Annotated in this window: 52 protein-coding genes, 1 tRNA gene and 1 pseudogene (1 of these 54 only partly in view); 35 read left to right on the top strand and 19 right to left on the bottom strand. The window is 67.7% G+C overall.

All coding sequences use genetic code 11. The features are described from left to right. From E5A74_RS19945 to E5A74_RS19925, 5 genes are all read left to right on the top strand, one after another. Nucleotides 1–976: the 3' portion of a putative bifunctional diguanylate cyclase/phosphodiesterase gene (locus E5A74_RS19945; protein WP_135987383.1), read on the top strand. It extends 1,385 nt beyond the left edge of the window; 976 of the gene's 2,361 nt are visible here — the last part of the coding sequence; the start codon falls outside the window, past its left edge; its stop codon occupies nt 974–976. A gap of 47 nt (nt 977–1,023) precedes the next feature. Then, nucleotides 1,024–1,100, top strand: a tRNA-Trp gene (locus E5A74_RS19940). A 187-nt stretch (nt 1,101–1,287) separates the two neighbouring features. Further along, nucleotides 1,288–1,689 (top strand): DUF2946 family protein, encoded by a 402-nt coding sequence (locus E5A74_RS19935; RefSeq protein ID WP_135987382.1) that lies wholly within the window; start codon nt 1,288–1,290, stop codon nt 1,687–1,689. Between the two features lie 73 nt (nt 1,690–1,762). Further along, on the top strand, nt 1,763–3,799 hold the full coding sequence (locus tag E5A74_RS19930; protein ID WP_135987381.1) for a TonB-dependent receptor family protein: 2,037 nt from the start codon (nt 1,763–1,765) through the stop codon (nt 3,797–3,799). A gap of 22 nt (nt 3,800–3,821) precedes the next feature. Continuing rightward, nucleotides 3,822–5,162, top strand: a complete 1,341-nt coding sequence (locus E5A74_RS19925) for a PepSY-associated TM helix domain-containing protein (protein ID WP_240699903.1) — start codon at nt 3,822–3,824, stop codon at nt 5,160–5,162. Nucleotides 5,163–5,445: 283 nt separating this feature from the next. On the opposite strand, the gene E5A74_RS19920 is transcribed toward E5A74_RS19925, so the two are convergent. After that, nucleotides 5,446–5,892, bottom strand: a complete 447-nt coding sequence (locus E5A74_RS19920) for a DUF1348 family protein (protein WP_240699902.1) — start codon at nt 5,890–5,892, stop codon at nt 5,446–5,448. Nucleotides 5,893–6,163: 271 nt separating this feature from the next. Here E5A74_RS19920 and E5A74_RS19915 point away from each other — a divergent pair, with 271 nt between their 5' ends. Then, nucleotides 6,164–7,222, top strand: a complete 1,059-nt coding sequence (locus tag E5A74_RS19915) for an alpha/beta fold hydrolase (RefSeq protein ID WP_135987378.1) — start codon at nt 6,164–6,166, stop codon at nt 7,220–7,222. Next, complete coding sequence (locus E5A74_RS19910) at nt 7,219–7,752, top strand: cytochrome P460 family protein (protein ID WP_135987377.1); 534 nt, start codon at nt 7,219–7,221, stop codon at nt 7,750–7,752. The genes E5A74_RS19915 and E5A74_RS19910 overlap by 4 nt, the downstream gene beginning before the upstream one ends. 31 nt (nt 7,753–7,783) lie before the next feature. On the opposite strand, the gene E5A74_RS19905 is transcribed toward E5A74_RS19910, so the two are convergent. From E5A74_RS19905 to E5A74_RS19895, 3 genes are read right to left on the bottom strand one after another with little or no spacing between them, the layout of a single operon-like run. Beyond that, nucleotides 7,784–8,560: an alpha/beta fold hydrolase gene (locus E5A74_RS19905; protein WP_135987376.1), complete on the bottom strand. Its 777-nt coding sequence runs from the start codon at nt 8,558–8,560 to the stop codon at nt 7,784–7,786. Nucleotides 8,561–8,584: 24 nt separating this feature from the next. Then, the gene (locus E5A74_RS19900) at nt 8,585–8,998 is read right to left on the bottom strand and encodes an organic hydroperoxide resistance protein (protein ID WP_135987375.1); all 414 of its coding nucleotides are present in this window, start codon (nt 8,996–8,998) and stop codon (nt 8,585–8,587) included. Nucleotides 8,999–9,030: 32 nt separating this feature from the next. After that, entirely contained in the window at nt 9,031–10,230 is a 1,200-nt protein-coding gene (locus tag E5A74_RS19895) for an epoxide hydrolase family protein (RefSeq protein ID WP_166745727.1), read from the bottom strand. Between the two features lie 338 nt (nt 10,231–10,568). On the opposite strand from E5A74_RS19895, the gene E5A74_RS19890 reads away from it, so the two are divergent. The 4 genes from E5A74_RS19890 (at nt 10,569) to E5A74_RS19875 (ending at nt 16,399) form a co-directional block, all read left to right on the top strand. Next, nucleotides 10,569–11,678, top strand: a complete 1,110-nt coding sequence (locus E5A74_RS19890) for a redoxin domain-containing protein (RefSeq protein WP_135987373.1) — start codon at nt 10,569–10,571, stop codon at nt 11,676–11,678. Between the two features lie 49 nt (nt 11,679–11,727). Further along, on the top strand, nt 11,728–12,570 hold the full coding sequence (locus E5A74_RS19885; RefSeq protein WP_135987372.1) for an SDR family NAD(P)-dependent oxidoreductase: 843 nt from the start codon (nt 11,728–11,730) through the stop codon (nt 12,568–12,570). A gap of 199 nt (nt 12,571–12,769) precedes the next feature. Then, complete coding sequence (locus tag E5A74_RS19880) at nt 12,770–15,682, top strand: ATP-binding protein (RefSeq protein WP_135987371.1); 2,913 nt, start codon at nt 12,770–12,772, stop codon at nt 15,680–15,682. 75 nt (nt 15,683–15,757) lie between these two features. After that, complete coding sequence (locus E5A74_RS19875; protein ID WP_206365928.1) at nt 15,758–16,399, top strand: ATP-binding protein; 642 nt, start codon at nt 15,758–15,760, stop codon at nt 16,397–16,399. Between the two features lie 46 nt (nt 16,400–16,445). Here the strand turns inward: E5A74_RS19875 and E5A74_RS19870 are convergent, their stop codons facing one another. Next, nucleotides 16,446–16,724: a UBP-type zinc finger domain-containing protein gene (locus E5A74_RS19870; protein WP_240699901.1), complete on the bottom strand. Its 279-nt coding sequence runs from the start codon at nt 16,722–16,724 to the stop codon at nt 16,446–16,448. Between the two features lie 268 nt (nt 16,725–16,992). Then, entirely contained in the window at nt 16,993–17,829 is an 837-nt protein-coding gene (locus E5A74_RS19865; RefSeq protein WP_135987368.1) for an alpha/beta fold hydrolase, read from the bottom strand. Nucleotides 17,830–18,007: 178 nt separating this feature from the next. Between E5A74_RS19865 and E5A74_RS19860 the strand changes: the two genes are divergently transcribed. From E5A74_RS19860 to E5A74_RS19845, 4 genes are all read left to right on the top strand, one after another. Beyond that, nucleotides 18,008–18,664, top strand: coding sequence for a sensor histidine kinase (locus E5A74_RS19860; RefSeq protein ID WP_135987367.1), 657 nt, complete (start codon nt 18,008–18,010; stop codon nt 18,662–18,664). Nucleotides 18,665–18,765: 101 nt separating this feature from the next. Beyond that, the gene (locus E5A74_RS19855) at nt 18,766–20,280 is read left to right on the top strand and encodes a sensor histidine kinase (protein ID WP_166745691.1); all 1,515 of its coding nucleotides are present in this window, start codon (nt 18,766–18,768) and stop codon (nt 20,278–20,280) included. Beyond that, complete coding sequence (locus E5A74_RS19850) at nt 20,277–20,915, top strand: response regulator transcription factor (protein ID WP_135987365.1); 639 nt, start codon at nt 20,277–20,279, stop codon at nt 20,913–20,915. The genes E5A74_RS19855 and E5A74_RS19850 overlap by 4 nt, the downstream gene beginning before the upstream one ends. Nucleotides 20,916–20,996: 81 nt before the next feature. Then, on the top strand, nt 20,997–21,359 hold the full coding sequence (locus tag E5A74_RS19845; protein WP_135987364.1) for a response regulator transcription factor: 363 nt from the start codon (nt 20,997–20,999) through the stop codon (nt 21,357–21,359). Nucleotides 21,360–21,437: 78 nt separating this feature from the next. Here E5A74_RS19845 and E5A74_RS19840 read toward each other — a convergent pair whose 3' ends face one another. The 3 genes from E5A74_RS19840 to E5A74_RS19830 are packed head-to-tail and all read right to left on the bottom strand — an operon-like array spanning nt 21,438 to nt 25,245. Beyond that, nucleotides 21,438–23,771, bottom strand: a complete 2,334-nt coding sequence (locus E5A74_RS19840; protein ID WP_135987363.1) for a xanthine dehydrogenase family protein molybdopterin-binding subunit — start codon at nt 23,769–23,771, stop codon at nt 21,438–21,440. Continuing rightward, nucleotides 23,768–24,742, bottom strand: coding sequence for an FAD binding domain-containing protein (locus E5A74_RS19835; protein ID WP_135987362.1), 975 nt, complete (start codon nt 24,740–24,742; stop codon nt 23,768–23,770). Before E5A74_RS19835 ends, E5A74_RS19840 begins: the two co-directional genes overlap by 4 nt. Beyond that, nucleotides 24,739–25,245, bottom strand: a complete 507-nt coding sequence (locus tag E5A74_RS19830) for a 2Fe-2S iron-sulfur cluster-binding protein (RefSeq protein WP_135987361.1) — start codon at nt 25,243–25,245, stop codon at nt 24,739–24,741. The genes E5A74_RS19835 and E5A74_RS19830 overlap by 4 nt, the downstream gene beginning before the upstream one ends. A 279-nt stretch (nt 25,246–25,524) precedes the next feature. On the opposite strand from E5A74_RS19830, the gene E5A74_RS19825 reads away from it, so the two are divergent. Continuing rightward, the gene (locus E5A74_RS19825; RefSeq protein ID WP_276469533.1) at nt 25,525–26,049 is read left to right on the top strand and encodes an ECF-type sigma factor; all 525 of its coding nucleotides are present in this window, start codon (nt 25,525–25,527) and stop codon (nt 26,047–26,049) included. Nucleotides 26,050–26,058: 9 nt separating this feature from the next. Here the strand turns inward: E5A74_RS19825 and E5A74_RS19820 are convergent, their stop codons facing one another. Further along, entirely contained in the window at nt 26,059–28,485 is a 2,427-nt protein-coding gene (locus E5A74_RS19820; protein WP_135987359.1) for a serine/threonine-protein kinase, read from the bottom strand. Between the two features lie 129 nt (nt 28,486–28,614). Between E5A74_RS19820 and E5A74_RS19815 the strand changes: the two genes are divergently transcribed. From E5A74_RS19815 to E5A74_RS19775, 9 genes are all read left to right on the top strand, one after another. Continuing rightward, a complete protein-coding gene (locus E5A74_RS19815) occupies nt 28,615–29,064 on the top strand; it encodes a hypothetical protein (protein ID WP_135987358.1) in 450 nt (149 codons plus the stop codon). Then, nucleotides 29,061–29,606: a hypothetical protein gene (locus E5A74_RS19810; RefSeq protein ID WP_135987357.1), complete on the top strand. Its 546-nt coding sequence runs from the start codon at nt 29,061–29,063 to the stop codon at nt 29,604–29,606. The genes E5A74_RS19815 and E5A74_RS19810 overlap by 4 nt, the downstream gene beginning before the upstream one ends. Before the next feature lie 83 nt (nt 29,607–29,689). After that, nucleotides 29,690–30,196 (top strand): AprI/Inh family metalloprotease inhibitor, encoded by a 507-nt coding sequence (locus E5A74_RS21460; protein ID WP_420822509.1) that lies wholly within the window; start codon nt 29,690–29,692, stop codon nt 30,194–30,196. Nucleotides 30,197–30,460: 264 nt separating this feature from the next. Further along, complete coding sequence (locus tag E5A74_RS19800; RefSeq protein ID WP_166745694.1) at nt 30,461–33,109, top strand: YadA family autotransporter adhesin; 2,649 nt, start codon at nt 30,461–30,463, stop codon at nt 33,107–33,109. Between the two features lie 221 nt (nt 33,110–33,330). After that, a complete protein-coding gene (locus E5A74_RS19795) occupies nt 33,331–33,909 on the top strand; it encodes a YqaA family protein (RefSeq protein WP_135987354.1) in 579 nt (192 codons plus the stop codon). 16 nt (nt 33,910–33,925) lie between these two features. After that, nucleotides 33,926–34,210, top strand: a complete 285-nt coding sequence (locus tag E5A74_RS19790) for a hypothetical protein (RefSeq protein WP_135987353.1) — start codon at nt 33,926–33,928, stop codon at nt 34,208–34,210. A gap of 262 nt (nt 34,211–34,472) precedes the next feature. Continuing rightward, the gene (gene secE, locus E5A74_RS19785) at nt 34,473–34,670 is read left to right on the top strand and encodes a preprotein translocase subunit SecE (protein ID WP_135987352.1); all 198 of its coding nucleotides are present in this window, start codon (nt 34,473–34,475) and stop codon (nt 34,668–34,670) included. A gap of 13 nt (nt 34,671–34,683) precedes the next feature. Beyond that, complete coding sequence (gene nusG / locus E5A74_RS19780; RefSeq protein WP_135987351.1) at nt 34,684–35,223, top strand: transcription termination/antitermination protein NusG; 540 nt, start codon at nt 34,684–34,686, stop codon at nt 35,221–35,223. 160 nt (nt 35,224–35,383) lie between these two features. Further along, a complete protein-coding gene (locus E5A74_RS19775; RefSeq protein WP_135987350.1) occupies nt 35,384–37,090 on the top strand; it encodes a right-handed parallel beta-helix repeat-containing protein in 1,707 nt (568 codons plus the stop codon). A 127-nt stretch (nt 37,091–37,217) separates the two neighbouring features. Here E5A74_RS19775 and E5A74_RS19770 read toward each other — a convergent pair whose 3' ends face one another. The 3 genes from E5A74_RS19770 to E5A74_RS19760 are packed head-to-tail and all read right to left on the bottom strand — an operon-like array spanning nt 37,218 to nt 39,720. Then, nucleotides 37,218–38,270 (bottom strand): NAD(P)-dependent alcohol dehydrogenase, encoded by a 1,053-nt coding sequence (locus E5A74_RS19770; RefSeq protein WP_135987349.1) that lies wholly within the window; start codon nt 38,268–38,270, stop codon nt 37,218–37,220. Nucleotides 38,271–38,305: 35 nt separating this feature from the next. Then, a complete protein-coding gene (locus tag E5A74_RS19765; RefSeq protein WP_135987414.1) occupies nt 38,306–39,292 on the bottom strand; it encodes an aldo/keto reductase in 987 nt (328 codons plus the stop codon). Nucleotides 39,293–39,297: 5 nt separating this feature from the next. Beyond that, complete coding sequence (locus E5A74_RS19760) at nt 39,298–39,720, bottom strand: (R)-mandelonitrile lyase (protein WP_135987348.1); 423 nt, start codon at nt 39,718–39,720, stop codon at nt 39,298–39,300. Nucleotides 39,721–39,904: 184 nt separating this feature from the next. On the opposite strand from E5A74_RS19760, the gene E5A74_RS19755 reads away from it, so the two are divergent. Continuing rightward, nucleotides 39,905–40,798: a LysR family transcriptional regulator gene (locus E5A74_RS19755; RefSeq protein ID WP_135987347.1), complete on the top strand. Its 894-nt coding sequence runs from the start codon at nt 39,905–39,907 to the stop codon at nt 40,796–40,798. 7 nt (nt 40,799–40,805) lie between these two features. On the opposite strand, the gene E5A74_RS19750 is transcribed toward E5A74_RS19755, so the two are convergent. Beyond that, nucleotides 40,806–41,849 carry a substrate-binding domain-containing protein gene (locus E5A74_RS19750; RefSeq protein WP_135987346.1) on the bottom strand — a complete coding sequence of 348 codons (1,044 nt, stop codon included), beginning with the start codon at nt 41,847–41,849 and terminating at the stop codon, nt 40,806–40,808. Between the two features lie 266 nt (nt 41,850–42,115). On the opposite strand from E5A74_RS19750, the gene rplK reads away from it, so the two are divergent. The 4 genes from rplK (at nt 42,116) to E5A74_RS19730 (ending at nt 46,767) form a co-directional block, all read left to right on the top strand. Further along, entirely contained in the window at nt 42,116–42,547 is a 432-nt protein-coding gene (rplK, locus tag E5A74_RS19745; RefSeq protein ID WP_135987345.1) for a 50S ribosomal protein L11, read from the top strand. A gap of 4 nt (nt 42,548–42,551) precedes the next feature. Beyond that, nucleotides 42,552–43,244 carry a 50S ribosomal protein L1 gene (rplA, locus tag E5A74_RS19740; RefSeq protein WP_135987344.1) on the top strand — a complete coding sequence of 231 codons (693 nt, stop codon included), beginning with the start codon at nt 42,552–42,554 and terminating at the stop codon, nt 43,242–43,244. 210 nt (nt 43,245–43,454) lie between these two features. Beyond that, the gene (locus E5A74_RS19735; protein ID WP_135987343.1) at nt 43,455–44,855 is read left to right on the top strand and encodes an epoxide hydrolase family protein; all 1,401 of its coding nucleotides are present in this window, start codon (nt 43,455–43,457) and stop codon (nt 44,853–44,855) included. A 106-nt stretch (nt 44,856–44,961) separates the two neighbouring features. Then, on the top strand, nt 44,962–46,767 hold the full coding sequence (locus tag E5A74_RS19730) for a tetratricopeptide repeat protein (protein ID WP_135987342.1): 1,806 nt from the start codon (nt 44,962–44,964) through the stop codon (nt 46,765–46,767). Nucleotides 46,768–46,781: 14 nt separating this feature from the next. Here the strand turns inward: E5A74_RS19730 and E5A74_RS19725 are convergent, their stop codons facing one another. The 3 genes from E5A74_RS19725 to E5A74_RS19715 all read right to left on the bottom strand — a co-directional run bounded on the left by E5A74_RS19725 (nt 46,782) and on the right by E5A74_RS19715 (nt 50,040). Continuing rightward, nucleotides 46,782–48,182 carry a hypothetical protein gene (locus E5A74_RS19725; RefSeq protein ID WP_135987341.1) on the bottom strand — a complete coding sequence of 467 codons (1,401 nt, stop codon included), beginning with the start codon at nt 48,180–48,182 and terminating at the stop codon, nt 46,782–46,784. Nucleotides 48,183–48,378: 196 nt separating this feature from the next. Then, a complete protein-coding gene (locus tag E5A74_RS19720; RefSeq protein ID WP_135987340.1) occupies nt 48,379–49,401 on the bottom strand; it encodes a zinc-dependent alcohol dehydrogenase in 1,023 nt (340 codons plus the stop codon). A gap of 123 nt (nt 49,402–49,524) precedes the next feature. Continuing rightward, nucleotides 49,525–50,040 carry a L,D-transpeptidase family protein gene (locus tag E5A74_RS19715; RefSeq protein ID WP_240699899.1) on the bottom strand — a complete coding sequence of 172 codons (516 nt, stop codon included), beginning with the start codon at nt 50,038–50,040 and terminating at the stop codon, nt 49,525–49,527. A 157-nt stretch (nt 50,041–50,197) separates the two neighbouring features. On the opposite strand from E5A74_RS19715, the gene E5A74_RS19710 reads away from it, so the two are divergent. From E5A74_RS19710 to rplL, 3 genes are all read left to right on the top strand, one after another. Beyond that, on the top strand, nt 50,198–51,424 hold the full coding sequence (locus tag E5A74_RS19710) for a pectate lyase family protein (protein WP_135987339.1): 1,227 nt from the start codon (nt 50,198–50,200) through the stop codon (nt 51,422–51,424). A gap of 410 nt (nt 51,425–51,834) precedes the next feature. After that, the gene (gene rplJ, locus E5A74_RS19705; RefSeq protein WP_135987338.1) at nt 51,835–52,350 is read left to right on the top strand and encodes a 50S ribosomal protein L10; all 516 of its coding nucleotides are present in this window, start codon (nt 51,835–51,837) and stop codon (nt 52,348–52,350) included. A 56-nt stretch (nt 52,351–52,406) separates the two neighbouring features. Then, the gene (gene rplL / locus E5A74_RS19700; RefSeq protein ID WP_135987337.1) at nt 52,407–52,784 is read left to right on the top strand and encodes a 50S ribosomal protein L7/L12; all 378 of its coding nucleotides are present in this window, start codon (nt 52,407–52,409) and stop codon (nt 52,782–52,784) included. Nucleotides 52,785–52,910: 126 nt separating this feature from the next. Here the strand turns inward: rplL and E5A74_RS19695 are convergent, their stop codons facing one another. Further along, nucleotides 52,911–53,108: a hypothetical protein gene (locus E5A74_RS19695; protein WP_135987336.1), complete on the bottom strand. Its 198-nt coding sequence runs from the start codon at nt 53,106–53,108 to the stop codon at nt 52,911–52,913. A gap of 164 nt (nt 53,109–53,272) precedes the next feature. Here E5A74_RS19695 and E5A74_RS19690 point away from each other — a divergent pair, with 164 nt between their 5' ends. Then, nucleotides 53,273–54,205 carry a DUF808 domain-containing protein gene (locus E5A74_RS19690; protein WP_135987335.1) on the top strand — a complete coding sequence of 311 codons (933 nt, stop codon included), beginning with the start codon at nt 53,273–53,275 and terminating at the stop codon, nt 54,203–54,205. A 399-nt stretch (nt 54,206–54,604) separates the two neighbouring features. Next, nucleotides 54,605–54,877, top strand: coding sequence for a hypothetical protein (locus E5A74_RS19685; protein WP_135987334.1), 273 nt, complete (start codon nt 54,605–54,607; stop codon nt 54,875–54,877). A 15-nt stretch (nt 54,878–54,892) separates the two neighbouring features. Here the strand turns inward: E5A74_RS19685 and E5A74_RS19680 are convergent. Then, nucleotides 54,893–55,803: pseudogene (locus tag E5A74_RS19680) on the bottom strand (hypothetical protein); the annotation flags it as partial.

Genomic DNA, 55,803 nt, shown 5'->3' with positions numbered 1-55,803 from the left:
TTCGCTGTCGCGCCCCTATGAGGTCGATCAGCACACCCTCTATATCGGCGCGTCGGTGGGCCTCGCGGTCGGCCCGCGCGACGGACGCACCGCCGAGATGCTGATCCGCTCGGCCGATCTCGCGCTCTATCGCTCGAAGGATGCCGGCGGCGGGGTCTTCCACGCCTACGAACCCCAGCTCCACATGGCCGCCGAGGAGCGCCGCGTGCTCGAGATCGCGCTGCGCAGCGCCGTCGAGCAGGGCGAGATGCACCTCAACTACCAGCCGGTGGTCAACGCCGCGACCGGCCAGCTCACCGGCTTCGAGGCGCTGCTGCGCTGGACGCATCCCGAGTTCGGCAATGTCTCGCCGGCGAAGTTCGTCCCGCTCGCCGAGGAAGCCCGGCTGATCGCGCCGATCGGCGAATGGGTGCTGCGGACCGCCTGCGACGAGGCCGCGCGCTGGGACGTGCCCGCGCGCATCGCCGTCAATGTCAGCCCCGAGCAGCTCCACAACCCTGCCTTTGTCGGTATCGTCGCGCAGGCGCTCGCCCAGTCGGGCCTGCTGCCCGAGCGGCTCGAGCTCGAGGTCACCGAGAGCGTGTTCATGCGCGAAGGCACCGTCGCGGTCGAAGTGCTCGAGAAGATCCTGGATCTCGGGGTGCGCCTGAGCCTCGACGATTTCGGCACCGGCTATTCGTCGCTCGGCTATCTCGCGCATACCCGCTTCAGCTCGATCAAGATCGACCGCAGCTTCGTCCAGGGCGCCTCGAAGGGCACCAAGGAAGCGATCGCGATCATCCGCGCCGTCGTGGCGCTCGCCGACAGCCTCGGCATGGCGACCACTGCCGAGGGCGTCGAGACCGAGGAGGAGCACCAGATGGTCCAGGCGCTCGGCTGCTCGAAGGTCCAGGGCTATTATTTCGGCCGCCCGCTCCCGGTGCTCGAAGCACGCGCGCTGGCGATGCACGCCTCGGGCGGCAGCGTCGCTGCGTGAGAACGCTTGCTAGCGCGTCGCGGGCTCGCTAAGGGCTGCGGCCGCACAGGGGCGTAGCTCAGCTGGTTAGAGCGTCGGTCTCCAAAACCGAAGGCCCTCGGTTCGAATCCGAGCGCCCCTGCCATTCTCTTCTGGCGCGCGATTTTCGCGATCCTTGTCCAGGGACCCCCAGAAAATTCGAATTGGTTTCGAGCCGGAGGCCGTTGCACGCGGGCAGCTATGCCGCTGAATAATTTCACAATTTCTTCCCGCGCCAATGTCCGGGATCGACGGGCGTGACACCGTGCGATCGGGCCGCTAGGTCGGCCGCGATGGGTGGGCTTCGCTCCTGGACGAAATCGAATCGCGCGCTGGCATTGTGGCTGATCGCCATGGTGCTGGTCGTGAAGGCGTTCGTTCCGCAAGGGTACATGATCGCGCCCGGCAAAACGCTGACCCTCGCTCTATGCTCGGGGGCAGGTCCGGCGGAGATGGCCATCAACATGCCAATGGCCCCGGCCCAACCGGAGCCGCATTCGGGCAAAAAGGCGCAGGACCAGATCTGTCCGTTCTCGGTGCTCGGCCATGCCGCGGCAAACGGCGTGGACGCGATCCTTCTGCTCGCTGCCATCGCCTTTGTGCTCGCCTTGGGCTTTGCCGCGCGCAGTCGCCCCCCGCTTCGCCGGCGCGCCTATCTGCATCCACCGTTGCGCGGACCACCTCTACTCGCCTGATCGCATTGGAATCGCCGGGCACGCCCGGCTCTGCGCACATGCCTCCACACGAGGCATCTTCAGGTGATTGCCTATGTCCGTATCCCATCGCGCGCTCGCCGCAGCGCTCGTCGCCATTGCCTTTGCCGCCCCTGCTGCGGCGCAAGACGCCTCGACCAATGTTGCTGACCCGCACCCTGCCCGCGACGATGTCGTCGTCACCGCGACGCCCAATGCCGCACAGGCGACCATCGAGATCCAGCGCACCCCCGGCGGCGTCGCGCTGGTGCCCGACACCGCGTTCAGGGACTCGCCGGTCCAGAACATCAAGGACATCCTGGCCTATGTGCCCGGCGTGATCACCCAGCCGCGCATGGGCGACGATGCGCGCGTCTCGATCCGCGGCTCGGGCCTGTCGCGCGCTTACGGCATCCGCGGCGTCACCGTGCTGCTCGACGGCATCCCGATGAACACGTCGGACGGGCTGATGGACTTCTTCGAGATCGACCCCAGCGCCTATCGCTATGTCGAGGTCTACAAGGGCGGCAACGCGCTGCGTTATGGCGCCAACAGTCTCGGCGGCGCGATCAACCTCGTCACGCCGACCGGGCGCGACGCATCGTCGCTCGAGGCGCGGATCGACGGCGGCAGCTTCGGCTATGTAAAGGGCCAGGCCAGCACCGGCGGCACCTCGGGCGCGTTCGACTGGTTCGTCACGGCCTCGGCCCAGACGATCGACGGCTATCGCGACCATAGCAATGGCGACGCGTTCCGCGGCAATTTCAACATCGGCTATCGCATCTCGCCGAACGTCGAGACGCGCTTCTACGTCACCGGCGCCTCGACCGACCAGCGCATCCCCGGCGAAGTGACCAAGGCCCAGGCGCTGAACAGCCCACGCTCGGCGAACGCCGTGTGGGTGGCGCAGGACCACCAGCGCAACGTCGATTCGGTCCGCGTCTCGAACAAGACCAGCTTCAGCTTCGGCGATACGACGCTGGATGTCGGCGCCTTCTACAATTGGCGCCGTGTCGATCATCCGATCTACCAGTATCTCGATTATTCCGTCGACGATTACGGTGCGTTCGCCCGTCTCGTCGACGACCGCGATCTTGGCGGAATCCACAACCGGCTGACCCTCGGCGTCAATCTCCACAACGGCACGATCGACACGCGCCAATACGTCAATGTCGCCGCGACCAAGGGCGCGCTGACCGTATCGATGGTCGACAAGCCGAACAACTTCTCGGCCTATGCCGAAGATTCGCTGACCGTGGTGCCCAGCCTCACGCTGGTCGCCGGCGTCAAGTATCTCGACGCCAGCCGCGACCGGCGCGACCGCTTCCTTTCCGATGGCGATCAGTCGGGCAACAAGGACTTCCAGCTGTGGAGCCCGAAATTCGGCGTGCTGTGGGAAGCGCAGCCGGGCGTGCAGGTCTTCGCCAACATTTCGCGCAGCGGCGAGGTGCCGAGCTACGACGCCAATGTCATCACCGCGACCAACCTGAAGCCGCAGCGCGCGACCACCTATGAGGTCGGCACGCGCGGCAAGGCGGGCGGCATCGGCTGGGACGTCTCGCTCTATCGCTCGGATATCCGCGACGAGCTGCAGTGCCTGACCACCGCGCCTTGGGCGGCCTGCTCGATCATCAACGCCGGCAAGACCGTGCATCAGGGCATCGAGGCCGGGCTCGACGCGGACATCCCGCTCTCCGCCTCGGGCGACGCGATCGCGGTGACGGCGGCCTACACCTATAGCGACTTCAACTTCGACGGCGACGCCATCTATGGCGACAACGAACTGCCCGGCATCCCGAAGCATTATCTGCGCGCGGAATTGCTCTACAAGCATCGCAGCGGCTTCTATGCCGGCCCGAACGTCGAATGGGCGCCGGGCCATTATTTCGCCGACAACGCCAACACGCTGAGCGTCGATCCCTATGCGCTGCTGGGCCTCCGGGCCGGGTTCGACACGGGCGAGCGCTGGTCGGTCTATGTCGAGGGCCGCAACCTGACCGACAAGCGCTACATCTCGACGGTGGCGATCGCCGGCGTTGCCAGCGCTGCGTCCGAGATCTTCAACCCGGGCACCGGCCGCGCCGTCTATGGCGGCATCCGGTTCAAATGGTGAGGCTGGCGCGATGACGAGCCCGGTGAGCGAGAGGCCGATAGCGGCGGGCGCCCATGCCGGCGCACTCTACCGCACGATCTGGCGCTGGCACTTCTATGCCGGGCTGTTCGTGCTGCCCTTCATCCTGATCCTGTCGGTCACCGGCTCGATCTATCTGTTCAAACCGCAGATCGACCGCTGGCAGGAGCGCGCCTATCGCGGCTTGGGCACCGAGGGCGCCGTATCGCCCGACAAACAGCTCGCCTCGGTGATGACGCGCTTTCCCACCGCGCGCTTCACTCATTACCGCCTGCCCGAGCAGCCAGGCGATGCGGCGATGGTCCAGCTCGGCTTCACCGACGGGCAGAAACGCGACGTCTATGTCTCGCCGCAGGGCCAGGTGCTGGGCGACATCGACCCCGAGACGCGCATCTCGGATACCGTTTCGCGCATCCATGGCTCGCTGCTGCTCGGCACCCTGGGCGACCGGCTGGTCGAGCTGGCGGCGAGCTGGACGATCGTGATGCTGCTGACCGGCCTCTATCTGTGGTGGCCGCGGCCATTCCGCGCGGGCGGCACGATCTACCCCCGGCTCTCGCTCAAAGGGCGCCCGCTGCTCAAGGATATCCACCGCGTCACCGGCTTCTGGATCGCCGGGTTGGTGCTGGTGATGCTCGCGAGCGGCCTGCCCTGGGCCGGCGCATGGGGCGGCGCCTTCAAATGGGCGCGGACCGAGCTCGGGCTGGTCAAGGGACCGCAGGACTGGAAGATCGGTGCCGATGGCGGCCATGCCGGGCATCATGGCGCGCCGCCGATCGCCATGCCGATGCCGGACGCGCCCGAACCCGGCGGGCTGCCGCTCTCGACGTTTGTCGCCAGGGCCGAGGGCGAGCATATGGCGTTCCCGGTGCTGGTGCTGCCGCCGCACGCGCCGCAACGCTTCGGCCCGCCCCTCGGCAATGAGTGGATGGCGAAATCCGAGGCACAGAACCGCTGGCTCGGCCGGCAAGTGACCTACGATCCGACTACCGGACACGAGACCGGCCGCCGGGGCTTCGCCGACCAGCACATCGTCGACAGGATCGTCAACACCGGCGTCGCCTGGCACGAGGGGCAGTTGTTCGGTCTGGCCAACCAGCTGATCGGCGTGGTCACTGCGTTTTCGCTGATCGCGATCAGCATTCTGGGCGTCGTGATGTGGCTGAAGCGCCGCCCAAGGGACCAGTTCGGCGCGCCGCCGCGCGTCCGTGGGGCACGCCTGCACTGGGTGATCTCCGCGATGGTGCTCCTCGCTGTCCTGTTGCCGCTATTTGGGGCGTCGCTTCTGGCGCTCATCCTGCTCGACCGCAGTTTGACGACCGCCAGGCGCGTATTGCGAGCGTGACCGCTTTCGGGGGTTCGCGATAGCGAGATCACCGATGCGCAGATGGGACAGCTACCCGACAGCGTCGGGTTGGTCGAAATGCTCTAGCGAGGCGGCCCGTCTTCACCCCTCGTGTTGATGAGCAGGTCGCGTCAGCCTGGCGGCTGCGGCCACCCCGTCGCGACGCTGCCGGTGGCGATCGGTTGGCATCGCCTGCCTCTTCGCGCCTTTCCCGGCACTCGCATGGTTCAGCGAGCTTGCGGGGCAAACCGGCATGTGACTCCGTTTGGTCCCGTGCCCGGTCCTAGAAGCCGAGCTCCGAGAGGGGCGGATGATCGCGGGGTCGCGGCCCCGCCGCCCAGCGCAGCGCGCGTTCATGTTCCTGAATCGCATGCTCGTTGCCGGCGGTGAAGCGGCGCTTGACGAGGCCCGCCTCGTCGAACGCCAGCGCCTCGTTGCCATAGGCGCGGAACCACGAACCGCTGTCATTGCGGAATTCCGCGGCGAACCGGTACGACAGGCGGTGCTCGCCCTCGGTCCACAGCTCGAAGATCACCCGCTGGTCGATCTCGCGCCTGACCTGGCGCTCGACATAGGTCCGGATCTGCTCGCGGCCCCACAGGAAATAGACGCGATTGCGCCAGTGACAGTCGATCGTGTTGCTCAGGACGATCGCGTCGCAGTCGCGCATGTTCCAGGCGCATTCGGCGTCGCGGACCCACTGCGCCGCGGCCGGACTCAATTGGGACATCAGGACTTCCACCATATCTACATAACCAACGCTCCGCCCGCGGCACCCGACGGTGCGCGGACGGTCGTCGGCCGATAATGACCGCGCCGGCGGCGGGCGCCAGTTAGGCGTTGTTAGTTCTTCCCGATGCCCGCGCGGGGCGCGCGAAGCAGCCACCACCGGACGCGACTTTCCGCGCGCTTACAGGACATCACAGCGATTAACGAGCGTGCCGCAGCGACCAAGGCTATCGTCACGGCATCCCTCACTGGCCCTGAAAGAGAGACGAGACATGCCCAGCCAATTGCCCGAGATGCCGGATCCTCGCCGCCGCGAATTCGTCCGCATCGCGGCGGCGGCAGCCGCCACTCTCGCCGCAGGCGCCGCGACGCAGCCCGCGATGGCGCGACCGACAACGCCGCGCCCGGGAACGCCGCGCCCGGGAACGCCCATGGGGCCGATCCGGCAAATCGCCGCCGGCGTCCTCGACATCGGTTATGTGGAGATGGGGCCGGCATCGGGCGCGCCCATTCTGTTGTTTCATGGCTGGCCGTACGACATCCACGCGTTCGCGGAGGTCGTGCCGGTCCTCGTGGCGAGGGGACACCGCGTCATCATTCCGCATCTGCGCGGCCACGGCTCGACGGTGTTCCGCGCCGCATCGACGCCGCGCAACGCCCAGCAGGCGGCGCTCGCCGCGGACGGAATCGCGCTGATGGACGCCCTTCGCATCGAGAAGGCAGTTGTCGCCGGCTTCGATTGGGGCGCGCGCACCGCGAACATCATGGCCGTTCTCTGGCCGCAGCGCTGCACGGCGCTGGTCTCGGTCAGCGGCTATCTGATCGGCAGCCAGGCAGGCAACGCCAAGCCGCTCGCGCCCGCGCAAGAACTGCAATGGTGGTACCAGTTCTACTTCGCCACCGAGCGCGGCAAGGCCGGCTATGCGGCGAATACGAACGCGTTCAATCGCCAGATCTGGCAGCTGGCTTCGCCGGCATGGAAGTTCGACGACGCCACGTTCGATCGCTCGGCCGCGTCCCTCGCCAATCCCGATCATGTCGCCATCGTCATCCACAATTACCGCTGGCGGCTCGGGCTCGCCGAGGGAGAAGCCCAGTATGACGCAGTCGAGGCCCGGCTGGCCGGCGCGCCTCCGATCACGATCCCCACGATCACGATGGAAGGCGATGCCAATGGGGCGCCGCATCCCGCGCCCGAAAACCACCGGGCGAAGTTCACCGGTCCCTACGAGCATCGGCTGATCACCGGCGGCGTGGGCCACAACCTCCCGCAGGAGGCGCCGCTCGCCTTCGCCCAGGCCGTCCTCGATGCCACCGGGCTCGCGCGATGAAGCTTCGTGGCGCGCACGCGCTACTATTCGCGACATTGGTCTTCGGCGCATCTGCCGTCGCGGCCGGCCAACGTGCGGTGGGTCCGGGATCGCCGATCTACGGCGTGAAGCTCCCCGATGGCTATCGCGACTGGAAGCTGATCAGCGTCGCGCAGGAGAACGGGAAGAACAACGACATCCGCGCGATTCTCGGCAATCCCGCCGCCGTGGAGGCGTTCCGGAAGGGCACGCGGCCCTTCCCGGACGGCGCCGTTATCGTGCGGCTCGCATGGCGATACCAGTCGTCGCCGCGCAACGACGCGGTCTTCCCCGCCCCCCAGTCCTTCGTGGCGGGCGCGCCGACCAATGTGCAGGTCAGCGTCAAGGATTCGAAGCGTTACGCCGCCAGCGGCGGCTGGGGTTACGGGCAGTTCGAAGCTGGCCTGCCAAACCCGGATCCGGCGATCGCCCGCGCCTGCTTCACCTGCCATCAGAAGCTCGGGAAGCTGGAGGGCGGCGCGGACTTCGTGTTCACCGCCTGGTCGGAATAGCGCCGGCGTCCGGAGACGCCGGCGCTTTGCCTCAGCGGGCCGCCGCCGCGCGCTCGATCAAGCCGGCCACCGCGGGCGCGTGCGACACCATCACCACGTGCGAGGCGCCCTTGACCACCACCGTCTGCCGGGATTTCGCCCGCTCCGCCATGAAGCCCATCGCGGCGGGCGGAATATTTCGGTCGCCATCGCCATAGATGAACCATGACGGCAGGTGCTTCCACGCCGGCATGGTGGCTTCTTCCGCAAGCGCCGCCTCGGCGACGGGACGCTGGCCCGCGGCCATCTGCCGCGCCGCCGGCGCGGGCACGTCCGCGGCGAACTGGTCGTGGAAGCGCGCCTGCAGAATGTAGAGGTCGTTGCCGCCCGCGGTCAGCTTCACCGGCGGCGCCAGTGCCGTCCCCAGCGTGCTGCCGGGGAATTTGCCGGTCAGTCCCAACGCGGTTTCGCCGGTATCGGGGGCGAAGGCCGAGACGTACACCAGCGCCTTCACGTTACCCGCGCCTTCGGCAGCTTCGCTGATGACCGAACCACCATAGGAATGCCCGACCAGCACCACCGGCCCCGGGACGCTTTTTACCACGTCGGCGACCACATCGGCGTCAGCGCGCACCCCGCGCAACGGATTGGGTGCGGCGATCACGGTATAGCCGTCCCGTTCGAGTAGCGTGATCACGCCATTCCAGCTGGACGAGTCCGCGAACGCGCCGTGAACCAGCACGATGGTGGGCCTGACGGGCTGAGCCTGCGCCGAGGCGGCGAACAGACCTGCAGCGAGAACGAGCCCGCCGGTGATGACCTTCTTCATATCGATCTCCTTGTTGATGTCGGTTCAGACGAGTGCGACGACCGCGTCGATGTTGCCCTTGATCGCCTTCGAATAGGGGCAGGTCCGGTGCGCGGTTTCGATGAGAAGCCGGGCGAGGTCGGGGTCGAGGCCTGGAACGCTGACGTTCAGCTTGGCCGCCAGCGAGAAGCCGTCGTCGCCGAGCCGCAACGCGACCTCGGCATCGATGGCGAGATCAGCCGGGAGCGTGATGCCCTTCTGCTTTGCGGCGATCGCCATCGCCCCCTCGAAGCAGGCGGACCAGCCGGCGGCGAACAGCTGCTCGGGATTGGTGCCCTGACCGGGGCCGCCGGGGGTCGACAGCTTCACGTCGAGCCGGCCGTCGGCGCTTCGGGCGCTGCCGTCGCGCCCGCCGGTCACATGGACGTTGGCGGTGTAGAGGATCTTGATATCGGACATCGGTCTTCTCCTTGTGCGAACGATGAGGGGCGTCAGCGCAGCGAGCGAAAGGCGGCGCGCAGTTCCGCGGCGAACAGCATCGGCTGCTCCCAGGCGGCAAAGTGGCCGCCGTTGCTGGCTTCGTTGAAGTAAAAGAGGTTGGTGTAGCAGCGCTCCGCCCAGCTCTTCGGCGCGCGGAAGATCTCGCCGGGGAAGACGCTGATGGCGACCGGCATATCGATGATGCCGCGCGCGTTGAAGTTGTTGGAATGATCCTCCCAATAGATCCGCGCAGCCGATGCGCCGGTGCCGGTCAGCCAGTAGAGCGAGAGATCGTCGAGGATCGCGTCGCGGCCCAGCACGCGCTCGGGCTGGCCGCCGCTATAGGTCCACTGCGCGATCTTCTCGTACATCCACGCGGCCATGCCGACCGGCGAATCGACCAGCGAATAGCCGATCGTCTGCGGGCGGGTGCTCATCATCGCGGCATAAGCGGCGTTGTCGCGGTAGAAGATCGCGAGCTGGTCGAACGCCCCGCGCTCCTTCGCAGTCAGGCCGGCCGGGGCCGGATCGCCGGCGGCAAGGATTTTGGCGATCTCCTCCGGCACCACGGCGGGCATGTTGAGATGGATGCCGAGCAGGCCGGGCACGTGCTGCAACGCCATGCGCTGCGAGATCACCGAGCCGCAATCGCCGCCTTGGCTGACATAGCGGTCATAGCCCAGCCGCAGCATCAGCGTGGACCAGGCGCGGCCGATATGGTCCGAACCCCAGCCCACCGCGCCGGGCTTGGCCGAGAAACCGAAACCCGGGATCGAGGGGATGACGAGGTGAAAGGCATCTTCGGCCCGGCCGCCATGCGCGGTCGGGTTGGTCAGCGGATCGATCACCTTCAGGAATTCGAGGATCGAGCCCGGCCAGCCATGGGTGAGGATCATCGGCAGCGCATTCGCGTGACGCGAGCGGACATGGATGAAATGGATGTCGAGCCCGTCGATCGCTGTGATGAACATCGGCAGCGCATTCAGCCGCGCCTCGACCTTGCGCCAATCATACTCGCCGGCCCAGTAGTGCATCAGTGGCTCGAGCGTCTGGCGGCGTACGCCCTGGCCGTCATCGGTCGCCGGCTGGGCATCGGCCCAGCGCGTCCCGGCGATGCGGCGCTTCATCGCGACGATGTCGGCGGTGGGGATCGCCGCCCGGAAAGGCCGGATGGCGTCCGCGCCCGGCTGTGCGCGGGCGATGCCGGGCATGGCGTTCACGGCACCCGCGAGTGCGGCGCCGGCCACGAACTGCCGACGCGATGTCGAATGACCTGACAACACTTCATTTCTCCTCAAACGGCCAACCGAGCCGGCTCGAGGGGAGATAGGCGAACGCCGGGCGCGCGCCCGTTAGGCGCAGTGATGCGGCGTTAGTGTTCGCATTCGCCGCCTTGTCGAAACTGGCGCGATGCATGCGCGGCGCAGCGGCGCGAGCCTTGCTGTCGGAAACTAACAGCGCACGTCGACGGCTAACGGCCGGCGCAACGGGCAATCCCTACATTCCGACTGGACGAACCAGAATCGGTTCACGCTCGAGGCAGAACATCATGATCAAGACCCGCTCGCTCGGCTTCATCACCGCCGCCATCCTCGCTGCTGGCGCGACGACCGCGATCTGCTTCGGGGACGCGCTCGGGCTGGTGGCCGCGCATTCCGCGCCGCTGGCCGCCGGCACCGTCGCCGCGCTCGGCGCCAGCACGCGACCGCTCGACGCGATACAGCATGCGAGACCCTGGCTCACCGCCGTGCCGGGCGGCCCGCAATCGCTTCGCGGCAAGGTCGTGCTGGTCAATTTCTGGACCTATTCGTGCATCAATTCGCTGCGCGCGCTGCCGTATCTGCGCGCCTGGCAAGCGCGCTACCGCGACCAAGGGCTGGTCGTGCTGGGCGTGCATGCGCCCGAATTCGGGTTCGAGCACGACCCGGCGAACGTGCGTCGCGCGGCGGCAGCTTTGGGGGTGCGCTATCCGAACCTGCAGGACAATGATTTCGCGGTCTGGCGGGATTTCGCCAATCAGGGGTGGCCGGGTTTCTATTTCATCGATGCGAAGGGTCGCGTCCGCGGCTATCGCATCGGCGAAGGCGATTATGCCGAATCCGAGCAGCTGATCCGCAAGCTGCTCGCCGAAGCCGGGCATGACCCGTCCGGCGTCGCCGTCACGCCGATCGCCGGCACCGGGATAGAGGCTGCGGCGGACTGGAACGATCTCGGATCGCCCGAGGCTTATCTGGGCTATGCGAAAGCAGCCGACTTCCGTTCGCCCGGCGGGATCCGGAAGGGCGCGTCCGCAGCCTATTCCGCCGCTCCCTCGCTGCCGCTGAACGGCTGGGACCTGCGGGGCGCCTGGACTGTCGGACGCGAGTTCGCCGCGCTCGACCAGCCCGCCGGCGCCCTCCGTTTCCGCTTCCACGCGCGCGATGCCCATCTCGTGCTCGGCGGCGCGCCCGACGGCCTCCCGGTCCGCTACCGCGTGACGATCGACGGCGCGGCGCCGGGCGCCGACCATGGGACCGATATCGACGCGGACGGCTGGGGCGAGGTCAAGGAGGACCGCCTCTACCAGCTGGTGCGCCAGACCGGCGCCATCCGGGACCGGACGATCACGGTCGAATTCACCCGGCCCGGCGTCCGCGCCTATGTCTTCACCTTCGGCTGATCACGAACCGCGCCTCCGGAATGGCCGGGGCGGCGACATGGAGGAAAATATGCCACGGACATGGCTGGTCACCGGTAGCTCGCGGGGTTTCGGGCGCGCGCTGTGCGAGCGCATCCTCGAAGCGGGCGACAATCTGCTTGCGACGGCACGCGACCTCGGGCAACTGGCGTCGTTCGTCGGGTCCCGCCCGGATCAGCTCGCAATCGCGCGTCTCGACGTGACCAGCGAAGTGGACGCGCGCGCTGCCGTCGAGGCCGCAATCGATCGCTTCGGCGCGCTCGACGTCCTCGTGAACAATGCCGGCTATGGCGATGTCGGCTCGGTCGAGGACACGACGATCGACTCCTTCCGTCGCCAGATCGAGACCAATCTGTTCGGCACGATCATACTGACCAAGGCGGCCATCCCGCACATGCGGGCGCGGGGTTCGGGCCACATCATCCAATTCTCCTCGGTCGGCGGCAGGCTGGGCGCGCCGGGCCGGGCGCCCTATTCGGCGGCCAAATGGGGTGTCGAGGGCTTTTCGGAGGTGCTCGCCCAGGAGATGCGGCTGATCGGCGTGAAGGTGACGATCATCGAGCCCGGCGGCTTCCGGACCGATTTCGCCGGCGCCTCCACCACGCTCGACGCGGGTCGGCCCGAATATGACGAGGTCGTCGGCAAGACGGCGCGGATGCAGCGGGCATATAGCGGCCGCCAGCCGGGGGACCCGCGCAGAGGCGCACAGGCCATCCTCGACGTCGTCGCGGCGACGGATCCGCCCTTGCGGCTCGCGCTCGGCAGCGATGCCGTGGCCGCGATCGAGCGCAGCGACCGGGCCCGCCTCGACGAGCTGACACGCTGGCGGTCGCTCAGCATCTCGACCGACTATCCGGCGAGTCCCGATGGTTGAGGCAATGGTGTCCCATACCTTCGCATGATCGACGCCGCCTTCGCGGGCGCGCTACCGGGGAGGATATGCAATGGCGGCGATCAAAGCAGGCAAGATTATCCTGCCCCCCGTCAGCTCGCGCAGCAGCGCTGGCGTTGCGGTTTAGATCGCCTACGGGACTCGCTTTGGCTAGGCTCGCCGACTTGGGAGTGGCGCGATCGTGGCAGATGTAGAACAGCAACCCCTTCGCGAGCGGATCTCCTTCGGTCCCTTCTGCCTTTCGCCGGGCGAGCGATTGCTCACGCGCGCCGGCGAGCCCGTCGAGATCGGCGGGCGCTCGTTCGACCTTCTCGTCGTGCTGACCGAACAGCCGGGACGTGTCCTTTCCAAGCGCGAGCTGCTCAAGCGCGTGTGGACCGATGTCGTCGTCGAGGACGGTAGCCTGCGTTTCCACATGGCGGGCCTGCGCAAGCTGCTCGGCGATGGCGAGGACGGCGCCCGCTACATCGCGACACAGGTCGGCGTCGGCTATGCATTCGTGGCGCCGATCGAGCGGAATGAGGCTCCCGATGTCGCGACCGGGCCATCGACGGTCGAGGAGATCAGCGCCAGCAGCGTCGCAAACGCGCCGAACATCCCGTCCCGCCTGCCGCACCTCATCGGCCGCGAGCACGATGTCGCGTTCCTGCAGGCGCGCGTGACGAATACCCCGCTCTTCACGATCGTGGGACCGGCAGGGGTAGGCAAGACCACGCTCGCGATCGAGATCGCGCACAATCTAACCCCGGAATTCGACGGCCGGGTCGTCTTCGTCGACTTCGGCATGCTCGAGAATCCGATGCTGGTGCCCGCCATGACGGCAGGCGCGATGGGCATTTCTGTGCACAGCGATGATCCGCTGGCCGTCATCCTCGGCCACGTGCGCGACCAGCCCTTCCTGCTGGTCTTCGACAATTGCGAGCATGTGATCGAGCCCGCCGCGCGGCTGGTCGAGCGCCTCATCGACGAGGCACCGCAGGTGCGGCTGCTCGCCACGTCCCGCGAGCCGCTTCGCGTGCGCGGCGAGCACGTCCACCGCCTCGACGCCCTCGACTATCCCGAGGACTCGACCGATCTGATGCTCGAACAGCTTGTGTCCTATCCGGCCATCCAGCTCTTCTGCGAGCGGGCAAGCGCGGCGGACAGCGCCTTCGAGATCGATCTGGACGGCGCGCGCCTCGTCGCGGAGATGTGCCGGCGGCTGGACGGGATGGCGCTTCCGATCGAGCTTGCCGCGGTGCGCGTCGCGACGCACGGGATTGCCGCAACCGCCCTTCAGCTCGGCGAGCGGCTGAGCCTGGGCTGGCCCGGACGGCGAACCGCCCTGCCCCGCCAGCAGACCCTGCAGGCAACGCTGGACTGGAGCTACGAACTGCTTTCGGACGTCGAGCGTATCGTTCTCGAACGGCTCGCGATGTTCGTCGGTCCCTTCTCCATCGACGCGGCGCTCGAAGTGGTGGCCGACACGGCGCTGGGATCGGACGAGGTCGCATCCGCGCTCGATGCGCTCGCATCGAAGTCGCTGCTCGCACGCGATCGCTCGCGCCGCACCGGCACCTATCGCTTGCTGGAAATGACTCGCGCCTACGGCCGGCAGAAATTGCTCGCGCGCGGTGGGGAGGCGTTCAACGACACCGCGCGGCGTCATGCCGACTTCTTCCTCGCCGAGCTGGAGGCCATCACCTCGCAGAACGACGATCTCCTGCAGGATCCCCGCCCCCTGCGCCAGCAGCTGGGCAACATTCGCAGCGCGCTCGACTGGAGCTTCGGCGACGATGGCGACCGCCGCACCGGCGTGCGGCTTGCCGCGGCGAGCGCGCCCGTGTTTCTGAACCTGTCGCACCTCGTCGAGTGCCGGAGCTGGACCGCGCGCGCATTGGGCGAGATCGAGGACGCACAGCGCGGAAGCGCCATCGAGCTGGAATTGCAGGGCGCGCTCGGCATCTCGCTGATGTTCACGCGGGGAAACAGCGAAGCGGCGGGCGAGGCGCTGTTGCGAGCGCTCGCGATTGCGACAGCGCTCGACGATCGCTGGAATCAGCTGCGCATGCTGGGGCGTCTCCATATCTTTCATGAGCGCATCGGCGAATATTCGGTCGCGATGGACCATGCCGAACATGCAGTGGCGGTTGCCAACGCCATCGGCAGCCCCGAAGCATTGGGCATCGCCTACTCCTTGTCCGGCATCTCGCACCATCTCGCGGGCAATCAGGCGCGCGCGCGGCATGATTTGGAGATTTCGCTGGCGAAAAGCCCTGCCTCGCTGCGCAGTCGAACGATCCACTACGGCTTCGACCACCGGAACCGCTCCGGGATCGCGCTCGCGCGGACCCTCTGGCTTTCCGGGCAGTCCGCGGAGGCGGCGATCGTCGCACGTCAGACCGTTCAATCTGCGGCCCGGCTAAACCACCCCGTGACGCACTGCATTGCACTCATCTGGTTCTTTTCGGTCTTCATGTGGATGGACGACCTCGATGTGGCAGAGAGTGCGCTCGAAGCCTTTACCGAATGCGCCGAGGTGAATGCGCTGGGCCCCTATATTGCCGCTGGCCGCGGTTTCAGGGGGGAGCTCGCGATCCAGCGGGGGCGCACGGAAGACGCGTTGAGTGCCGTGGAAGAGAGCCTGGGGCGCCTGCGCGCGGCACGCTACGAGCTGTTGACGACACCCTTCTCCATCGCCCTCGCCCGCGGACTGTTGCTGGAGGAACGCTGGCGGGAGGCCCGCGATCTCGTCGACGGCACCATCGGCCGGTGCGAGGCGAACGGCGAACGCATCGCAATGCCCGAACTGCTGCGCCTGAAGGCGGAGATCGCCTGCCGGGAAGCGGGCGATCCGATGGTGGCGGTGGCAATTCTCGAGGAGGCGCTCGCGCTCAGCCGCGAACAGGGTGCCCGCGCATGGGAGTTACGGGCGGCGATGGATCTCGTCCCGCATCTCGCCGGGATCGGCGATACCGAGCGCGCCGTCGATTGCCTGGCAGCCGCGTGCGCGCGGTTTCCCGCTGCGGACGACACGAAGGATCTCGCGCGTGCCAACAATCTGCTCATGTCTCTCGGTGGCGTTCAAACCCTGACGGTTCCTCACACCGCCTAGCATCATCTCGCTGGCGCGCAGATGCGCGGCGGACGAACCTGTCATCCCAACGTACGACACGGGAGGCAGGTAGCCATGGCTTACGACACGCCCCAAATGGTCGCGATCGGCGATTATCTCGCGAACCTCACCGAGGGTCTGGCTACACTTGGGTGCGGGCCGAATGTGCCACGCATCGCAGTACATCATGGCGGTGAAAGCGTGGCCGCCGATGTTGCCGTGCGTCTCGGCTCGGTGGTCAACGAACTCGTCATCAACAGTATGAAATACGCCTATGACGACAACGCCGGCGGAGAGATCCGCGTGGCGTTCTCGGTCCTCGATGGATCCTTCGTGCTGATCGTCGCGGACGACGGCCGGGGAATCGGCGCGCCGCCAGTCGCGCGCTGCGGCAGGGGTCGTCGCCTTGTCGAGAGCATCGCCGTGCAGCTTGAGGCGAGGTTCAGCTATCAGCCCGCCCGCCCGGGAACGATCGCGATCCTGAGTGGCCCCGCCGAGGCGCTGTCGTCCCGTTGCGGCGGCGCTGCACAGTCTCGGGGAGCGTCGCATGCTCCCGGACCTTCGGGCGACGCGGCACCGGCATCGCCGGGCGACCGGGCATCGGTCACCGCCCGCGATCCGTCGCCCTGCGCGACGGACCGGTGGACCTCGGCAAATGATGGAGGTCGGCAAATAACACGCCGAAATGCGCTGCAAACGGCCGTTCCCGGCGGCTAACCGCGTGTCGGCCCGGATAGTTCGAGGCGCACGGGCCAGCGCCTGGCTAGACATATCGCGGGATCGGCCCGCGCTGCGCGGTCTGGTCCGGCAGATCGACGACGATTTCGTCGACATAGCACCAACCCCAGCCTTCGGGCGGATCATAGCCTTCGATGATCGGGTGCCCGGTGGTGTGGAAATGCGCGGTGGCGTGGCGATGCGGCGATTCGTCGCAGCAGCCGACATGGCCGCAGCTACGGCAGAGTCGCAGATGCACCCAGGGACTGCCGATGCGAAGGCACTCCTCGCATCCCCTCGCGCTGGGGGTGACTTGGTCGATCATATCCAGATGCCGGCACTCGCTCATCGAGGTCCTCCGCCTTGCGCCGCGCGCTGGATCAGGTCCGCAATCGCGCGTGGATGGGTGATAGGTCAAAGATGGCCCGAGTCGAGGGCGACGATGGTCGCTTTGATCGCACACGCTCGGGGATGGTGACCCGCGCGCTGCGCGACGCCGCCTGGCTCGAGCCCTCCGCACCGGCGCCGCGCGCAAGCAACGTTGCGAACGCGCGGCGCCGCGGCGGCGGCAACCAGCCTTCGTCGCGTGATCTTCAACTGCGGACGAACGCCAGCAGGTCGGCGTTGAGGACGTCGGCATGGGTGGTCAACATGCCGTGCGGGTAGCCCGCATAGATTTTCAGCGTTGCGTTCTGCAGCAGCTTCACCTGCATCAGCGCGGCGTCGGCATAGGGCACGACCTGATCGTCATCGCCCTGAAGCACCAGCGTCGGCACGGTGATCGCCTTGAGATCGTCGGTCTGGTCCGTCTCCGAGAACGCCTTGATGCCTTCATAGTGCGCCAGCGCACTGCCCATCATTCCCTGGCGCCACCAGTTACGAACGACAGCCTCGGTGACGTTCGCGCCCGGACGGTTGAAGCCGTAGAAGGGCCCCGACGCGACATCGAGGAGGAAGCTCGCGCGATTGGCCGCCAGCGCCGTGCGGAAAGCGTCGAACACCGCAATCGGCGTGCCGCCCGGATTGTTCGCGGTCTGCAACATCAGCGGCGGCACCGAACTCACCAGCACCGCTCTGGCGACGCGCCCCTGCGGCTGGCCGAACTTCGCGACATAGCGCGCGACTTCGCCGCCGCCGGTCGAATGGCCGATATGCACGGCGTTGGTCAGGTCGAGATGCTCGGCCACGGCCGAGGCATCGGCGGCATAATGGTCCATGTCGTGGCCGGTATCGATCTGGGATGAGCGTCCGTGCCCGCGGCGATCATGCGCGACGACGCGGTAGCCCTGCGCGAGGAAGAACAGCATCTGCGCGTCCCAGTCGTCCGACGAGAGCGGCCAGCCATGATGGAATACGATCGGCTGCGCATCCTTCGGGCCCCAATCCTTGTAGAAGATTTCCGCGCCGTCCTGCGTGATGAGCGTAGCCATGGTGTCCTCCGTCGTTCAGGCGGACGCTGCACCCTGCCCGTCCGACGGAGTGGATATCGGCGGGAGGCCGGAAATTCGGAATCATACCCAGGTTGGGGGTCACCGTCCCTAAACCTGCGTATGATGGCGCCACATCGCGAGATCGGGGATCAGGACTCATCACCGAAGGGATGACCCGATGATGGCACAGCATGCATTCCCCGAGCCCGCCGCGATCGCAGTGCTGCCGGCAATGCCCCAACCGAGCGTCGCCGATGAAACCAACCACCGCGTCGCGAACAGCCTGCAATTGCTCGCGGCCATGGTGTCGGTCGAGGCGCGCCGCGTCGCCGACCCGATCGCCGTGGCGGCGCTCGACACGACGATGCGGCGGATCCTGGCGATCGGCGGTGTCCATCGCCAGCTCTATCAGTCAGGCACCGCGGCCAGCGTCGATCTGCGCGCCTATCTCGGGGAGTTGGGCGCCGAACTCGAGCGGGGCTGCGCGGACGCCGGCCGCCGGGTGCATGTCGCCGCCGATACGATCAACGCCTCGCCCGATGCCGCTACTGCGATAGGCGTGATCGTGTCGGAGCTCGTCGGCAACGCGTGCAAATATGCTTATGCGCCCGGAATGCCCGGCGATGTCGAGGTGGTCCTGCGCAAGATGCCGTTCGGCGGCTATCGGCTCGAAGTGTCGGATCGCGGGCGCGGGATGCCGGCCGACCGGATTTCACAGGGCAGCGGCCTTGGCCGCCAGCTCATCGCGATGATGGCGAAGCGGCTGGGGGGTCGCCACGACTGGACCAACACGCAGCCCGGCACGCGCTTCACCTTGCATGTCGGCGGATGTTGATTTCGTCCGGACGGCGCGCCTTGATGTTGCCATCGCAGACACCCTCGTCCAGCTTGGCACCCTTCCGAACCTCGTGGATCGGAGGGCTGCGGGAGACGATGATGCGGGACGACGCCACGGGCAAGCGATTGGCGACGCAGGTTCACGGCGCCGCCGCGCTGGCGCTGGCGCTCGCCATATTCGCGCTCGATGTGCTCAGCCCTCTCCAGGGCGCGGTGGCGGTGCTCTACACTATCGTCGTGGTGATGGCGGCGCGAAGCCATGATCGCGCGCTGATGATGGTCGTCGGGATCGCAGTTTTTGCGATGGCGATCACCGGCTATTTCATCAGCCATTCGGGCGAGCCGCTGGGATCACCGGCGGCGCGGCTGGGCGTGAGCCTCACCGCGATCGGCATCACCACCTTGCTCAGCCTGCGCAATCAGGCGGCGGCCGAACGGCATCGCCTGTCCGAGGAGCGGTATCGCACCATCTTCAACGCCGCGGGCCTTCCGATCTGGGAAGGCGACTGGTCCACCGCACATGCGCTGCTGCAGAGCGGCCAACCCGCCAGCCCGGAGACGATCGAGCATATCGCGCGCACCGCGACGATCCGCGCCGCCAACAACGAAGCGGCACGGTTGTTCGGGCTGCCCGACGCCAGCGCGTTGGTCGGGGGCACGATTGTCGCCCACCACACCCCCGCCGCCGAGGCGACGCTGGGCCGAATCCTCACCGCGCTCGCCCGCGGCGACACCACGATCGAGGAGGAAACCCAGTTCCTCACCGCCAGCGGCGAAATCGCCGATGTCGTGCTGCGCGTGACGCTGCCGCCGGGAAGCGACGGGTGGAAGCGCGTGCTGGTGATGGCGCTCGATCTCACCGAGCGAAACCGCGCGCAGGCGCGGCTGGCGCAATCGCAGGCCGAGCTCACCCATGTCTCGCGCGTGACCACGCTGGGCCAGCTCGCCGCATCGATCGCGCACGAGGTCAATCAGCCGCTCTCGGCGATCATAACCTACGCCAAGTCGGGCACGCGCTGGCTGGCGCGCGAGGCACCCGACGCGCTCGAGGTCGCCGACTGCCTCGATCAGATCGCTGCCAACGGCACCCGTGCCGCTGCGGTGATCGCGCGCATCCGCGATTTGGCGCGCAAGGCGGATCCGCAGCGCGACCTGGTCGAATTGGGGTCGCTGATCGACGAGACGGTCGCCCTGCTCCGCCGCGCCCTGCAGACCCATGAAGTCGCGATCCGGGTGACCATCGCGGACGCCCTGCCCCTGGTGCATGGCGATCGCGTCCAGCTCCAGCAGGTATTGATGAACCTGATGCTCAATGCCGAACAGGCGATGGCCGAGAGCCCGGCCGATGCGCGCGAACTGTGCATCGACGCGGACACCGATGGCGAGGGCGTCAGGCTGCGCGTCTCGGATTGCGGCAGCGGCATCGCCGGCGATCCGGAAAGCCTGTTCGCGCCCTTCTTCACGACCAAGAGCGCCGGGCTCGGCATGGGCCTTTCGATCTGCCGCTCCATCATCGAGCAGCATGGCGGCACGCTGGGCGCGGCCAACAATCCGGGCCGCGGCGCAACCTTCGGGTTCTACCTGCCGGCCGTGGGCGAGAAGGAGGCGGCATGACAAGCCTTGGCCGGATCTGTGTGATCGACGACGATGCCGGGATCCGCGGATCGCTGGGCAGCCTGTTCCGCTCGGCCGAGCTGGACGTCGCGCTCTACGAGAGCCCCGAGGATTTCCTTGCCGCGGGCGTGCCGTCCATCGCGTCGTGCCTCGTGCTCGACATCCGTCTTCGCGAGCACAACGGACTCGATTTCCAGCAGCGGCTCGCCGAGCAGGGCGTGCATATCCCGGTCATCCTGATCACCGGGCATGGCGACATTCCGATGACCGTGCGCGGGATGAAGGCCGGAGCAGTGGATTTCCTGCCCAAGCCGTTCAGCGACGAGCAGATGCTCGCCGCGGTCGAAGTCGCTTTGGACAAGGATCGCACCCGCCGCGCCGCGGCGGAGAGCACCACCCAGCTCCGGCAATTCCATGCCCGTCTAACGCCGCGCGAACGCGAAGTGATGGGGTTGGTGGTCACCGGGCTGATGAACAAGCAGGTCGCGGCGCGATTGGAATTGTCCGAAATCACCGTGAAGATCCATCGCGGCAATGTGATGCGGAAGATGGAGGCGCAATCGCTCGCCGATCTGGTCCGCATGGCCGAGCTGCTCGGCGTTCGCGACGACAGCATCCATCGCTTTAACATCTGAGTATGGTGTCGAGATGCCCGCAGAGGGTGCATCTACAGCCATCGACGCCCGGCGTCGCAACCGTCCCTGGAGTGTATACCCGTGACCGCCTCTGCCATCATCGCCATCGTCGACGACGACCCGGACGTCCGGGGCAGCCTCGACAGCCTGATGCGCTCCGCCGGGCTCGCGCCGCGCTGTTTCGCCAGCGCGGAAGCGCTGCTCGCGGATCCGGAAGCGATACCCGCCTGCGTCGTGACCGACCTGCACATGCCGGGCATGACCGGCCTTGAACTGCAGGCGGAACTCATCCGGCGCGGCCGTGCGCAACCCTTGATCCTGATGACCGCATTTCCAACCGACGCGGCGCGCGATCTGGCGATGGACGCCGGCGCCGCAGCCTTCCTGACGAAGCCGGTCGACCCGGACGCGCTGCTCGACGCGATCGAGCGCGCGATACGATAGACGCGGCAGCCGTGCCGTCATTCTCGATGGCCGCAAACCGGCTGCTTGCCGCCAATTGGCTCGGCGGCGGCGCTCGCGCTAGAGCAACTTGTCGAGCGTGATGGGCAAGTCGCGCACGCGCTTGCCGGTCGCGTTGTAGATGGCATTGGCAATAGCCGCCCCCGTGCCGGTGATGCCGATCTCGCCGATCCCGTGCGCGCCCATCGGCGTGTGCGGATCGGCGATGTCGGTCCAGATCACGTCGATGTCGGGAACGTCCATGTGCACCGGCACATGATAGTCGGCGAGGCTGGGGTTCATGATCCGGCCATTGCGTTCGTCGAACAGGGTCTCTTCCATCAACGCGAGGCCAAGGCCCATGATGATCCCGCCGCGGAACTGACTGGAGGCGGTCTTGGGATTGAGGATCCGGCCGCAATCGAACGATCCGAGGAACCGGCTGACCCGTGGCTCGCCGGTGACGGCATTGACGCGCACTTCGCAGAACATCGCGCAGTGGCTGTGCATCGACCAGTGCATCGTCTCGAGCGGCTGCGGCGGGCTCGCCTCGACGCAGATCGTATCGCGCTGTGCCCGCCTCAGGATCGACGCATAGCTCTCGTAGCGCGCAGGATCGTCGAGCTTGCACAGGCCGCCGTCGCGGCTCGCGACCTGATCGGGTTCGAGGCCGGCCAAGGGGGAATCGTTGCCGGCGGTCTTGAGCAATTCCTTCACCAGCGCGTGATGCGCCGCGATCACCGATGCGCCGATCGACGCGGTCTGCTGCGATCCGCCTGCCAGCACCACGCCGGGCAGGGTCGAATCGCCATAGTTGAAGGTGATCGCGTCGAGCTCGAGCCCGAGCCGATCCGCCGCCACCTGCGTCTGCGCGGTGGCAGTCCCCATCCCCATCTCGTGCGCGGCGATGTCGATCGTGGCGTGTCCGTCGCTGCGCAGCGTGATCCGCGCGGCGCCCCCTGGCATCCGATAATAGGGATAGGTGCCGGTGGCGCAGCCCATGCCGACCAGCCATTCGCCGTCGCGAACCGCGCCGGGCCGGGCGGCGCGCGCTCCCCAGCCGAACCGTTCCGCGCCCGCGCGATAGGCCTCGGCGAGATTGTGCGAGGAGAAGGGCAATCCCGAGATCGGATCCTTCTCGGGATCGTTGCGCATGCGCAGTTCGATCGGATCGATCGCGAGCGCTTCGGCAAGCTCGTCGATCGCGCTTTCGAGTGCGAAGGTGCCTACCGCTTCGCCCGGCGCGCGCATGAAGGTGTTGGCGAGCATGTCGAGCTCGACGGTCTGGACGTCGAGCAGCATCGTCTCCGCGGCATAGGCGCTGCGCGTCGGCATGATGAACGGCTCGGGCATGACGTTGTCCGCGGTCTTCGCGGTGGTGCCGGTGTGGATCAGCGCCTTGAGCTTGCCGTCCGGGCTCGCGCCCAGCGCGACGCGCTGCTCGGTCAGCGAGCGGCCGCCGACGATGCGGTAGACACCCTCGCGCGACAGAACCAGCCGGACCGGCCGCCCGGCGACCTTGGCCGCAGCCGCCGCGAGAATGTGATGCTGCCACATGCATTTGCCGCCAAAACCACCGCCGACAAAGGGCGAGGTGATCACCACCTGCGCCGCATCGATCCCGAAGATCTGCGCCATCGACCAAGCGGTGTGCGCGACGAGCTGCGAGGCGTCATGGACGCGCAGGGTCTCGCCCTGCCAGGCAACGGTCACCGCATGCAGCTCGATGGCGTTGTGATTGTGCCGCGGGGTTCGATAGGTTGCATCGACCTTGACCGGCGCCGCGGCCAATGCGGCTTCGGCCTCACCGATCTCGTTGTGCAGCGGCGGCCCCATGAACAGGCCTTGCCTGGTGCCGCGCGCCTTGGCCTCCTCGAAGCCGAGCAAGGCCGTCTCCTCGGCATAGCGCACGCGGATCAGCGACGCGGCGTGGTCGGCCTGCTCCTGCGTTTGCGCCAGCACCACCGCCACCGGCTCGCCGTTCCAATGGATGCGATCGTCCTGCATCACCGGCAGGGTGTCGCCGCCCGCCGCCTTGGGGTTCGACAGGAACACCGGCGGCGGATTGAGACGGGGGGCGTTGCGATGCGTCATCACCGTCACGACGCCCGGGGCCGCTTCGGCTTCGCCGGTGTCGATCTCGACGATCCGGCCCTTGGCGATGGTGCTGTAGACCAGCGCCCCGTAGACCATGTTGTCGAAGCTGAACTCGGCCGCGAACCGCGCCGTGCCGCTGACTTTCAGGGGCCCGTCGAGCCGCGAGACCGGCTTGCCGACATGGCCGTGCTGACGCGCGATCAGCGGATCGGGCTTGCCGCCCGGCACCCAGCTGTCCGGAGCGAGCGCGACGGCCTTGGCCATGGCACCCTGCATCGCGCCCTGCGCCAATTGCCTGGCATCCTCGACGATGCTCATGCCAGCGTCTCCAGCACCGCGACGATGGCGCGTTTCGCCAGCGCGATCTTGAAGCCATTGTCCTTGAGCGGCCGGGCATCGGCGAGTTCGGCTTCGGCCGCGGCGGCGAAGCTGGCTGCGTTCGCGGGTTGCCCGCGCAACGCCGCCTCCGCCTTCGATGCGCGCCAGGGCTTGTGCGCCACCCCGCCGAGCGCGATCCGCACCGCGCCGACCCGGCCATTCTCGATTTCGATCGCCGCGGCAACCGAGACGAGCGCGAAGGCATAGCTCGAACGGTCGCGGACCTTACGATAGGTCGAGCGACGCGCGAACGGCAGCGGCGGCAGCTCGATCGCCGTGATCAGCTCGCCGGGCTGGAGCATCGTCTCGATCTGCGGATGGTCGCCGGGCAGCCGATGGAAATCGGTGAAGCGCAAAACCCGCGGTCCCGCGCTGCTCTCGAGATGCACCACCGCATCGAGCGCGGCGAGCGCGACGCACATATCCGAGGGATGGACCGCGACGCAGGCGCTGGAGGCGCCGAGGATCGCGTGGTTGCGATTGAACCCTTCGATCGCATCGCACCCCTGCCCCGGTGCGCGCTTGTTGCAGCGCGATCCGTCGTCATCATAGAAATAGCCGCAGCGGGTACGCTGGAGCAGATTGCCCCCGACCGTCGCCATGTTGCGGATCTGGGCGCTCGCCCCGGCGACAATCGCGCGGGTCAGCACGGGATAGCGCGTACGCACACGTCGATCCTCGGCGAGCGCGGTGTTGCGCGCCGCCGCGCCGATGCGGAGCCCGCCATCGGGCGTCTCGGTGATGTCGCGGGAGAGGCCGGTCACGTCGACCAGCATCGTCGGGCGCTCGATCGTCTCGCGCATCAGGTCGACCAGATTGGTGCCGCCGCCGAGATACATCGTCCCGGCTTCGCCACCACGTCGCACCGCATCCGCCACATCCTGCGCGCGGGAATACCCGAACGGCGTCATTCGGCTGCCTCCGCAAAGGTTTCGGCGATCGCCGCCATGATGCCGTTATGCGCACCGCAGCGGCACAGATTGCCGCTCATCCGCTCGCGCAATTCGTCATGGGTCAGCGTGATCGCGCCGGCGTCGAGGTCGCCGGTGACGTGGCTCGGCACGCCGCGCCTCGCTTCCGCCACCATCGCGACCGCGGAGCAGATCTGGCCCGGCGTGCAATAGCCGCACTGGAAGCCGTCATGCTCGATGAACGCCTGCTGGAGCGGATGGAGAGCGCCGGCCGCGCCCAGCCCTTCGATAGTCGTGATCGCGCGACCGTCATATTGCACGGCGAGCGCCAGGCACGAGAGGATGCGCTCGCCGTCGACAAGTACGGTGCAGGCGCCGCACGCGCCCTGATTGCAGCCTTTCTTGGTCCCGGTCAGCCGCAAATCCTCGCGCAGAAGGTCGAGCAGCGACACGCGGGGATCGTCGGGAACGGAAACGGCGTCGCCGTTGATGGTAATGGCCATTCTGCCCTCACGATCCGAGGGTCGCCACACCAGAGCGGCCCATGCGCTCCTCAACTCCGATCCCGCGGATTGGTGCCGCATCGGCCGCCCGGCGCCGTCGCGCTGATCTGCATTCGCCGGATCGCGGCCCGCAATCGCGCAGATCGCGGGCACGCGCTCGAATGCTGTCATGGAAATAAATGATTTCGACAGGCTATGTAGATGAAGAACGCTCTGTATTGATCTGCACTTGCTCAAATTGTCGCATTCGGAGAGTCCACGCATTCAAAAGGAGGGCGAGTGGTTTCGGGAGCTGAGCCTGGCAGATCGGAAGAACTCGTGCGCTTGCTCTATGAGGAGCTGCGCCGCATCGCCGGCCGCGAGCATCGCCGCGCCGGCAGCCCGATGACGTTGCAGCCGACGGCGCTGGTGGGCGAGGCCTATCTCCGGATGCAGGGGCGCCCCGAATGGGCGAACCGCGCGCATTTCCTCGGATGCGCCGCTACGGCGATGCGCCACGTCCTGCTCGATGCGGCGCGGGCGCGGCTGCGGGCAAAGCGCAACGCGCCGATGGCAAGCCTGACCGGCGCGCTGGCGACGCTGGCCGCCGAGCCCGCCGGAGACGCCGAGATGGTCCGGCTGGGCGATGCGCTGACCGCGCTCGGCCGCCACGATCCCCAGCTCGCCAAGCTGGTCGACTGCCGCTTCTTCGCAGGGCTGGACGAGGCCGAGACCGCCGCGGTGCTCGGCGTCACCGATCGGACGGTGCGCCGCTGGTGGATTCGCGCGCGCGCCTGGATCCACGAAGAGATGGCCGAGCGCTGACCAAACCTCTTATTCAGCCCGTGCCGGCAGCGCGCGCACGCGCGCCTCGATGCGCTTGATCGCCTGCAATCCATAGGCGCCGGCGGGGCCCATGGCAGTGAAACCGGCGATCCCCCGCGCCACGGCCGCCTGTGCCGCCACCTTGTCCCCCTGTTTGAGCGCCACCACCGCCTCGGTCAGCGCGAGCTGCGGCGCGAGCGGGTTGGCCGGCGGCATCGCGGCGAGCGTCGCCCGCGCCCGGCCGAGCGCGGCCTGCGCGCCGGCCGCCTCGCCCAATTCCGCAAGCGTCTGCGCCTCGGCGAGATCGAGGACGATCACCGGTATCGAGCGTTCGCCGAGGAAGCGCACCGCCATCGGCCGGGCTTCCGCCAGCGACACGCGGGCTTCGGCGAAGCGATTGCCGGCGATCTGGGTCTTGGCGAGCTGCGCGAGATCGGTGGCGAGCCCCGGGGTCTGGCCGAACAGCCGCCGCCGGCGCGCCGAGACGTCGGTCGCGATCTGCTCGGCGCGCGCGACATCGCCCTTGCGCAGTGCCCAGGCGCCGCGGAGCTGCTCGATACCCAGCGACTGGATCAGGTCGCGGCGGCCCGGCTGCGCAAGCGCGCGATCGACACGGGCGAACACCTTTTCGAACTCGGCGAGGCGATTGGCCTCGATCAGATAGACGAGCAGATTGTTGTAGCGCGCCAGCAGCGCGCTGTCGTTGCCGGCATAGGCGCGCTCGGCGGCGTCGAGATTGGCGGTGAGCAACCCGACCGCGGTATCATAATCGCGCGCGCGGCGGGCGATCGCTGCGCGCGTCGCGAGCGCATCCTGGATGTCGGCGGCGTTGCGCTCGGGATCGGCGGCGAACACCTTTGCCGCCTCGTCGAGCAAAGGCGGCGCTTCCTCGCCGGCGCCGATCGCCACCGCGGTGTCGGCCAGCCGGATCTTGAGCCGGGCCGTGAGGATCGGGTCGTCGGCGCCGATGCCGCGTGCCAGCGCGTCCTTCGCCAGAGCATAGCCTCCCTTGCCGTCGCCGAGATTGACGTAGAGATCCACCAGCGCATTGACGGCGCTGCCCGATCGGCTGCTGCGATCCAGCGTCGCGAGCATCCGAAGCGCGGATTCGTCGAGCGTCTGCTTGAGCGTGAGATCGTTCGAATAGCCGCCTTGCGCGAACATCAAGGTGAGCGTCTGGACGATCGAATCCGCCCGCTTCGCCTCCGCCAGCGCCGCGTCGCGCTGGACCGCGGTGCGGCGTGCCTGCAGCGCGATCCCCCCGGCGCCCAGCAATAGCGCGACGAATACCGCCGTCACGCCCGCCACGGCGATCCAGTGCCGGCGCAGATAGCGTCCCAGCCGGTAGCGCCGCGAGCCGACGCGCGCGCGCACCGGTTGCGCGGCTTCATAGCGGCGGAGATCCTCGGCCATCGCCTCCACCGAGACATAGCGATCGGCCGGTTGCCTGCGCATCGCCTTGAGCACGATCGCATCGAGATCGCCGCGCAGGCGGCCGGCGGATACGGGCGCCTGTGGCGGCGCCATCCGGCTCGGCGCGGCCGGCTCCTCGCTGAGCATGCGGCGCACCAGCGTGGGCAGCGATCCCCCGGTGCCGCCCCATGGCGTGGCGCCGGTGAGCAACTGGTACAGCACCAGCCCGAGCGCATGGACGTCGGTGGCGACGGTGACGGGCTCGTTCGCCAATTGCTCGGGCGCGGCATAATCGGGAGTCATCAGCGCGGTGGTCTGCAGCGTGTCGGTGCCGCCGCCGGCGTCGATCAGCTTGGCGATGCCGAAATCGAGGAGATGCACGCGACCATTGGCATCGACGAGGATGTTCGACGGCTTGAGATCGCGGTGCACCACCAGATTGGCATGGGCGAACGACACCGCGTCGCAAACGTCGCGAAACAGCCGCAGCCGTTCGGCGAGGCTGGCCTGATGTTCGGCGCACCACGCGTCGATCGGCAACCCTTCGACATAGGCCATCGCCATCCAGGGGCGGCCATCGTCGGTGCGCCCGCCATCGATCAAATGCGCGATCCCCGAATGCTCGAGCCGGGCGAGCACGCTGCGTTCGCGATCGAACAGCGCGGCGTTCGGCGCGGCGTCGAGCCGCAGCAGCTTGATCGCCACCCGCTGCTCGAACGCCGCGTCGCTCCGATGCGCGAGATAGACCTCGCCCATGCCGCCACGGCCGATCAGCCGATCGATCGCGAACGCGCCGATCCGCGTGCCCCGGGCCAGCCCCTCGGGGTCCGCGGCGGGAGGGGCCTCGGGAAGTGCATCGAGAATGCCGACCTGTTCGCTGCTGCGGAGCAATGCCCGCACCCGCTGCGCCACATCGGGCTCGACCCGCGCCAATGCCGCCTCGCGCGCGTCGCTATCGAGGGGCTCGATCGCGTCGAATGCTTCGGCCACGGCTGCCCAGGCCTCGGTCTCGCTCGGCTTCATATGTCCCCCCTTTTGTCGCGCATGTCTGCGCAGAAACGAAGCTATCGTCCGATGTCCGGTTTGGCGAGCCAATGTCGTTTGGGTGGAAAGGAGGCTGCGCACCAACGCCCGGCCGTGTGGGAGGACGGCATGTCGATCGTACGCATCGCTTCGGTTTGCGCGGGGATCGCCCTCGGATTCGCCGCCGCGCCGGGGGCGGCACAGGTGATCCTGCTCGGTGGCAAATCGCCCATCGGTGCCGATTCGGCGTCGGGCCAGACGATCCGCATCGTCTCGGCCAATGCGGGCGGCGCGCGGGTTTCGATCGATACCGATCCCGACGTCGCGCTCATCTGTGACGACAGGTCCGAAAAGACGACCTGCTATGCGTGGGTAAAGACCGGGTCGGTGATTCGGGTGGCGCTGCGCCGTCCCGCCAGCCCGCGCACGGTGCCGGGACAAGGCGCGGCCCCGACCCGCGCGCAATGGGCATATGACTGCATCGGCACAGCCGGGCCGGATTGCACCGTCACGATGAACCGGACGCGCACTGTGTTCGTCGACTGGGCCGCCGGCCCGAAGCAGGGGCAGCGAACATGAGCGGACCGCGCAAGCGCGCCGGCGCCGGCGCGATGGCAGCGGGGTTGCTTCTCGTCGGATGCGGGGGCTCGAACGGCACCCCGCCCCAATCCGATGCCGGCGAGACGGCGCGCGCGCCTGTCGCCGGGCGGTGGGACGCACGCGACGCCTGCCCCTCGCTCGGCCGCGACAGGGCGGCGGCGCTGGGTGGCGCGGCGGTGACCGATGCCCGGCTCGAGACGATCTCGGCGGGCGGAGGCGGGCTCGCCGCGGCGTGCACCTTCACCTATGCCAATGGCGCGACGCTGATGGTGCTCACACGCGAGGCGCCCGATGCCGATGCGACGTCTACCGCGATCGAGCATGCGCGTACCGGCGGCGGGCTGGCGCCGCCCGCCGATCCGGTGCCCGGGCTGGGCAAGGCCGCCTTCTGGAGCGATGCCGGCAAGCAGGCGCAGTTGTTCATCGACGATCGGCGCTATGTCACGATCAACTTCTTCAAGCTGCCCGCGGGCGACGATGCCAGAGCGCGCTCGCTCGCGATCGCGAAGGCGTTGCTGTGAAGCGTCGCGCGGGGATCGCGCTCATCGCGGCGCTGATCGTGGCGCGACCGGCCGTTGCGCAAGCGCCGGAAATAGTCCGCGACATGGCTGGCCCGTATCAGATCGTGCCCACCGACGGCGGCGCGGCCTGCGGCATCGAGCTCATTGCCGAGCCGGTGGGGCAGGCATGGCGCGCGCGGCCCGATCCGAGTTGCGCCGCGCGGGTCCGCGCCAGCGCGGCGGTGGTGGCGTGGCGGCCGTTGGACGGGATCGTGCTGCTCGACGCCCAAGGCAAGCCGGCGATGACCTTTGTCGAGGACGAGCCTGGTTGCCGAGCAGCCCCGACCTCCAGTCACCGGAGCATTATCTGGTGCCGCGGATCGCCGGTTACACGCGGCTTCCGTTGCCGTCCGAGCTGGTTGGCAAATGGGCGCTGCGCAGTCCGGGACGCGCACCGTGCCAGCTCACGCTCACCGCGGCCCCGGCAGAGTCGAGCGCGCCCAAGCGTGGGATCAGCTTCGGACCCGGTTGTGCCGGCACTCCCTGCCACGCCGCCTGACCAATTGGGCGATGGAAGACATGAAGATCATGCTCTGGGGGCCGAACGATGAAATGCTGATGTTGGAACCAGTTGCGGACAATCTTTATCAAAGTCGGCCGGGCGGCTGGATATTTTCTCGATGAGCATGGATCAGATCAACCAAAGATAATTCTTCAAGTCTGTCCGGTTCTGACGCGCGATCTCGTTTTGATTTTCGACAACCGGGATGGCGGCTGAACTCAACAATATTATCATGTTGCACGCGGGCATTGTGCTGCTCGCGGCCAACCGCTTCCCGAACCGTCAAAAGGAAATGCAACAAAAGGGGATCATCATGACTGCCAATCGCAAGATCAATCGCACTGCGCTGCGTGCATTCGCCACTGCTTCGACCGGGGCGATTGCGCTGATACTCGCCACGGGCGAGGCGCAGGCCCAGAATGCCTTCTGCCGCGACGCTGCGAACAACCCGGTCGGCTCGCTCGCTCCCGGATCCGACGACAACGCCGTGTGCGGCGACGCCACCGTCAACGGCGATTCCAATGTCGCGATCGGCGAGGCGGCGACGGTGCAGGGGCCCGGCAACACCGCGGTCTTCGGATCGATTGCGATCGGCTATTCGGCGGACGCGACCGCCGGCACCTCGGTGGCGATCGGCGCGGTTACCGAGGCGACCGGCTCTAGTTCTACCGCGATCGGCTTCGGCGCGCGTGCGGTCGGTACCGAATCCTTGTCTCTGGGTCTCGTCGCCCAGGCGTTCGGCGACCAGTCAATCGCGATGGGCCAGGTCGCCGTCGCTGACGGCGACTCGGCGATCTCGATCGGTCGCGCCGCGAACGCGCAGGGCAATTTCTCGATCGTGCTGGGGGACGGCGCGAGCTCGGTCTCGGGTGACAGCATCGTTTTCGGGCGTGACGCGAGCGCGACGGCCTATGGCTCGATCGCGATGGGATATCTGGCGACGGCAGGATCGCAGGCGATCGCGATGGGCTTCGGCGCGGACGCGACCGGCGTGAACGGATCGGCATTCGGTCTGCTCGCCACGGCCAGTGGCGACTATACCACCGCGGCGGGATCGAGCGCACGGGCGACCGGGCTGGCTTCGACCGCGCTGGGCTATGGCACCGCGGCGAGCGGCGACGGTTCGGTGGCGCTCGGCGGCGCGATCAGCGGCGTACCCACGCTGACCAGCGCGACCGGTGCGAACAGCGTCGCGGTCGGCGCGGCGAGTGTGTCGGCGGGCACCGGATCGGTCGTGGTCGGCGCCAATGCCAGCACTGTGGACGTGGATTCGGTGGCGGTGGGCTACAATGCCGCGGCGACCGGCTTCAACGCGACGACGATCGGTTCGGGATCGCGTGCCAGCCAGTCGGCCACTGCGATCGGCCAGAACTCGATCGCCAACGCGTTCGGCAGCGTCGCGCTCGGCGTCGCTGCGACCAGCGCCAATCAGTATGACGTCTCGCTGGGCTTCCTCTCCAATGCATCGGGCGGGCGTTCGATCGCGCTCGGCAACAACGCCGCCGCAACCGGCGTCCAGTCGGTCGCGATCGGCGGGCAGGGCGCCGGCAATGCCACGGTTGCCTCGGGCGCTCGCGCTTTTGCCGGTGGAACGGCGGCGGCGGCCGAAGCAGATGACAGCGTCGCCTTGGGCAACAATGCCCAGGTCGGCGCCGCTGCGACCAATGCCGTCGCGCTGGGTGCGAATTCGGTGGCGGACCGCGCCAACAGCGTTTCCGTCGGCGCGGTGGGTGCCGAACGTCAGGTGACCAACGTTGCCGCCGGCACGGTGGCGACCGACGCGGTCAACCTTGCCCAGCTCAACGCGGTCGGAGCGACCGCGAACACCGCGCTGGCCAACGCCGCGACCGCCCAGGCCACCGCGGACAACGCGCTGGCTGCGGCGACCGCCGGGGGCGCCACCGCCAACCAGGCGCTACTCGCCGCCAACGCCGCGCAGGGAACCGCGAACACCGCGGTAGCCAATGCGGCGACGGCGCAGGGCACCGCGGACACCGCACTCGCCAATGCGGCATCGGCGCAGGGGACCGCCAATACCGCACTCGCCAATGCGGCAACGGCGCAAGGCACCGCCGACACCGCGCTTGTCAACGCGGCCACCGCGCAGAGCACGGCCAACACAGCGGCGGCCAACGGCGCCTATTTCCGCAGCAACATGACCGGACCGGGGCCGCAGGCCACCGGAGCCCAGTCGATCGCAGTGGGCGCCAACGCCGTCGCCGGGGGCGAATCGTCGGTGGCGATCGGCAACGGCGCGCGCGCGGTGACCGGCCAGGCGGTGTCGATCGGCGCCGGCAACAGCGCGAGCGGTAACGGTGCGGTCGCGATCGGCGATCCCAACACCGCGACCGGCCAGGGTGCGGTCGCGATGGGCCGCAACAACACCGCCACCGGCCAGGGCGCGGTGGCTCTGGGCAACCAGAGCACGGCCAATGGCGCGTCGGCGGTGGCGTTGGGCGATGGCGCCAATGCCGGCGCGGCGGGCAGCGTCGCGATCGGCCAGGGCGCGGTGGCGACGCGCACCAACCAGGTCTCGATGGGCTCGACGGCCTCGACCTACACCATGTCGGGGATCAACTCGGCGGCGAGCCGCGCCGCCCAGCAGGGGGCGCTCAGCCTCGTCACCAGCGATGCCGCGGGCAATCTGGCAACCACCGTGCTGGATCTTACCGAGCTCTCGACACTGGGCAACCGGATGACGCTGGCCGAAGGGCGGATCGATACCGGATTCCGCCAGGCCAATGGCGGTATCGCCGCCGCGATGGCACTGGGCGGCACCACCATCCCGGGCGACATGAACGTGGCGGTGTCGTTCAACCTCTCCACCTATCGCGGCGAGCAGGGCTATTCGGGCGCCGCGGTGGCCCGGGTCAGCGATCATGTCTGGGTGAGCGGCGGCTTCGCCGGCTCGACGGTCAAGGGATCGGCCGGTGGCCGGGTAGGCATGACCTTCGGCTGGTAGGATCCACGCCGACTGCGGCCGCGCCGGTCCATCACGGGCGCGGCCGTCGAGCGTCCGTTGCGGTCCATCGCTGCCCCGGGTGGTCGCCCTACCCTCCCATTCGAACGGAGACGGCGCGATCGTGTGCCATCGCCCGCAGATCGCTGTCGGCTCGTCTGCTTTGGCGCTTTCGCTGCGCCTGCGAATAGGGCAGGAACGCGCACCACCTTACCGGAGTCCCCATGTTCCGCCCGATGTACGACTGGGTCCTGCGCATGGCGCACCACCGCCACGCGCTGCGCAGCCTGGCGGTGGTCTCGTTCGCCGAGAGCAGCTTCTTTCCGATCCCGCCGGACGTGATGGTCGTGCCGATGGTGCTCGCCCGGCGCGAGCAGGCGTATCTGATCGCCACGGTCTGCACCGTCGCCTCGGTGATCGGCGGCATGTTCGGCTATGCGATCGGCTATTATCTGATGGAGAGCATCGGGCAATGGCTCGTCCAGCTCTACCATATGGAGACGAAGATCGAGGCGCTGCGCCACGGCTATGATCAATATGGCGCCGCGATCATCCTGCTGAAGGGGCTCACGCCGATCCCGTTCAAGCTCGTCACCATCGCCAGCGGCCTGTTCCACTTCAACTTCCCGCTCTTCGTGCTGCTTGCAACTATTACGCGCGCCGCGCGCTTCTTCATCATCGCGGCGTTGCTCAAGCGGTTCGGCGAACCTGTGCAAGCATTCATCGAAAAGCGATTGAATCTGTTCGCATGGGGTTTTCTGATCCTGCTCGTCGGCGGTTTTGCCGCGGTGACGCTGATCTAGGCGAAGGATCCTGTACATGTTCAAGAAACTGGCTGTAATCACCGCTGCGTCGGCAATGGTCTTCGCATCGACGGCGGCGCAGGCCGGGTCGGCCTCCGCGCTCAGCCTGCGCAACGCGCCGGCCGTCGAAACGCACGCGCTTGGCGCGCGCGCCAGCACCCCGACCACGAAGCAGAGCAACGTGCTGGGCGGCACCGCGCTCTATGCGGTGATCGGCATCATCGGCGTGTTCGTGTTGCTCGAGGCTACCGAAGTGATCAACGTCTTCGGTGGCGGCGACGATTCTCCCGACAGCCCCTGATTTTGCCTGGCCGGACGATCTGGCCGGATGATGTGGATAGTGGCGCGCGGAACGGCTCCAGCGCGCCACTTTTTCTATGGCGCAGACCTTGGCCGGGGCGGAAGCAGGGCGCGCAAGCACCGCTTGCTTTTGCCCCCTGCCCTCGCTAGATACCCGTCCCAATCCGACAGCGTGATGGGAACACGCCGGTCCTTCCCCCGGAAGGAGCGGCAGCGGACCCATGCCCCGCTGAAGGGCCCCATTTTCTGACGAGGATGCCCAAGTGGCGAAGACCAGTCCCCTCGAATTCATCCGCCAGGTGCAGGCCGAGACCCGCAAGGTCGTCTGGCCGACGCGCCGGGAGACGATCATGACCGGCGTGATGGTGCTGATCATGGCCACACTGCTCGGCGTCTTCTTCCTCGGCGTGGATTCGTTCTTCGACTTCGTCGTCCGCACCCTCCTCCGCTTCGCGCAATAAGGAACGACAACGCATGGCGCGCTGGTACATCATCCACGCCTATTCGGGCTTTGAGGGCAAGGTCCGCGATCAGATTCTCGCCGACGCGACCCGGCTCGGGCTCGACCGGCTGGTCGAGGCGGTCGAGGTCCCGACCGAGACCGTCACCGAGGTCCGCCGCGGCAAGAAGATCCAGTCCGAGCGGAAGTTCTTCCCGGGCTATGTGCTCGCCAAGCTCGAGATGAACGACGACGTCTATCACCTCGTCAAGAACACGCCGAAGGTCACCGGCTTCCTCGGCAGCTCGGGCAAGCCCCAGCCGATCAGCGAGGCCGAGGCCGCGCGCATCCTCAACACCAAGGAAGAGGCCGCCTCCGCCGCGCCCAAGGCCCGCGTCCATGTCGATTACGACATCGGCGATACGGTCAAGGTCACCTCGGGCAATTTCGCGACCTTCTCGGGCGTGGTCGAGGAGCTCGATTTCGACAAGAGCCGGGTCAAGGTCTCGATCTCGATCTTCGGCCGCGCGACGCCGCTGGAGCTGGGCTTCGAGGACGTCGAACGCGTGAAGTAACCCGCGCCCGTCGCAGGGCAGAAACACGAAGGCCGGGGCCCACGCCCCGGCCTTTTTTTTGCTTGGCGCCCTTCACCTCCGACATGCCTTGCAATGTAGGATTTGTTCCACTTTTGTTCTCATCGCCCCGGCAATCGGGGCGCGTAGCGGAGAACATTGAATGCCTGGCCATATCGTATCGATCAACGACTATACCGGAACCAACGTCGCTCGGCTGAAAGCGGCAGCCGCGGACCTCGCACTCCAGGGCGGCGGCGTGCTGCTGATCCCCGGCGGTACGTACGACCTCGACAGCGCCGAACTCGCCCAGCCCGTCACGCTTACGGACAACATCACCGTCGAGGGATGCAGCTCGGTCCTCACCGTCACCGGAACCGCGCAGACGAGCGCAGTCTTCGCTGCGCTGGATCGCAACAACGTCACCATCCGCAACCTCAGCTGCACCGGCAACAGCGTGGCCAGCGGCTATAACAACGGCGCGTTCTTCAACTATTTCCTGACCGCGACTGCCGCTGCCAACACCTCGGGCGTGCTGGTGGAAGACGTGACGCTGGACAATTTCAAGGCGCCGTACTGGATCTGCGTCGAGAACCTGCATGCCAGCCGCACGATCGTCGGGGTGACGATCCGGCGCATCTCGGCATATTCGAAGTCGGGCAACGCGATCTCGCCGACCGACATCACCTGGAACGCGTCGGTGATCGGCATCGTGGGCAACCAGACCGGCGTGATCGAACGGGTGCACGTCAGCGACCTCTATGTGGACGCCAGCCACATCAAGTCGGGCGTGATCCTCTATCACGGCGTGCGTAACGCGCTGCTGGACAATCTCAGCATCTTCCATGCCGGATATGCCGACACCTTCGCCAACGATGCCGGCGCCTATGCCGTGCAGATCTACGATTCCTACGGCGTCGGCAGCGGGATCCTCGTGCAGAACGTGCGCCTGTCGGCGCGGTCATGCGGCATCTATGTCGCCGGGCAACATGATGTCACCCTTTCGGGCTTCGTGATCGAAGGCCAGCTCGACACGCTCGACGGCAGTTTGCCCAAGGGCGCCATCGCCATCAACGGCACGGTGAACTGCACGGTTCGCGACGGCACGATCCGCAATTGCGCGCGCGGCATCGAATGGTCTGGCCCGTCGGCCAACGAACGCTGCGACGGCGTCATCAGCAACGTCAAGTGCTACGAGGCCGTGACCCTGCCGCTGCGGATCAAGCCGTACACCGCGCCCATGAACGGACTGGCGATCGACCGCAGCCGTTTCGTCGGCCTGAACTACGGCGCCATTGTCGAGGTCAACGACAGCAGCCTCGTCCTCAACGACTTCAGCTGCGAGAACAGCAGCTTCGCAGCGACCGCGCCCGGCGCGTCGGGTTCCTATGGGCTGGACGCTTTTGCCCTGGTGCCGGCGAACCCCATTCCTTCCGGAAATTGGCGGTTCGAGAATTGCGCCTTCACCGGCGCTTCGGCAGGCCTGCGCGCGCGCAATGTCACGGGCAGAGTCACGATCGTGTCGAGCACCGCTACCGGGACCGGTGCGGGCACGCCTTTCCATCTCGCCGGATCGACCGATCTCGTCCTCAAGGATCTCGAAGCGCGACTGGACACCGGAAGCACGCATTTCGAGATGACCGGAGCCCAGGGAAGCGTCGGCGGCGCCATGCGGGGCTATCCCAATGGTGCGGTGGCGACCGGGCTCGGCACGACCAAGCCCGGCTTCGCGAAAATCAAGGGAGACTATGTGAAGTACATCAACTTCGCGCCCGCACCTGCCGGCAACGGACAAACCTTCGTATCCGGCTGGCTCTGCGACGGCGGAAGCAGCTGGCGTCCGGTGGTCGAAACCGTCAACGCGGCCTGAAGCAGGTAGCGATGCCAAGGTCTGAATGATCTGGGCAACCGAGGAGGGTCCGCCGCGGCGGATCCTCCTCTTTTCGCACGCGCAAGCCACTGCCCTCCTTTCCCTGTCGGTGGAGGACCCGGCTGGCTCACCCCGCCAGCGTCGCATTGTCGATGACGAAGCGGTATTTCACGTCGCTGCGCTGCATCCGTTCATAGGCTTCGTCGATCTGCTCGATGCGGATCATCTCGATATCGGCGACGATGCCGTGCGCGGCGCAAAAATCGAGCATCTCCTGCGTCTCGGCGATTCCGCCGATCAACGAGCCGGCGATCGCCTTGCGCCCGAAGATCAGCGCCGAGACGTCGGGCGAGGGATGCGCATGCTCGGGCACGCCGACCAGCGTGAGCGTGCCGTCGCGCTTGAGCAGCGCCGTGAAGGCATCGAGATCGTGGCTCGCCGCGACGGTATCGAGGATGAAGTCGAAGCTGCCGGCATGCGCCGCCATCTCCTCCGCATTGCGCGAGACCACGACCTCGTCGGCACCGAGCGCCTTCGCGTCGGCGCGCTTGCTCTCCGACGTGGTGAAGGCGACGACTTGCGCGCCGAGCGCGTGGGCGAGCTTGACGCCCATATGGCCGAGCCCGCCGATGCCGACGATCCCAACCTTCTTGCCCGGCCCCACCTGCCAGTGGCGCAGCGGCGACCAGGTGGTGATCCCCGCGCACAGCAACGGCGCGACCGCGGCGAGCTGCGCCTCGGGATGCGTCACCTTGAGCACGAACTTGTCGTCGACGACGATGCGCTGCGAATAGCCTCCCAGCGTGTGCCCCGGCGCATCGAGCGTCGGGAAATTGTAGGTGCCGGTGAAGCCGTTCTCGCAATATTGCTCGAGCCCGTCGGCGCACGAGGCGCAATGCTGGCAGCTGTCGACCATGCAGCCGACCCCGACGAGATCGCCGACCGCGAACCGGGTCACATCGTCGCCGACCGCGCTGACCCGGCCGACGATCTCGTGTCCGGGCACGCAGGGATAGATCGTCCCGCCCCATTCGGAGCGGACCTGATGCAGGTCCGAATGGCAGACCCCGCAATAGGCGATCTCGATCTGGACGTCGTGCGCGCCGGGCGCGCGGCGCGCGATGGCGATCGGCTCGAGCGGCTTGTCGGCGGCATAGGCGCCATAGGCTTTGACGGTCATGGGTTTTTCCTCGTGAATGGTAACTCGATCCGGCCTCAGCGGCCGGTGGTGGCGAGGAGCTGGGGCGGATAGCGCTCGCCCTCGATATCGATCTGGGCCAGCGCCGCGCGGATCTCGCCGAGATCGGCCTCGGTGAGCACGACCGCGGCCGCGCCGATATTCTCCTCGAGCCGGTGCAATTTCGTCGTGCCCGGGATCGGCACGATCCATGGCTGCTGGGCGAGCAGCCATGCGAGCGCGACCTGCGCGGGGGTGGCGGCCTTTTCCGCGGCGATCTGGCGGAGCAGGTCGATCAGCGCCTCGTTCTTCGCCATCGCCTCGGGGGTGAAGCGCGGCAGGAGGGCGCGAAAATCGCCCTCGCCGAGCTTCGTGTCCTGCGACATCGCGCCGGTCAGGAAGCCCTTGCCCAGCGGGCTGTACGGCACGAAGCCGATGCCGAGCTCGGCACAGGCTTCGAGGATGCCATTGGTCTCGGGCCCGCGCGTCCATAGCGAATATTCGTTCTGCAGCGCGGTCACCGGCTGTACCGCATGCGCGCGACGCACCGTCTGCGCGCCGGGCTCGGATAAGCCGAAATGGCGCACCTTGCCCGCGCGGATCAGCTCGCCGACCGCGCCGGCCACCTCCTCGATCGGCACGTCGGGATCGACGCGGTGCTGGTAGAACAGATCGATCACCTCGACGCCCAGCCGCTGGAGCGAAGCGTCCGCGACGGCGCGGATATTCTCGGGCCGGCTGTTGAGCCCGGCCTGCTTGCCGTCGACGATGTTGAACCCGAACTTGGTCGCGATCACCACCTGGTCGCGCAGCGGCCGCAGCGCCTCGCCCACCATCTCCTCGTTGGTGAAGGGGCCATAGACCTCGGCGGTGTCGAAGAAGGTGACGCCGCGCTCGACCGCCGCGCGGATCAGCGCGACGCCCTCCGCCTTGCTCACCTTGGTGGCATAGCCGAAATCCAGCCCCATGCAGCCGAAGCCGATCGCCGAGACCTCGAGCCCCTGCCCGAGCATGCGCTTCTGCATCATCGTCACTCCTGTTCCACGCCGCGGGCCGGTCCCGCGCGATATTCGGCGTCGGTCACCTGCTCCATCCACGCGACCATCTTGCCGTCGAGCGCTTCCTGGATGGCGATGTGGGTCATCGCCGTCGTCGGCGTCGCGCCGTGCCAGTGGCGATGCCCCGGCGGGCACCAGATCACGTCCCCGGCGCGGATCTCGACGATCGGCTCGCCCTCGCACTGCGTCCACCCGACGCCCGCGGTGACGATCAGCGTCTGGCCGAGCGGGTGGGTGTGCCACGCGGTGCGCGCGCCGGGCTCGAAAGTGACGCTCGCGGCGCCGTGCCGCGCGGGTGCCGGCGCGGTGTTGAGCGGGTCGATGCGGACCGACCCGGTGAACCACGCCGCCGGCCCTTGCTGCGAAGGCTGCGATCCGCCTCGTTGTATTTTCATGGTCTGCTCCTGACGCGGCGGCATCTGTCCGCCGGATTGGGATGCGGAGAGCGCGAGCAAGGCTATCGTCGTCATCGCCTTCACGCCGAACCTCCGTTCCTGCTGTGTGCAGGCGCAGATAGGCGCCGCCGGCGCGCGCGATTAGCCGCTATGATCTCCATGTAGTTGTGAATATAATTCAACAATGAACCGGCAGCATCTCGCAGAGCTCTCCGCCTTTCTCGGCGTCGCGCGCGAACGGAGCTTCACCCGCGCCGCCGCGCAGCTCGGCGTGACGCCGTCCGCGCTCAGCCACAGCATGCGCGCGCTCGAGGAGCGGCTCGGCCTCAGGCTGCTCAACCGCACCACCCGCAGCGTCACCCCCACCGAGGCAGGCGAGCGGCTGCTGCGTTCAGTCGGCCCGCGTTTCGACGAGGTCGAGGCCGAGCTGGCCAGCCTCAGCGCGTTGCGCGACAAGCCCGCGGGCAATGTCCGGATCAGCGCCGACGAGCATTCGCTGAAGATGGTGCTCTGGCCGGCGCTCAGACGCGTGCTGCCCGAATATCCCGATATCCATGTCGAGATCGTCACCGACTACACGCTGACCGATATCGTCGCCGAGCGTTTCGACGCCGGGGTGCGCTTCGGCGAGATCATTGCGAAGGACATGATCGCGGTGCCGATCGCCCCCGAGGCGCGAATGCTCGCGGTCGCCTCTCCCGCCTATTTCGACGCCAGAGGGCGCCCGGACACGCTGGAGCAACTCACCGATCACAACTGCCTCAACCTCAGGCTGCCCACCTATGGCGGGCTCTATGCGTGGGAATTCACCCAGAACGGCCGCGAGTTGCGCGTGCGCGTAGAGGGGCAATTGGTATTCTCCTCGATCCTGCCGATCCTCGAAGCCACGCTCGACGGCTTCGGCATCGCCTATCTGCCGCTGTCGCTGATCCAGCCGCATCTCGACAGCGGCGCGCTCGAGGCGGTGCTGAGCGAATGGTCGCCGCCCTTCCCGGGCTATCACCTCTATTATCCCAGCCGCCGCCAGCCGACCCCCGCCTTCGCCACGATCGTCGAGGCGCTGCGCTACCGGGGCTGATCGCGCCTCAGGGCAGCGCGGAGACGTCGAGCGGCAGGGCGAGCTGGATCGCCTCGAGCGAACGGTCGCGGATCTTTTGCGGCGACGCGATCAGCCCGCGCTTGGCGAGGGGGCCGTCCGGCGCCCACATCGACGCGTAGAGGTTGAGGAAGTCCTTGAGGCCCGTCACCGCTTCGAGATGGCGTTTCTTGACGTAGAGATACAGCGTGCGGACGCCCGGATATTTACCGCTGGCGATCGCAGTGTAATCCGGGGTGACCCCGTCGATCGGCACGCCGTGCAGCCGGGCGCGGTTACGGTCGAGCCACGAATAGCCGATCAGCCCGAGCGCATGGGGGTTCTGGGCCAGCCCCTCGACGATGACATTGTCGTCCTCGCCGCGTTCGGCATAGGCGCCGTCGCCGCGGATCTGGCGGCACGCCTTGTCGAACAGCGCCGGATCGGCGGCCTTTTTGAGCTCGCTCGCTTCGGGCATCGCCTCGACACAGCCATGTTCGAGGATCAGTTCGACAAAGGCGTCGCGCGTGCCGCTCGTAGCGGGAGGGCCGATCACGAGGATCGGGATCGCCGGAAGCTTCGAATTGACCTCGCGCCACGTTTTCGCGGTGTTGGGCTTGCCCTTCGGATTGGCCGCCAGCGCGAGATAGAGGTCCTTGCGGGTCAGCTGGAGCCTGGGCCCGGCATTGCTTTCGGCGAGCGCGATGCCGTCGAGCCCGATCGGGATCTCGATGATGTCGCCCACCCCGTTCGACTGGCAGCGGTCATATTCGGTGCGCCGCATCCGGCGCGAGGCGTCGGCGATGTCGGCATGCGCATAGCCCGCACCCTCGCAGAAGCGGCGGATTCCGGCGCCGGTGCCGATCGATTCGATCGCCGGCGCCTTGCGGCCTTTCTTGCCCGCGACGAAGGCCTCCGCCACCGTTCGGGTGAAGGGGTAGATCGTCGAGGATCCCACTGCCCGGATCTCCCGCGAGGAACTGCCGTCGCACGCGGCGAGCGCGAGCGCGAGCGTGACGCACGTCAAGACACCGGACCGACCAGGCATCGCCATCCTCCCCTCCTGCGATTGAGGGCGCAAAAGCACACGCGTCCGTTGCTGCCCGTGTCGAACAGCCGGGTTACCGCCTGATGACAGGCCGGCAGGGCCGCGCGCGTCGGTGCCCGGGCGGCATAAGGATTTGCCTTTTGCGCCGCATTCGGTTAGGGGCGCGCGCTTCCAAAGCACTCGCAATGGAAACCCTGCGGGAGGACGCCCCGGCGTCCGGCTGAACCGCTAAACTTGATCGGGGCCTTTGAGGCTCCCTGAAAGAGAGTGACATGGCAAAGAAGATTACCGGCTATATCAAGCTGCAGGTGCCTGCGGGCGCCGCAAACCCCTCGCCGCCGATCGGCCCTGCTCTGGGTCAGCGCGGCGTGAACATCATGGAATTCTGCAAGGCGTTCAACGCCCAGACCGGCGACGCGGAAAAGGGCACCCCCCTTCCCACCGTGATCACCGTCTATGCGGACCGTTCGTTCTCGTTCGAGACCAAGACGCCGCCGGCGACCTATCTGATCAAGAAGGCGATCAACCTCAAGTCGGGCTCGAAGGAGCCGGGCAAGTCGGTTGCCGGCAAGATCAAGCGCTCGCAGCTCAGCGAGATCGCCCAGGTCAAGATGAAGGACCTGAACGCCAACGACATCGAGGCAGCGACCAAGATCATCGAAGGCTCCGCCCGCGCGATGGGCCTCGAAGTGGTGGAGGGCTGATACGATGGCAAAGCTGACCAAGAAGCAGAAGACCTGGACCGTCGACGCGGACAAGCTCCACGGCGTCGATGAGGCGATCGGCATCGTCAAGGCGAACGCCACCTCGAAGTTCGACGAGACCGTCGAAGTCGCGCTCAACCTCGGCGTCGATCCGCGCCACGCCGACCAGATGGTCCGCGGCGTCGTGACCCTGCCCAAGGGCACCGGCAAGACCGTGCGCGTCGGCGTGTTCGCCAAGGGCGCCAAGGCCGACGAGGCCCGCGAGGCGGGTGCCGACGTCGTCGGCGCCGAAGACCTGATGGAGACGATCCAGGGCGGCAAGATCGATTTCGATCGCTGCATCGCCACGCCCGACATGATGGGTCTGGTCGGCCGCCTCGGCAAGGTGCTGGGTCCCAAGGGCCTGATGCCGAACCCGAAGCTCGGCACCGTGACCATGAACGTCGCCGAAGCGGTCAAGGCCGCCAAGGGCGGTCAGGTCGAGTATCGCGTCGAGAAGGCCGGCATCATCCATTCGGGCATCGGCAAGGCGTCGTTCCCGGCCGAGGATCTGCGCGCGAACTTCGACGCGCTGGTCGATGCGGTGGTCAAGGCCAAGCCGGCCGGCGCCAAGGGCAAGTATCTGCGCAAGGTCGCGCTGAGCTCCTCGATGGGCCCGGGCGTCAAGGTCGATGTGGCGGAAGTCGCAACGATCTGACGTCACTGACGTACAAATAAAATTTGAAGGGGCCGGAAGCGATTCCGGCCCCTTCTTCATATGCCGGCGCCGCGGCTGCCACGGGCCGCGTTGACGACTCGGGCGGCGAGGCGCACGGCTTCGCATGGTTGCCTGTTCGTGCGTGCAATCCCCCGCGGCCTCGTTCCGCCCCGCTCGACCATGCAACGCATTCAGAGCAGGAGAACGATCATGCCCGGATGGTATCCGTCGGTAGGCAGACGGCATTTCCTCGTATCGAGCGTCGCCGGAACGGTAGGCGCGCTGGTTCCGCTGAGCGCGAATGCCTCTACGCCGCCACCTCCCGTCAATCCCGCCGAGACGCTGGTGCAAGCCGCCGCCGCCACATCGCCGGCGACCGCCACGATCATCGGCGGTCTCCCGAGCGACGCCGCGCTGGCCACGCCGTTCGACGGCGACGATAGGATCCGTCCATTCAGCTACCACGCTTCCAACGCAGCGCTGGCGGACCTCCGGCATCGGATCGCAGCGGTGCGCTGGCCGAGCAAGGAACTGGTCTCCGATCCCTCGCAGGGCGTCCAGCTCGCGACGATGCGCAAGCTCGCCGACTATTGGGAACGGCATTACGACTGGCACGGAGTCGAGGCGCGGATGAATGCATTGCCGCAGTTCGTGACGCGTATCGACGGTATCGACATTCACTTCATCCACGTCAGGTCGCAGCACCCGAACGCGTTGCCGCTGATCGTCACCCATGGCTGGCCGGGATCGATCATCGAGCAGCTCAAGATCATTGGGCCGCTGACCCACCCGACCGCCTATGGCGGCACTGCCGCGGATGCGTTCGACGTGGTGATTCCATCGATCCCGGGGCACGGCTTTTCGGGCAAGCCGACCGAGCTCGGCTGGGATCCGGTGCGCGTCGCCAAGGCCTGGGCGGTGCTGATGGACCGGCTCGGCTACAAGCGCTTCGTCGCCTCGGGCGGCGACTGGGGCGATCCGATCACCGAGCAGCTCGCGGTCCATGAGCCGGGGCGCGTGCTCGGCGTGCATCTCAACATGCCCTCGGCAATCCCGCCGGAGATCGAGGCCGCGCTCGCCGCAGGCGGCGCCCCGCCCGCCGGACTCTCCGCCGAGGAGCAGCAGGCCTATGAGCAGCTCGACTTCTTCTACAAGAACGGCCTCGGCTATGCGCAGGAGATGAACCACCGCCCGCAGACGCTCTATGCGCTGGAGGATTCGCCGATCGGCCTCGCCGCGTGGATCCTCGACCACGATCTGCGCAGCTATGAGCTGATCGCCCGCGTGTTCGACGGAAAGGCCGAGGGGCTGACCCGCGACGACGTGCTCGACAATATCACGCTCTACTGGCTCACCGAGACCGCGATTTCCTCTGCGCGGCTCTATTGGGAGAACAAGCTCGCCTTCTTCAGGCCGCAGGGGGTCACCGTCCCCGTGGTGGTGAGCGCCTTCCCCGACGAGCTCTATCAGGCGCCGCGGAGCTGGGCGGAGCGGAGCTTCCCGAGGCTGGTCTATTATAACCGCCACCCCAAGGGCGGGCATTTCGCCGCGTGGGAACAGCCCGAAGCGTTCACCCATGATCTACGCGCCGGCTTCCGCTCGCTGCATTGAGCCGCGGCCGATCGTCGCGGCCGGCGCCGGCGCGCCGCCCGCCTCCCTCCTCCGATCTTCCCTTTTCCGCGCCGTGCGGCATATTCCGCCGAAACAGGAGGGATGTATGCGGCCTGCGACCCACATCGGCGCGCTTTTCCTGGCGCTCGCCCTGTCCGTTCCCGCCACCGCCCAGACCGCGCCGCAGGACGAGACGATCGTCGTTCAGGGCAGGCTGGAGAAGCTGAGCCGGTGGCGCGAGGCCGAGACCGATCACGTCATCGTGATCAGCGACGGCAGCGAGGCCGAGCTGCGCCGCATCGCCCATAATCTCGAGCGGCTGCACTTTCTGCTCGCAGTGCTGCACGGCCGCGTCGACCAGCCCGACGACACGCGGAAACTGCGCGTCACGCTGGTCGGCGATTCGCGCGAGTTCGACGCGATGGGCCTGCGCAATCTGCGCTTCGTCCCCGGCCCGTGGCGCAGCGGCTTCGACGTGCAGAATTATTATGATCCGCGCGAGGATGGTCCGGTGCTCGCCGCGACTCGCTACGACACGCGCGTGCAGCTCGAACGCGGCACCAGCCTTGCCGGCATTCTGCCCGATCTGATCCGCGCGACCAGCGGCGGCGCACCCGATCCCGCCTCCAACGACGCGGGGCTCAGCGCGCACCTCGCCGGGCCCGTTGGCAGCAACGCGCGTTTCGCGAAGAAGGACGACCCCTTCGCGGTCCAGGTCAACGACGTCTCGGTGCCGGTCGCGGCGGAGGGGCGGATCTACGCCGCATTCGCGCGCAACTGGCTGCTGACGCATTTCCCCAATGCCTATCCGCGCTGGTACATCGACGGCTTTGGCGAGCTGTTCGCGACGATCGAGGTCAAGGCAGACGGTCAGATAACCTATGGCCGCGCACCCGAGGGCTATGCCCGGGTGATGGACAATGTGCGCTCCGCTCCGCTCGCGGAGGTGCTGACCGGGCGCTATCCCGCGGCGGCCGGCGCCGACAGCCGCTGGACGCCGTTCCACGCCTGGGCGCTGGCGCACATGCTGTTCTTCGACGAGGCACGCCGTCCCCGGCTGCGCGCCTATCTGGCGGCGATCGCCGCCGGCGGGGATCCCGCGCGGGCAGCGGAAGCATTTGGCGATCTCGATCAGCTCCAGCGCGATCTCGCTTCGTGGGACAACCGCAAGCTGCCCTATGAACAGATGACCTATCCCGCCGCACGCGCCGTCGAGCCGATGCTCCGCCAGCTGACCGAGGGAGAAGCCGCCTTCGTCAAAGGCCGGCTCGAGCTGGGCTCGCGCATCGCGCTGCCGCCCCCGCCCGCGCCCGGCATCGATCCCGAAACCGCTGCCGCGGCCGAGCAGGCGCTGCGCCGCGCGCGCATGGCGCGCGATGGTTGGCTGAAGGATCTGCGCGCCGACGCGGCCCGCTATCCCACGAATCTGCAGGCCCAGCTCCTCCTCGCCGAGGCCGAATGCCGCAGCGGCAACCCCGCAGAATGCCGCCGCGCCGCCGACCGCGCCCTCGCCGCCGATCCGAACAGCAGCGATGCGCGCGGATGGCGCGGCACCGCGCTGCTCGCCGAGGCGCTCGCCGCGCCCGATGCCGAACGCAAGGCGCGGCTCAGGGCGGCACGCGCCGAGATCGCCCGCGCCAACCGCGCCGATCCAGACAATCCGCTGCCGCTGCTCGCTTATTATCGCAGCTTCGCCGAGGCCGGCGAGGCACCGCCCGACATCGCGATCGAGGGATTGATGAAGGTGGTCGACACCGTTCCCGCCGCACCGGGCCCGCGGCTGCTGCTCGGCGAGGCGCTGCTCCGCCGCGGCGACGCCGCTGCCGCGCGGCGGGCGCTGCTGCCGGTCGCCTATGGCCCGGATGCGTCGCCCGAGCGCACCCGGGCGCTGAACCTGCTCCGCGCCGGCTAGTCCCGCCCGCCCGATCAGCGCGGCAGGTCGATGCGCGCCTTTTCCTTGCCGCCGTCGCGGATGATCAACTGGGTCGGAGTCACGCCGGGCGGAACCCTGGCGAACAGATAGGTTCGCTTCGCCTCCTCATCGTTTTCGAGCCAGACGGTGGTGCGCAGCGCGTCGCGTGCCGAGCTGCCATAGTGGTTGCCGTCGCTGCGATATGCGGCGCCGTCGGAGCCGAGCAGCGTATAGGTCTGCCAATCATGCTGCATGCCCAGCCGACGTCCGATCCTGTTGCGCACCGCCAGCGTGACTTCGATTCCAGCGTTGGTGCTGGCGACTCCATCGAGCTTGACGTCCATATAGGCGGTCTTGCGGAAGTCGCCCTCGCCGGCGGTCGACGCGGCCTCGGTGGTCGCCGGCGTCGAGGTCGTCGCACCGGGCACGGGCTCCGCCTTGGTCGTCGTCGGCGTAGTCTCCGCTTTTTTGGTCAGCGGCGGGACGTCGATGGCGAACGTCCCACCGGCCTGATCGGACGGCGAGTAGCTGATCGCCAGCCGCCGGGCGGCACGTAGCGCCGCCTCGTTGGGGAAGCCGTACGAGGCGGTGACGTACATCCATTCGCCGGGATTGAGCCGGAAACTGGTGGCGACGACTCCGTCCTTGTAGAATTTGACCGTGTCGCTGCGGGTATTGTCACCCTTTTCCGAGACGACGATGCCCGAAATCGTCGAGCCGTGGATCAGCACGGGCACCGCGAGTGTGTTCTGCGCGGTCGCCAGCACTTCGATATATTCGGCGTTCGCGCCGCCGGCCGGCAAACGGCCATATTGGATCTGGTCGGCGCGGACGCGCAGCGGACCGAGCTGGTGGAAGCTCGAATCCGACACGCGATTCGACTGATAGCCGTCCCTGCCGAGCTCGAGCTGCGGCGGGGTCCCGAGCTTCGGCGCCGGCGCCGGCGCGCCGACATAGCCGGGCACACTCTTCGACAGGGTGAAGATGTTGGCCTTCCCCAGCAGCTTCACCGGCGGATTTTCATGTATGGTCAGAGTCGAGGGCGCGGTCGGGACCGGGCCCGAGAGCTGGAACCGGAACGCGATCGTGACGACGGTGCCGCCGGCCAGCGTTCTGTTCTCGAATGCGCCCGCCACATCATATCCCGACGGGAAGGTATAGCTGGTGCTCGAATAGACCGAGGCGCCGACGCTGAGCGCTGTACCGGCGAAGGTGTCGCGGGTCAGCGGCGCGGACTTGGTGGTATTGTTGCGGACGAGCACATAGACGATCGCCGAGGGGCTATTGGTCGCGACGTCCTCATAGCGCACGGCCGATAGCGCCACCTCCATGTTCTTCGGCCCCTGATAGGATGGCGCCGCGACGTGCTGCGCCTCTTGCGCCAGCGCTGGCGTCGCGACCCATGAAACGGCCATCGCGATCGCGAGGGGAATTGGTTTGCCGGAAAACATCGCGAGGTCTTTCGGATCGCTGTGACCCGCGCAGCGGTGGGGCAGCGTGCGATCGACACGAACCGCGATGCGACGGGGCGCGCTCTCGCGCCGACGAAGACCGCCGGGCGTCCGCCTTTGCGCTCCGCAGGGCCGGAAGCCCTCCACCACCAACGGCGGGTCAGGGACGCAGCACGATACGCCCCTCGACCTTGCCGTCGCGCAACCGGTCGAGCACGTGATTGACCGCCGCGAGCGGCTCGACCGTCACGGTCGCCTTGACCTTGCCCTCGGCGGCGAAGGCCAGCGCGTCGGCGAGATCCTTGCGGGTGCCGACGATCGAGCCGCGCACCGTGATCCGCTTGAGCACGAGATCGAAGATCGGCGTCGGGAAATCGCCCGGCGGCAGCCCGACCAGCGCGACGGTGCCGCGCCGCCGCGCACAGGCGATCGCCTGCGCGAACGCCGCGGGCGAGACCGCGGTCACCAGCACGCCGTGCGCGCCGCCGCCGGTCGCCGCCCGAACCTTGGCCACTGCATCCTCGGTGGCGACGTTCGCCGTCACTTCCGCCCCCAGCGCCTCGGCGAGCGCGAGCTTGTCGGGCGACACGTCGAGCGCGGCGACATGGAGCCCCATCGCCCTGGCATATTGGATCGCGACATGGCCGAGCCCGCCGACCCCCGAGATCACCACCCACTCGCCGGGCCGCGCCCCGGTCTCGACCAGCCCCTTGTAGCTGGTCACACCGGCGCAGAGGATCGGCGCGAGCGCGTCGAGATCGGCGTTCGCCGGCAACCGGCCGACAAAGGGTGCGCTCGCGATCGCATATTCGGCATAGGTGCCGTGGACGCTATAGCCGCTGTTGCGCTGCCGCTCGCACAGCGTCTCCCATCCGGTCTCGCAATATTCGCAATGCCCGCACGCATCGTGCAGCCACGGAATGCCGACGGCGTCACCTTCCTTGAGACCCTCGACCCCCGGCCCCAGCGCCGCGACATGACCGACGCCCTCATGCCCGGGGATCAGCGGCAGGATCGGCTTGACCGGCCAGTCGCCGTCCACCGCATGGAGATCGGTGTGGCAGACCCCCGTCGCGACGATCTTGACGAGGACCTCGCCCGGCCCCGGCTCTGGGATCGACACGCGCTCGATCGTCAGCGGCGTGCCGAATGCGCGCGCGACGGCAGCTCTCATCATGGGCATGCGGCAGGTCCCTTTTCCCGCAATGGAGCCGCGAGACTCCGCTGCATTGTCAGGGCCTTGTGGTACTAGCGGGTGCGCAGCCTGTCCGTCGGGGGAATTCCCGATGCGACGCGTTTCTCCGGTTCAGCCGTAGAATTGCGGCAGCCAGTTGCGCGTCACCGTCACCCGATCACCCAGCTTCGTGACCCGGAACAGCAGCGCCGCGAACTCGTCGGGCATTCCGATGCAGCCATGGGTGGCATAGCGATTGTCGACCGTCTCGCCGCTGCCGTGCAGCGCCACCCCGCCCCAGGTCAGCCGCTGCATATAGGGCATCGGGGCGTGGTAGAGGTTCGAGATGTGATCCTTCTTCTTCTGCAGGATCGGGAAGGTCCCGAGCGGGGTCGGCTTCTCGTCGATCCCGTAGATCAGGATCGTCCGCCCGATCTCGATTCCGCCGCGATAGACATAGAGCGTGTCGCGCGCGACATCGGCGACGATCTCGATCCTGCCCGTCGGCGCGCGTTCGGGCTCCCACAGATATTCGCCTTCGGCGAGCGGGCTGTCCGGGCTCAGGATCGCGAGCACGATCGGGCCCCTGGTGGTTGTGGTGGCGGCGAACGCGCACGAGGGCATCGCCAGCAATGCGATGAGGAGCATGAGAGCGCCTCGGAAAAGCGAGGATCGAGTCGTCATGCGCGACGATATTGCTGGTGAAACGACCTCTGGCTAGCATGGTTTTTGGACTGTTCCGCAGGGGCACAGCTTGACCTTTCGTTAAGCATGACCGCGGGGACGGCAGTGCAGGAGAGCGGATTTGCGGCTGGATCGGCGGGGTTTTCTGGGTGCGGCGCTGGTCGCCGGGCATGCGCCGCTGCTGGCGCGCGAGACCGCGCTCGCACCGACGGTCGGCTGGACGAAGACGCGGGGCGGCAATGCCGGCCGCGTGCTGCGCGTCACCAGCCTCGCCTCCGAAGGCCCGGGCACGCTGCGCGAGGCGTTGGCGGCAAGCGGCCCGCGCCGGATCGTCTTCGCCGTCGCCGGCGTGATCGATCTCGGACGCAAGAGCCTGTCGATCCGCGAGCCGTTCGTCACCGTCGACGGCGCCAGCGCGCCCTCCCCCGGCATCACGCTGATCCGCGGCGGCATCTCGGTGTCGGCGCACGACGTCGTCATCCGTCACATCCGCGTACGCGCCGGTGCCGACGGCGCCCCGCCGAAGAGCGGCTGGGAAGTCGATGGCCTCTCGACCAGCGCCGCGCATGACGTGATCGTCGATCACTGCTCCTTCGCCTGGGCGACCGACGAGAATCTCTCCGCCTCGGGCCCGCGCTTCGCCGGCGGCGACACTGTCGAGGCGTGGCGGCAGCACACCTCGCGCCGGATCAGCTTCACCCACAACATCGTCGCGGAAGGCCTGTCGCATTCGAGCCACGCCAAGGGCGAGCATTCGAAGGGATCGCTGATCCACGACAACGTCACCGAGGTGCTGATCGCCGGCAATCTCTACGCGCATAATTACGAGCGCAACCAGCTGTTCAAGGGCGGCGCGCACGCGCTGACCGCGAACAATCTGATCTACGACCCCGGCAATCGCTGCATGCATTACGCGCTCAACGAGGAGGAATGGGTCGGGCACCCCTGGACCGTCGGCAGGCTGGCGATCGTCGGCAATGTCGTGCGCGGCGGCGCCTCCACCCGCGAGGACCTGCCGTTCCTGATCCTCGAGGGTCAAGGCGATCTCGAACTGTTTGACCGCGACAATGTCTATACGCTCGCCGACGGCCGGCCGATGGTGCGGCTGGGGGTGATCTCGAACCGCAAGCCGAAGATCGTCCCGCTCACGCGCGCGCCCTTCTGGCCCGCGGGCTTCGTGGCGAAGCCGGCGCGTCAGGTCGAGAAATGGGTCCTCGCCGAAGCCGGCGCCCGGCCCTGGGACCGCGATGCGGTCGACAAGCGGATCGTGGCAGAGGTCCGCGCCGGCAAGGGCCGGGTGATCGACGACGAGCGTGAAGTGGGTGGGTATCCGAAAGTGGAAGCCTGATCCAAATAATCCTCCCCCGCCAGGGGGAGGTGGCAGGCGCAGCCTGACGGAGGGGGAGGAAGCACGACGGCCAGTGGGTCGCTCACCTCCCCTTCCGTCGCCTTCGGCGTCACCTCCCCCTGGCGGGGGAGGATCATACGGACACCAACCGGTTGACTCCCCCGCCGTTTCCGCTATGTGCGCGCCTTCGCAGATGCGGCTCGCCGTGCCTGCGTTCCGTCCGAGACAGCGAGTGACCGGGATTTGCCGGTCTTGATTTCTCGCCAAGACGGGGACAGATTTTTCACCGACACGGTCCGCTTCGCGCGGAGCGTTCGGGTCTCGCCAGGGTAGCCTCTGGCCGCGACGATCGTGCCCCTCGGACAATTTGTAACCGGAGCCTTTCGGGGCTCCTTAACGAGGAGACCGGCATGGATCGTTCCCAAAAGGCTGATGCCGTTGCCGAGCTGAATCGCACCTTCAACGAGGTCGGCGTGGTGGTTGTCACCCGCAATCTCGGGATGACCGTCAAGCAATCGACGGACCTCCGCAACAAGATGCGCGCAGCCGGTGCGAGCTATAAGGTCTCGAAGAACAAGCTTGCCATCATTGCCGCCGAGGGCACCGATTATGCGGTGATCGCGGACCTGCTCACGGGTCCGACGGCGCTCGCCACCTCCGCCGATCCCGTGGCTGCGGCCAAGATCGCGGTGGAATTCGCCAAGACGAACGACAAGCTCGAGATCGTCGGCGGCGCAATGGGCGCGCAGCTGCTCAATGCGGAGGGCGTGAAATCGCTCGCGACGATGCCGTCGCTGGATGAACTGCGTGCGAAGATCGTGGGGCTCATCGTTGCCCCTGCGACCAAGCTCGCAACCATCACGCAGGCACCGGCTGCGCAGATCGCGCGCGTCCTTTCGGCACATGCGGAGAAGCAGGCCGCGTAAGCGGCCCGTTCGAGACCATTACCCTTATAACCATCTGATTTTGATTGGAGTTTATCATGGCTGACCTTAACGCACTCGTCGACCAGCTCTCCGAGCTGACCGTTCTCGAAGCCGCCGAGCTCTCGAAGCTTCTCGAAGAGAAGTGGGGCGTCTCGGCCGCCGCTGCGGTTGCTGCCGCTCCGGCCGCTGGCGGTGGCGCCGCTGCCCCGGCTGCTGAAGAGCAGACCGAGTTCGACGTGATCCTCACCGGCGACGGTGGCAAGAAGATCAACGTCATCAAGGAAGTCCGCGCGATCACCGGCCTCGGTCTGACCGAAGCCAAGACCCTCGTTGAATCGGCTCCCAAGGCCGTCAAGGAAGGCGTCAACAAGGACGAGGCCGAGAAGATCAAGAAGCAGCTTGAGGAAGCCGGCGCGACCGTCGAGGTCAAGTGAGCCTGCGCGCGTAAGCGCGAGGGACTCATCCCGGCGCAGGCCGGGATCCAGCTTCTGCTTCACGGCAGAGAACGAAAGGGCGGTCCCTCGGGGCCGCCCTTTTTCTTTGTCGCTATGCTGTCCGGGTCAGTTGCGGCGTCCGCGGAACATGTTGAGCACCGCCATCGCGGCGATCCCGACAAACGCCGCGCTGGTCCAGGGCCGCGCCTTGGCGAAGCTCTTCGCCTTGTCGGCAAGCGGCGCGTCGCCGGAGAAATGCGTGCGAAAATCATCGGTGAGCGCGGTCTTGCCGTTGGAAGGTTGCGCCTCGGTGGGGTCGGCCATGGGTATCTCCGTCAGGACGCCGGACTGGGTCCTCTCAACCGGCCAAACGCGCCAGCCGCGCCGCGGTGCCGAAACGACTTTGCCATAGGCTCTTGCCGCACGCGGAGCATCCGGGGATGAAGCGCGTTCCGATTCGTGCCTTCCCAACAGGATGATCCTCCCTCATGCCCTCCGGACTAGTAGCGCTGCTCGACGACGTCGCCGGGATCACCAAGCTCGCCGCCGCGTCGCTCGACGATGTCGGCGCCGCCGCGGGCAAGGCGGGGACCAAGGCGGTCGGCGTGGTCGTCGACGATACCGCGGTGACCCCACGCTACGTCGTCGGCCTCGCCCCCGAACGCGAGCTGCCGATCATCGCCAAGATCGCGCTGGGCTCGCTGCGCAACAAGCTGCTCATCCTGCTCCCTGCCGCGCTGATCCTCAGCGCCTTCGCACCCTGGGCGATCACGCCGCTGCTGATGCTCGGCGGCGCGTTCCTCTGCTTCGAGGGCGCCGAGAAGGTGCTCGAGGCGTTCGGCGCCGCCGGCCATGAGGAGGTCGAGGAGACTCCGATGGAAGCGGCGCATCTCGAGGCATCCAAGGTCAGCGGGGCGATCCGCACCGATCTGATCCTCTCGGCCGAGATCATGGCGATCGCGCTCGCCGACGTCGCCGACAGCCCGTTGCTCACGCAAGGCGTGGTGCTGGTGATCGTCGGGGTCGGCATCACCATCGCGGTCTATGGCGTGGTCGGGCTGATCGTGAAGATGGACGATATCGGGCTCCACCTCGCCCGGCGCCGCGCGGCATCGGCGCAGCTGATCGGCCGCTGGCTGGTGCGCGGCATGCCGGTGCTCATGCAGGTCCTCTCGGTAGTCGGCACCGCCGCGATGATCTGGGTCGGCGGCGGCATCCTCGTCCATGGCCTCGAGGTGCTGGGCGTCCACGAGCCGGCCGGCACCATCCACCACGCGCAGGAGGCCGTCGCGCATGCGAGCGGCCCGCTTGGCGGCTTTCTCGGCTGGCTGGTCACCGCCACCGCCTCGGGCATCTTCGGGCTGATCGTCGGCGGCCTGATCGCCTTCGCGCTCCACCAGATCCACAAGCTGCGGCACTAGGGTCCGTACTCAATACCCACAACGGTCGGGATCGCCCGGAGACGTGCGCTGGCAAGGAAGCTCGCGCAGCGCGGGCTGGCGGCCCGGGCAAGCGGGCTGACGCAGTCCAGCGTGCGTCTCCGGGCGACCGCGCAGCGGCGGGCCGCTTTTGGCGCACAGCCACGTCACGAGCCAAGTCCTTGGAGTCACGATGACACCGCGTCGCTCCCTCCTCGTTCCTCCCCGTGCGCCAAAATCGGCTCCGTCACGACCATTGCGGGTATTGAGTACGGACCCTAGACCGGGCGGGCGCCGCACGGCGCCGTTTGCCCGACCCGAAAATGCTCAGGCTTTGCTCATGACGGGCCCCTGCCCGGCCGGGCAGGGGATCGCCTGCAACGGGCACTGCGGGAGCATCGGATGGCGGTCATCGGTTTTGTCGCGCGCTGGCTGTTCGCGCTGACACTGGCATTCATTGCCTTTCCGATCATGGTGACGATCGGCGCGCGGCTCTGGCAGGGGCCGGGCGAGAATTTCGACCTGGTCGGCGGCATCCTCGTCATCGGGGTGCTGCAATTCTTCCCGCCGCTCAATCTCTGGATGATCCCGTTCCTGCTCGGCACCGTCGGCGCCTGCATCTGGCACGCGCGCGCGCAGCGAAGCGCCGCCGACCATGAGGATCCGCAGGCGTAACCCGCGGTTCGCGGGTCAGGCCGCCACGGCCTGGCGCGGAAGATAGCGGGTGGCGTTGAGCTGGTTCGCCTGCTGGTTGCGATCGAGCCAGATCGGGCCGAGCTTGCTCCCCTGCCCCGGCGTGCCGACCATGAAGTCGGCGCCGAAGCGGCGGATGCTGATCCCGGCGCGCCATTTGAGTTCGATCATCACCAGCGGCACGAACATCGGCCGGCGCTGGATCTCGACGACATGGATCAGCTCGCGCGGCAGCGCGAGCCGCGCCGGCATCCGTCCGCCGGCCCCCGCGGCAAGGTCGAACGGGGCGCCCGCCGGATCGACCATCGGGCTGGCATGATAGCCGGCGATCTGGCGGTCCTGATCGGGATTGGCGCTCATCATCGCCATGGTCAGCCGGATATTCTCGGCGGCAGAAGCCTGGAGGTTGCCGATCAGCAGCTCGAAATCGAGCAGCACGTCGCGCTCGCTCACTTCGATGCTGGCCGGCCGCAGCGCGATCTCGAAGGGCTCGCCGGACGGCGCCGCGGCAGGCGCCGGTGCGGGTGGCGCTATGCCAGGCGGGGGCGCGACCGGACGCGCCGGCGCGGCGGGCACCGGCGGCGCTGCCGCCACGGGCGCCGCCTCGAACCCCGCGTCCGCCGCGTCCTCGCGACGACGGCGCAGGAGCAGGACGGCGCCGAAGGCCAGCCCCGTCGCCGCGGCGCCGAGCAGCGCCCATAGCCAGCCGGGCATTCCAGCCGGCGCCGCCGCCGGAGCGGCCTCGGGCAGCGGCGCGGCGGCGGGCGTCGCGGTCGCAATCGGTTCGGGGAGCGCGGGTGCCGGTGTGGCGGCTGCGGTCGGGATCGGCGAAGGCCGGCTCGCCGGGGCTGTCTCTGACGGGTCCGGCGATGCCGTCGCACCTCCCGGCGAGGTCTGTCGCGGCGTCG

The organism is Sphingomonas naasensis, assembly GCF_004792695.1.
GTDB lineage: Bacteria > Pseudomonadota > Alphaproteobacteria > Sphingomonadales > Sphingomonadaceae > Sphingomonas > Sphingomonas naasensis.
Note: the sequence above shows the minus strand (reverse complement) of the source record. Positions and strands in the feature narration are given on the sequence as shown.

What these genes read in the sequence shown, in the direction of transcription:
- E5A74_RS19935 (WP_135987382.1), top strand. Translation starts at nt 1,288, where the DNA reads ATGGGTGGGCTTCGCTCCTGGACGAAATCGAATCGCGCGCTGGCATTG.
- E5A74_RS19930 (WP_135987381.1), top strand. Translation starts at nt 1,763, where the DNA reads ATGTCCGTATCCCATCGCGCGCTCGCCGCAGCGCTCGTCGCCATTGCC.
- E5A74_RS19920 (WP_240699902.1), bottom strand. Translation starts at nt 5,892, where the DNA reads ATGTCCCAATTGAGTCCGGCCGCGGCGCAGTGGGTCCGCGACGCCGAA.
- E5A74_RS19915 (WP_135987378.1), top strand. Translation starts at nt 6,164, where the DNA reads ATGCCCAGCCAATTGCCCGAGATGCCGGATCCTCGCCGCCGCGAATTC.
- E5A74_RS19910 (WP_135987377.1), top strand. Translation starts at nt 7,219, where the DNA reads ATGAAGCTTCGTGGCGCGCACGCGCTACTATTCGCGACATTGGTCTTC.
- E5A74_RS19905 (WP_135987376.1), bottom strand. Translation starts at nt 8,560, where the DNA reads ATGAAGAAGGTCATCACCGGCGGGCTCGTTCTCGCTGCAGGTCTGTTC.
- E5A74_RS19900 (WP_135987375.1), bottom strand. Translation starts at nt 8,998, where the DNA reads ATGTCCGATATCAAGATCCTCTACACCGCCAACGTCCATGTGACCGGC.
- E5A74_RS19895 (WP_166745727.1), bottom strand. Translation starts at nt 10,230, where the DNA reads ATGCCCGGCATCGCCCGCGCACAGCCGGGCGCGGACGCCATCCGGCCT.
- E5A74_RS19890 (WP_135987373.1), top strand. Translation starts at nt 10,569, where the DNA reads ATGATCAAGACCCGCTCGCTCGGCTTCATCACCGCCGCCATCCTCGCT.
- E5A74_RS19885 (WP_135987372.1), top strand. Translation starts at nt 11,728, where the DNA reads ATGCCACGGACATGGCTGGTCACCGGTAGCTCGCGGGGTTTCGGGCGC.
- E5A74_RS19875 (WP_206365928.1), top strand. Translation starts at nt 15,758, where the DNA reads ATGGCTTACGACACGCCCCAAATGGTCGCGATCGGCGATTATCTCGCG.
- E5A74_RS19870 (WP_240699901.1), bottom strand. Translation starts at nt 16,724, where the DNA reads ATGATCGACCAAGTCACCCCCAGCGCGAGGGGATGCGAGGAGTGCCTT.
- E5A74_RS19865 (WP_135987368.1), bottom strand. Translation starts at nt 17,829, where the DNA reads ATGGCTACGCTCATCACGCAGGACGGCGCGGAAATCTTCTACAAGGAT.
- E5A74_RS19860 (WP_135987367.1), top strand. Translation starts at nt 18,008, where the DNA reads ATGATGGCACAGCATGCATTCCCCGAGCCCGCCGCGATCGCAGTGCTG.
- E5A74_RS19855 (WP_166745691.1), top strand. Translation starts at nt 18,766, where the DNA reads ATGCGGGACGACGCCACGGGCAAGCGATTGGCGACGCAGGTTCACGGC.
- E5A74_RS19850 (WP_135987365.1), top strand. Translation starts at nt 20,277, where the DNA reads ATGACAAGCCTTGGCCGGATCTGTGTGATCGACGACGATGCCGGGATC.
- E5A74_RS19840 (WP_135987363.1), bottom strand. Translation starts at nt 23,771, where the DNA reads ATGAGCATCGTCGAGGATGCCAGGCAATTGGCGCAGGGCGCGATGCAG.
- E5A74_RS19835 (WP_135987362.1), bottom strand. Translation starts at nt 24,742, where the DNA reads ATGACGCCGTTCGGGTATTCCCGCGCGCAGGATGTGGCGGATGCGGTG.
- E5A74_RS19830 (WP_135987361.1), bottom strand. Translation starts at nt 25,245, where the DNA reads ATGGCCATTACCATCAACGGCGACGCCGTTTCCGTTCCCGACGATCCC.
- E5A74_RS19820 (WP_135987359.1), bottom strand. Translation starts at nt 28,485, where the DNA reads ATGAAGCCGAGCGAGACCGAGGCCTGGGCAGCCGTGGCCGAAGCATTC.
- E5A74_RS19815 (WP_135987358.1), top strand. Translation starts at nt 28,615, where the DNA reads ATGTCGATCGTACGCATCGCTTCGGTTTGCGCGGGGATCGCCCTCGGA.
- E5A74_RS19810 (WP_135987357.1), top strand. Translation starts at nt 29,061, where the DNA reads ATGAGCGGACCGCGCAAGCGCGCCGGCGCCGGCGCGATGGCAGCGGGG.
- E5A74_RS21460 (WP_420822509.1), top strand. Translation starts at nt 29,690, where the DNA reads ATGGCTGGCCCGTATCAGATCGTGCCCACCGACGGCGGCGCGGCCTGC.
- E5A74_RS19800 (WP_166745694.1), top strand. Translation starts at nt 30,461, where the DNA reads ATGACTGCCAATCGCAAGATCAATCGCACTGCGCTGCGTGCATTCGCC.
- E5A74_RS19795 (WP_135987354.1), top strand. Translation starts at nt 33,331, where the DNA reads ATGTTCCGCCCGATGTACGACTGGGTCCTGCGCATGGCGCACCACCGC.
- E5A74_RS19790 (WP_135987353.1), top strand. Translation starts at nt 33,926, where the DNA reads ATGTTCAAGAAACTGGCTGTAATCACCGCTGCGTCGGCAATGGTCTTC.
- nusG (WP_135987351.1), top strand. Translation starts at nt 34,684, where the DNA reads ATGGCGCGCTGGTACATCATCCACGCCTATTCGGGCTTTGAGGGCAAG.
- E5A74_RS19775 (WP_135987350.1), top strand. Translation starts at nt 35,384, where the DNA reads ATGCCTGGCCATATCGTATCGATCAACGACTATACCGGAACCAACGTC.
- E5A74_RS19770 (WP_135987349.1), bottom strand. Translation starts at nt 38,270, where the DNA reads ATGACCGTCAAAGCCTATGGCGCCTATGCCGCCGACAAGCCGCTCGAG.
- E5A74_RS19765 (WP_135987414.1), bottom strand. Translation starts at nt 39,292, where the DNA reads ATGCAGAAGCGCATGCTCGGGCAGGGGCTCGAGGTCTCGGCGATCGGC.
- E5A74_RS19760 (WP_135987348.1), bottom strand. Translation starts at nt 39,720, where the DNA reads ATGAAAATACAACGAGGCGGATCGCAGCCTTCGCAGCAAGGGCCGGCG.
- E5A74_RS19755 (WP_135987347.1), top strand. Translation starts at nt 39,905, where the DNA reads ATGAACCGGCAGCATCTCGCAGAGCTCTCCGCCTTTCTCGGCGTCGCG.
- E5A74_RS19750 (WP_135987346.1), bottom strand. Translation starts at nt 41,849, where the DNA reads ATGGCGATGCCTGGTCGGTCCGGTGTCTTGACGTGCGTCACGCTCGCG.
- rplK (WP_135987345.1), top strand. Translation starts at nt 42,116, where the DNA reads ATGGCAAAGAAGATTACCGGCTATATCAAGCTGCAGGTGCCTGCGGGC.
- rplA (WP_135987344.1), top strand. Translation starts at nt 42,552, where the DNA reads ATGGCAAAGCTGACCAAGAAGCAGAAGACCTGGACCGTCGACGCGGAC.
- E5A74_RS19735 (WP_135987343.1), top strand. Translation starts at nt 43,455, where the DNA reads ATGCCCGGATGGTATCCGTCGGTAGGCAGACGGCATTTCCTCGTATCG.
- E5A74_RS19730 (WP_135987342.1), top strand. Translation starts at nt 44,962, where the DNA reads ATGCGGCCTGCGACCCACATCGGCGCGCTTTTCCTGGCGCTCGCCCTG.
- E5A74_RS19725 (WP_135987341.1), bottom strand. Translation starts at nt 48,182, where the DNA reads ATGGCCGTTTCATGGGTCGCGACGCCAGCGCTGGCGCAAGAGGCGCAG.
- E5A74_RS19720 (WP_135987340.1), bottom strand. Translation starts at nt 49,401, where the DNA reads ATGCCCATGATGAGAGCTGCCGTCGCGCGCGCATTCGGCACGCCGCTG.
- E5A74_RS19715 (WP_240699899.1), bottom strand. Translation starts at nt 50,040, where the DNA reads ATGCTCCTCATCGCATTGCTGGCGATGCCCTCGTGCGCGTTCGCCGCC.
- rplJ (WP_135987338.1), top strand. Translation starts at nt 51,835, where the DNA reads ATGGATCGTTCCCAAAAGGCTGATGCCGTTGCCGAGCTGAATCGCACC.
- rplL (WP_135987337.1), top strand. Translation starts at nt 52,407, where the DNA reads ATGGCTGACCTTAACGCACTCGTCGACCAGCTCTCCGAGCTGACCGTT.
- E5A74_RS19695 (WP_135987336.1), bottom strand. Translation starts at nt 53,108, where the DNA reads ATGGCCGACCCCACCGAGGCGCAACCTTCCAACGGCAAGACCGCGCTC.
- E5A74_RS19690 (WP_135987335.1), top strand. Translation starts at nt 53,273, where the DNA reads ATGCCCTCCGGACTAGTAGCGCTGCTCGACGACGTCGCCGGGATCACC.
- E5A74_RS19685 (WP_135987334.1), top strand. Translation starts at nt 54,605, where the DNA reads ATGGCGGTCATCGGTTTTGTCGCGCGCTGGCTGTTCGCGCTGACACTG.